General features: G+C 64.1%; 55 protein-coding genes, 1 tRNA gene and 3 pseudogenes (2 of these 59 cut by a window edge). 22 read left to right on the top strand and 37 right to left on the bottom strand.

Going from position 1 to position 56,326, the window contains the following annotated elements; translation table 11 throughout:
* The 4 genes and pseudogenes from D8Y22_RS16270 to D8Y22_RS16255 form a co-directional block, all read right to left on the bottom strand.
* A protein-coding gene (locus tag D8Y22_RS16270) for a helix-turn-helix domain-containing protein (protein WP_141465737.1) crosses the window boundary here: on the bottom strand, positions 1 to 76 show its 5' portion. 584 nt of this gene lie to the left of the window's left edge; the window shows 76 of its 660 coding nt (coding positions 1–76); the start codon lies at positions 74 to 76; its stop codon lies off the left edge, out of view.
* 190 nt (positions 77 to 266) lie between these two features.
* Positions 267 to 2,213 (bottom strand): molybdopterin biosynthesis protein, encoded by a 1,947-nt coding sequence (locus D8Y22_RS16265; RefSeq protein ID WP_141465736.1) that lies wholly within the window; start codon positions 2,211 to 2,213, stop codon positions 267 to 269.
* 386 nt (positions 2,214 to 2,599) lie between these two features.
* Positions 2,600 to 3,105, bottom strand: a pseudogene (locus tag D8Y22_RS16260) (twitching motility protein PilT).
* Entirely contained in the window at positions 3,102 to 3,470 is a 369-nt protein-coding gene (locus tag D8Y22_RS16255) for a UPF0175 family protein (protein ID WP_141465735.1), read from the bottom strand. Before D8Y22_RS16255 ends, D8Y22_RS16260 begins: the two are co-directional and overlap by 4 nt.
* A gap of 158 nt (positions 3,471 to 3,628) precedes the next feature.
* On the opposite strand from D8Y22_RS16255, the gene D8Y22_RS16250 reads away from it, so the two are divergent.
* The 8 genes from D8Y22_RS16250 to D8Y22_RS16215 all read left to right on the top strand — a co-directional run bounded on the left by D8Y22_RS16250 (position 3,629) and on the right by D8Y22_RS16215 (position 9,721).
* A complete protein-coding gene (locus D8Y22_RS16250; RefSeq protein WP_141465734.1) occupies positions 3,629 to 5,107 on the top strand; it encodes an MATE family efflux transporter in 1,479 nt (492 codons plus the stop codon).
* Between the two features lie 145 nt (positions 5,108 to 5,252).
* Positions 5,253 to 5,564 carry a hypothetical protein gene (locus tag D8Y22_RS16245; RefSeq protein ID WP_141465733.1) on the top strand — a complete coding sequence of 104 codons (312 nt, stop codon included), beginning with the start codon at positions 5,253 to 5,255 and terminating at the stop codon, positions 5,562 to 5,564.
* A gap of 56 nt (positions 5,565 to 5,620) precedes the next feature.
* Positions 5,621 to 6,754, top strand: coding sequence for a serine hydrolase domain-containing protein (locus tag D8Y22_RS16240; protein WP_141465732.1), 1,134 nt, complete (start codon positions 5,621 to 5,623; stop codon positions 6,752 to 6,754).
* Positions 6,755 to 6,777: 23 nt separating this feature from the next.
* A complete protein-coding gene (locus D8Y22_RS16235) occupies positions 6,778 to 7,155 on the top strand; it encodes a hypothetical protein (RefSeq protein ID WP_141465731.1) in 378 nt (125 codons plus the stop codon).
* A gap of 64 nt (positions 7,156 to 7,219) precedes the next feature.
* On the top strand, positions 7,220 to 7,654 hold the full coding sequence (locus tag D8Y22_RS16230; protein WP_141465730.1) for a universal stress protein: 435 nt from the start codon (positions 7,220 to 7,222) through the stop codon (positions 7,652 to 7,654).
* A gap of 107 nt (positions 7,655 to 7,761) precedes the next feature.
* Positions 7,762 to 8,691 (top strand): D-2-hydroxyacid dehydrogenase, encoded by a 930-nt coding sequence (ddh, locus tag D8Y22_RS16225; protein ID WP_141465784.1) that lies wholly within the window; start codon positions 7,762 to 7,764, stop codon positions 8,689 to 8,691.
* Positions 8,692 to 9,219, top strand: a complete 528-nt coding sequence (locus tag D8Y22_RS16220; protein WP_141465729.1) for a GNAT family N-acetyltransferase — start codon at positions 8,692 to 8,694, stop codon at positions 9,217 to 9,219.
* A 25-nt stretch (positions 9,220 to 9,244) separates the two neighbouring features.
* The gene (locus D8Y22_RS16215) at positions 9,245 to 9,721 is read left to right on the top strand and encodes an NUDIX hydrolase (RefSeq protein ID WP_141465728.1); all 477 of its coding nucleotides are present in this window, start codon (positions 9,245 to 9,247) and stop codon (positions 9,719 to 9,721) included.
* A 19-nt stretch (positions 9,722 to 9,740) separates the two neighbouring features.
* On the opposite strand, the gene D8Y22_RS16210 is transcribed toward D8Y22_RS16215, so the two are convergent.
* The 13 genes from D8Y22_RS16210 to D8Y22_RS16150 all read right to left on the bottom strand — a co-directional run bounded on the left by D8Y22_RS16210 (position 9,741) and on the right by D8Y22_RS16150 (position 22,869).
* Positions 9,741 to 10,523, bottom strand: a complete 783-nt coding sequence (locus D8Y22_RS16210) for an MBL fold metallo-hydrolase (protein ID WP_141465727.1) — start codon at positions 10,521 to 10,523, stop codon at positions 9,741 to 9,743.
* Positions 10,524 to 10,612: 89 nt separating this feature from the next.
* Complete coding sequence (locus D8Y22_RS16205; RefSeq protein ID WP_141465726.1) at positions 10,613 to 11,068, bottom strand: DUF7529 family protein; 456 nt, start codon at positions 11,066 to 11,068, stop codon at positions 10,613 to 10,615.
* 82 nt (positions 11,069 to 11,150) lie between these two features.
* Complete coding sequence (locus D8Y22_RS16200) at positions 11,151 to 11,567, bottom strand: DUF7555 family protein (protein ID WP_141465725.1); 417 nt, start codon at positions 11,565 to 11,567, stop codon at positions 11,151 to 11,153.
* A 2-nt stretch (positions 11,568 to 11,569) separates the two neighbouring features.
* Positions 11,570 to 12,922: an ABC transporter ATP-binding protein gene (locus tag D8Y22_RS16195; protein WP_141465724.1), complete on the bottom strand. Its 1,353-nt coding sequence runs from the start codon at positions 12,920 to 12,922 to the stop codon at positions 11,570 to 11,572.
* Positions 12,919 to 14,193 (bottom strand): ABC transporter ATP-binding protein, encoded by a 1,275-nt coding sequence (locus D8Y22_RS16190; protein ID WP_141465723.1) that lies wholly within the window; start codon positions 14,191 to 14,193, stop codon positions 12,919 to 12,921. The genes D8Y22_RS16195 and D8Y22_RS16190 overlap by 4 nt, the downstream gene beginning before the upstream one ends.
* Complete coding sequence (locus D8Y22_RS16185) at positions 14,190 to 15,719, bottom strand: ABC transporter permease (protein WP_141465722.1); 1,530 nt, start codon at positions 15,717 to 15,719, stop codon at positions 14,190 to 14,192. The genes D8Y22_RS16190 and D8Y22_RS16185 overlap by 4 nt, the downstream gene beginning before the upstream one ends.
* Positions 15,716 to 16,744 (bottom strand): ABC transporter permease, encoded by a 1,029-nt coding sequence (locus D8Y22_RS16180; RefSeq protein WP_141465721.1) that lies wholly within the window; start codon positions 16,742 to 16,744, stop codon positions 15,716 to 15,718. Before D8Y22_RS16180 ends, D8Y22_RS16185 begins: the two co-directional genes overlap by 4 nt.
* Before the next feature lie 239 nt (positions 16,745 to 16,983).
* The gene (locus tag D8Y22_RS16175) at positions 16,984 to 18,783 is read right to left on the bottom strand and encodes an ABC transporter substrate-binding protein (RefSeq protein WP_141465720.1); all 1,800 of its coding nucleotides are present in this window, start codon (positions 18,781 to 18,783) and stop codon (positions 16,984 to 16,986) included.
* Between the two features lie 235 nt (positions 18,784 to 19,018).
* Entirely contained in the window at positions 19,019 to 19,636 is a 618-nt protein-coding gene (gene engB, locus D8Y22_RS16170) for a GTP-binding protein EngB (RefSeq protein WP_141465719.1), read from the bottom strand.
* A 129-nt stretch (positions 19,637 to 19,765) separates the two neighbouring features.
* Positions 19,766 to 20,236 (bottom strand): DUF5799 family protein, encoded by a 471-nt coding sequence (locus D8Y22_RS16165; protein ID WP_141465718.1) that lies wholly within the window; start codon positions 20,234 to 20,236, stop codon positions 19,766 to 19,768.
* Positions 20,237 to 20,336: 100 nt separating this feature from the next.
* Complete coding sequence (locus D8Y22_RS16160; RefSeq protein ID WP_141465717.1) at positions 20,337 to 20,837, bottom strand: gamma carbonic anhydrase family protein; 501 nt, start codon at positions 20,835 to 20,837, stop codon at positions 20,337 to 20,339.
* A 324-nt stretch (positions 20,838 to 21,161) separates the two neighbouring features.
* Positions 21,162 to 22,160 carry a potassium channel family protein gene (locus D8Y22_RS16155; RefSeq protein ID WP_141465716.1) on the bottom strand — a complete coding sequence of 333 codons (999 nt, stop codon included), beginning with the start codon at positions 22,158 to 22,160 and terminating at the stop codon, positions 21,162 to 21,164.
* Between the two features lie 148 nt (positions 22,161 to 22,308).
* Positions 22,309 to 22,869: a TATA-box-binding protein gene (locus D8Y22_RS16150; protein WP_004267580.1), complete on the bottom strand. Its 561-nt coding sequence runs from the start codon at positions 22,867 to 22,869 to the stop codon at positions 22,309 to 22,311.
* A gap of 236 nt (positions 22,870 to 23,105) precedes the next feature.
* Here D8Y22_RS16150 and D8Y22_RS16145 point away from each other — a divergent pair, with 236 nt between their 5' ends.
* Entirely contained in the window at positions 23,106 to 24,188 is a 1,083-nt protein-coding gene (locus D8Y22_RS16145) for a methyltransferase domain-containing protein (protein ID WP_141465715.1), read from the top strand.
* A 241-nt stretch (positions 24,189 to 24,429) separates the two neighbouring features.
* On the opposite strand, the gene D8Y22_RS16140 is transcribed toward D8Y22_RS16145, so the two are convergent.
* The 7 genes from D8Y22_RS16140 to D8Y22_RS16110 form a co-directional block, all read right to left on the bottom strand.
* The gene (locus tag D8Y22_RS16140) at positions 24,430 to 24,870 is read right to left on the bottom strand and encodes an acyl-CoA thioesterase (protein ID WP_141465714.1); all 441 of its coding nucleotides are present in this window, start codon (positions 24,868 to 24,870) and stop codon (positions 24,430 to 24,432) included.
* Between the two features lie 71 nt (positions 24,871 to 24,941).
* On the bottom strand, positions 24,942 to 25,166 hold the full coding sequence (locus tag D8Y22_RS16135; protein ID WP_141465713.1) for a hypothetical protein: 225 nt from the start codon (positions 25,164 to 25,166) through the stop codon (positions 24,942 to 24,944).
* A 167-nt stretch (positions 25,167 to 25,333) separates the two neighbouring features.
* Positions 25,334 to 26,044, bottom strand: coding sequence for a bacteriorhodopsin (locus D8Y22_RS16130; RefSeq protein WP_141465712.1), 711 nt, complete (start codon positions 26,042 to 26,044; stop codon positions 25,334 to 25,336).
* Complete coding sequence (locus D8Y22_RS16125; RefSeq protein ID WP_141465711.1) at positions 26,041 to 27,708, bottom strand: methyl-accepting chemotaxis protein; 1,668 nt, start codon at positions 27,706 to 27,708, stop codon at positions 26,041 to 26,043. Before D8Y22_RS16125 ends, D8Y22_RS16130 begins: the two co-directional genes overlap by 4 nt.
* Positions 27,709 to 27,814: 106 nt before the next feature.
* Positions 27,815 to 28,240 (bottom strand): hypothetical protein, encoded by a 426-nt coding sequence (locus tag D8Y22_RS16120; protein ID WP_141465710.1) that lies wholly within the window; start codon positions 28,238 to 28,240, stop codon positions 27,815 to 27,817.
* 5 nt (positions 28,241 to 28,245) lie between these two features.
* The gene (locus D8Y22_RS16115; RefSeq protein WP_141465709.1) at positions 28,246 to 29,250 is read right to left on the bottom strand and encodes an AAA family ATPase; all 1,005 of its coding nucleotides are present in this window, start codon (positions 29,248 to 29,250) and stop codon (positions 28,246 to 28,248) included.
* A gap of 39 nt (positions 29,251 to 29,289) precedes the next feature.
* Complete coding sequence (locus D8Y22_RS16110; protein ID WP_141465708.1) at positions 29,290 to 30,435, bottom strand: DUF7282 domain-containing protein; 1,146 nt, start codon at positions 30,433 to 30,435, stop codon at positions 29,290 to 29,292.
* A gap of 244 nt (positions 30,436 to 30,679) precedes the next feature.
* On the opposite strand from D8Y22_RS16110, the gene rnz reads away from it, so the two are divergent.
* The 4 genes and pseudogenes from rnz (at position 30,680) to D8Y22_RS16090 (ending at position 34,548) form a co-directional block, all read left to right on the top strand.
* Positions 30,680 to 31,612, top strand: coding sequence for a ribonuclease Z (gene rnz / locus D8Y22_RS16105; protein WP_141465707.1), 933 nt, complete (start codon positions 30,680 to 30,682; stop codon positions 31,610 to 31,612).
* Between the two features lie 116 nt (positions 31,613 to 31,728).
* Positions 31,729 to 31,944, top strand: a pseudogene (locus tag D8Y22_RS16100) (TIGR00341 family protein); the annotation flags it as partial.
* Between the two features lie 222 nt (positions 31,945 to 32,166).
* The gene (locus tag D8Y22_RS16095; RefSeq protein WP_141465706.1) at positions 32,167 to 32,595 is read left to right on the top strand and encodes a hypothetical protein; all 429 of its coding nucleotides are present in this window, start codon (positions 32,167 to 32,169) and stop codon (positions 32,593 to 32,595) included.
* 960 nt (positions 32,596 to 33,555) lie between these two features.
* Positions 33,556 to 34,548 carry an MBL fold metallo-hydrolase gene (locus D8Y22_RS16090; protein WP_141465705.1) on the top strand — a complete coding sequence of 331 codons (993 nt, stop codon included), beginning with the start codon at positions 33,556 to 33,558 and terminating at the stop codon, positions 34,546 to 34,548.
* A 166-nt stretch (positions 34,549 to 34,714) separates the two neighbouring features.
* On the opposite strand, the gene thsB is transcribed toward D8Y22_RS16090, so the two are convergent.
* The 6 genes from thsB to D8Y22_RS16060 all read right to left on the bottom strand — a co-directional run bounded on the left by thsB (position 34,715) and on the right by D8Y22_RS16060 (position 39,503).
* Positions 34,715 to 36,367: a thermosome subunit beta gene (gene thsB, locus D8Y22_RS16085; RefSeq protein ID WP_141465783.1), complete on the bottom strand. Its 1,653-nt coding sequence runs from the start codon at positions 36,365 to 36,367 to the stop codon at positions 34,715 to 34,717.
* A gap of 214 nt (positions 36,368 to 36,581) precedes the next feature.
* On the bottom strand, positions 36,582 to 37,286 hold the full coding sequence (locus D8Y22_RS16080) for an SOS response-associated peptidase (RefSeq protein WP_141465704.1): 705 nt from the start codon (positions 37,284 to 37,286) through the stop codon (positions 36,582 to 36,584).
* Positions 37,287 to 37,407: 121 nt separating this feature from the next.
* Positions 37,408 to 38,631, bottom strand: a complete 1,224-nt coding sequence (locus D8Y22_RS16075; protein ID WP_141465703.1) for an RNA-guided endonuclease InsQ/TnpB family protein — start codon at positions 38,629 to 38,631, stop codon at positions 37,408 to 37,410.
* Positions 38,632 to 38,744: 113 nt separating this feature from the next.
* A tRNA-Ser gene (locus tag D8Y22_RS16070) sits at positions 38,745 to 38,825 on the bottom strand.
* Between the two features lie 27 nt (positions 38,826 to 38,852).
* The gene (locus D8Y22_RS16065; protein ID WP_141465702.1) at positions 38,853 to 39,107 is read right to left on the bottom strand and encodes a hypothetical protein; all 255 of its coding nucleotides are present in this window, start codon (positions 39,105 to 39,107) and stop codon (positions 38,853 to 38,855) included.
* 15 nt (positions 39,108 to 39,122) lie between these two features.
* Complete coding sequence (locus tag D8Y22_RS16060; protein ID WP_141465701.1) at positions 39,123 to 39,503, bottom strand: Rid family detoxifying hydrolase; 381 nt, start codon at positions 39,501 to 39,503, stop codon at positions 39,123 to 39,125.
* Positions 39,504 to 39,645: 142 nt separating this feature from the next.
* Between D8Y22_RS16060 and D8Y22_RS16055 the strand changes: the two genes are divergently transcribed.
* From D8Y22_RS16055 to D8Y22_RS16045, 3 genes and pseudogenes are all read left to right on the top strand, one after another.
* Positions 39,646 to 40,536 (top strand): ABC transporter permease subunit, encoded by an 891-nt coding sequence (locus D8Y22_RS16055; protein WP_141465700.1) that lies wholly within the window; start codon positions 39,646 to 39,648, stop codon positions 40,534 to 40,536.
* Positions 40,533 to 41,210: pseudogene (locus D8Y22_RS23420) on the top strand (ABC transporter ATP-binding protein); the annotation flags it as partial. The gene D8Y22_RS16055 and the pseudogene D8Y22_RS23420, both read left to right, overlap by 4 nt.
* A 374-nt stretch (positions 41,211 to 41,584) precedes the next feature.
* On the top strand, positions 41,585 to 42,268 hold the full coding sequence (locus D8Y22_RS16045) for a hypothetical protein (RefSeq protein ID WP_141465698.1): 684 nt from the start codon (positions 41,585 to 41,587) through the stop codon (positions 42,266 to 42,268).
* A 79-nt stretch (positions 42,269 to 42,347) separates the two neighbouring features.
* Here D8Y22_RS16045 and ilvA read toward each other — a convergent pair whose 3' ends face one another.
* Complete coding sequence (ilvA, locus tag D8Y22_RS16040) at positions 42,348 to 43,559, bottom strand: threonine ammonia-lyase (RefSeq protein ID WP_141465697.1); 1,212 nt, start codon at positions 43,557 to 43,559, stop codon at positions 42,348 to 42,350.
* Between the two features lie 265 nt (positions 43,560 to 43,824).
* The gene (locus D8Y22_RS16035; RefSeq protein ID WP_141465696.1) at positions 43,825 to 44,229 is read right to left on the bottom strand and encodes a gamma-glutamylcyclotransferase family protein; all 405 of its coding nucleotides are present in this window, start codon (positions 44,227 to 44,229) and stop codon (positions 43,825 to 43,827) included.
* A 117-nt stretch (positions 44,230 to 44,346) separates the two neighbouring features.
* Here D8Y22_RS16035 and D8Y22_RS16030 point away from each other — a divergent pair, with 117 nt between their 5' ends.
* Both D8Y22_RS16030 and D8Y22_RS16025 read left to right on the top strand, forming a co-directional pair.
* The gene (locus tag D8Y22_RS16030; RefSeq protein WP_141465695.1) at positions 44,347 to 45,408 is read left to right on the top strand and encodes a DUF7490 domain-containing protein; all 1,062 of its coding nucleotides are present in this window, start codon (positions 44,347 to 44,349) and stop codon (positions 45,406 to 45,408) included.
* Positions 45,405 to 45,716: a hypothetical protein gene (locus D8Y22_RS16025; protein ID WP_141465694.1), complete on the top strand. Its 312-nt coding sequence runs from the start codon at positions 45,405 to 45,407 to the stop codon at positions 45,714 to 45,716. Before D8Y22_RS16030 ends, D8Y22_RS16025 begins: the two co-directional genes overlap by 4 nt.
* Positions 45,717 to 45,796: 80 nt before the next feature.
* Here D8Y22_RS16025 and citZ read toward each other — a convergent pair whose 3' ends face one another.
* On the bottom strand, positions 45,797 to 46,945 hold the full coding sequence (gene citZ, locus D8Y22_RS16020; RefSeq protein ID WP_141465693.1) for a citrate synthase: 1,149 nt from the start codon (positions 46,943 to 46,945) through the stop codon (positions 45,797 to 45,799).
* 267 nt (positions 46,946 to 47,212) lie between these two features.
* On the opposite strand from citZ, the gene D8Y22_RS16015 reads away from it, so the two are divergent.
* Positions 47,213 to 48,526, top strand: a complete 1,314-nt coding sequence (locus D8Y22_RS16015) for an RNA-guided endonuclease InsQ/TnpB family protein (protein WP_141465782.1) — start codon at positions 47,213 to 47,215, stop codon at positions 48,524 to 48,526.
* A gap of 127 nt (positions 48,527 to 48,653) precedes the next feature.
* Here D8Y22_RS16015 and D8Y22_RS16010 read toward each other — a convergent pair whose 3' ends face one another.
* Entirely contained in the window at positions 48,654 to 50,753 is a 2,100-nt protein-coding gene (locus D8Y22_RS16010; protein WP_141465692.1) for a TRAP transporter permease, read from the bottom strand.
* A gap of 51 nt (positions 50,754 to 50,804) precedes the next feature.
* Entirely contained in the window at positions 50,805 to 51,845 is a 1,041-nt protein-coding gene (locus tag D8Y22_RS16005; RefSeq protein WP_217350894.1) for a TAXI family TRAP transporter solute-binding subunit, read from the bottom strand.
* A 250-nt stretch (positions 51,846 to 52,095) separates the two neighbouring features.
* Here D8Y22_RS16005 and D8Y22_RS16000 point away from each other — a divergent pair, with 250 nt between their 5' ends.
* Positions 52,096 to 53,295 (top strand): MFS transporter, encoded by a 1,200-nt coding sequence (locus D8Y22_RS16000; RefSeq protein ID WP_141465691.1) that lies wholly within the window; start codon positions 52,096 to 52,098, stop codon positions 53,293 to 53,295.
* Positions 53,296 to 53,338: 43 nt separating this feature from the next.
* Here the strand turns inward: D8Y22_RS16000 and D8Y22_RS15995 are convergent, their stop codons facing one another.
* Complete coding sequence (locus D8Y22_RS15995; RefSeq protein ID WP_141465690.1) at positions 53,339 to 53,713, bottom strand: VOC family protein; 375 nt, start codon at positions 53,711 to 53,713, stop codon at positions 53,339 to 53,341.
* Between the two features lie 159 nt (positions 53,714 to 53,872).
* Here D8Y22_RS15995 and D8Y22_RS15990 point away from each other — a divergent pair, with 159 nt between their 5' ends.
* Together D8Y22_RS15990 and D8Y22_RS15985 are read left to right on the top strand one after the other, a co-directional pair.
* Positions 53,873 to 55,129 (top strand): MFS transporter, encoded by a 1,257-nt coding sequence (locus D8Y22_RS15990; protein ID WP_141465689.1) that lies wholly within the window; start codon positions 53,873 to 53,875, stop codon positions 55,127 to 55,129.
* Positions 55,130 to 55,229: 100 nt separating this feature from the next.
* On the top strand, positions 55,230 to 55,667 hold the full coding sequence (locus D8Y22_RS15985; RefSeq protein ID WP_141465688.1) for a universal stress protein: 438 nt from the start codon (positions 55,230 to 55,232) through the stop codon (positions 55,665 to 55,667).
* A 58-nt stretch (positions 55,668 to 55,725) separates the two neighbouring features.
* Here D8Y22_RS15985 and D8Y22_RS15980 read toward each other — a convergent pair whose 3' ends face one another.
* On the bottom strand, positions 55,726 to 56,326 hold the 3' portion of the coding sequence (locus tag D8Y22_RS15980) for a methyl-accepting chemotaxis protein (protein WP_174811884.1). The gene runs 1,913 nt beyond the window's last position; the window shows 601 of its 2,514 coding nt (coding positions 1,914–2,514); its start codon lies off the right edge, out of view; its stop codon occupies positions 55,726 to 55,728.

Here is a 56,326-nt window from a genome sequence, read left to right as displayed (position 1 = left end):
CAGCCGGTGCGTTCTCGAGTGCCGTCGCGAGCGTCGTCTCGGTAGCCGGAAGGCGAAGCTCTGCTATCGTCGACATCAGGTCTCGTACAGCAGCGACGTGTATAAATCGCTGTTCGTGACGGACTGACGGTCAGGGTGAGTGATACTGTCGGACAGCAGTCAGTGAGCAGTCGGTCGCGGATGTGGGGCCGTTCCCGAGGGCGACGGCCGCAAGAGCGCGACCGATCTTCGAATAGTTCTGTCCGCCAGTATGAAATGCAGCGGTGTCAACGCATCTCAGGGAGCTCCACGAGTGCTGACTCGAGGTCGCAAACGCCGGCTTTGGCCGTCCGATCGGGGTTGGCGAGGACGCGAACGGACTGGGTGCCAAGCGGGACGAACGCGAGGTCGAGGCGGTCCGCGGTGTCGGCAAGCCCGATCGCGACATCGGCCTCGCCTGCGATGACACGCCGGGCGGGGCTCTCGTGGGCCCGAAGCGCGACGTCGAAGCCGTCGATCGCGTCGACGAGGTCGTGGGTGTCGACGCCGCGGTCGTCCGCCAGTGTTGCAAGCGCTCGCTCGAGGCTCGTCCGGAGCCCGGAGTCGGTCGTCCGGTTGACAAAGCCCAGGTCACGATCGACCAGATCGGCGAGCCCGTCGATATCGTCGGGATTGCCCGCTCGCGTGACCAGCCCCCACTCGCGCTCCCAGTCGCCGAGTTCGACGACCTCGCCGTCGGGCTCGAGCGGGCCGGCGACGACCGCGATGTCGGGTGTTCCCTCGCGAAGCCGGCGCAGGCCGGGTCGTGAGCCGACCGAGAGATAGCGCGGGTTCGTGAGTCGGTCGAGCAGGCGATTCAGCGTCGGATCGTCCTCGCCGACGCCCAGGATCGACGGCGGCCGGACGTCCGGCGAGAACAACGAGACGGACAGCGACGCACCCGCCTCGAGGTAGTCGGTCTCGGCCGGTACCTCGACGACGCCGTCGGCGTGAGCAAGACTCGTCGTCGCGCCGCTGCCTTTGTCGACGGGGTAGACGAGCGTCTCGCCGGTCTCGTCCGCACCCTTTCGGCCACCATCGGCCGTCGGCGTCGGCCCGCGTTCGACGAGCCCGACCGGCAGCAACCGATGACGACCCTGTTCGGAACGGACCTCCCGGGCCAACTCCCCGGAGACGGTCGCCGTCTCCGGTTCGGGGACGCCGGCGGCCTCGCGAAGCGCCGGCGCGACGAACGTTCGAAAGACCATCATCGCCGAGACGGGATACCCCGGCAGGCCGACGTAGGCCGACTCCTCCAAACGACCGACGAGCATCGGTTTGCCCGGCTTGACGCCGACGCCGTGAAGCAGCAACTCGCCTTGCTCCTCGATGACTCGGTAAATGACGTCGACCGCGCTTGCGCTGGTCGAGCCCGAGGAGAGCACGAGGTCGCACTCGCTTGCGGCCTCCCGAAGGACCCGCTCCATCTCGTCCTGATCGTCGCCGGCGTGTGGATAGAGAACGGCCTCGCCGCCGGCGTCCTCGACGCCAGCGGCGATGGTGTAACTGTTGACATCGTAGATCTCGCCGCGGGCACTGTCGACATCCTCACCTGGCCGCACGAGTTCGTCGCCGGTCGAGACGATGCCGACCGTCGGCCGCGAACGGACCGGCACCTCGTCGACGCCGATCGCAGAGAGAAGGCCGACGTCCCGCGGCGTAATCCGCGTTCCGGGCCCGAGCGCGCGCTCGCCGGCCGCCACATCCGCACCAGCGAACATGACGTTGTCCCCGGGTGCCACCGAGGTGCGGATCAGGACGGCGTCACCGTCGTCGCTCACGGCGCCGCCGTTCCCGTCGGCCGTCGAGCCACGCTCGACGCGGTCCGTCCGCTCGACGGGGACCATCGCGTCCGCGCCCGACGGCATCACCGCGCCGGTCGAAATCTCGACGGCGTCGCCCGCCTCGAGCGCGACATCGGGTTCCTCGCCGGCGTGTACCTCGCCGACGACCGCGAGGCGAGCGGGATCTGCCTCGTCGGCGCCGAAGGTGTCCCGCGCCCGAAGCGCGTAGCCGTCCATACTCGCTCGATCGAACCCCGGTACGTCGAGTTCGGCGTCCAGTCGCGCGACGAGCACCCGGCCGCGGGCGTCCTCGAGCGGGACGCGTTCGATCCCGCCCTCGAGCGAGAGCGATTCGATCGCCTCGCGTGCCGTCTCGGGCGACGCGAGGTCGCGAAATTCCTTGCGGTCCATACCCGGAGTTGTCCCGCCGGGGGTAAAAACGTCGGTCGAACCGAACGGCCCTGCCGCGTTCCTCGACGGCACAGTCGTCGAACCGAACGAGACGGGCAGCGAAGGGTTGCAGCCCAATGTCACTCGAGTTGTCGTAACACGAACCGCTCGGGACGGACTGCGCTAAACCGTGTCCACCTAACCGCGTCCCTCCTGTGGCTGCACCGATAAACCGTTTCGACGGCCCGTCCGATCGACCCGTAGCCGTTCTCGACCGTTTACTTCTACCGTACTTGAGGGGCTGTTCGCTCCTCCAATTCGTCGTGAACACTGAATCCTGTCGATGGTCGTCGTGGTCGGCGCCCTCGTTTTGGAGAGAGCAGTCGTTTCGAACGCTGTCACGCTCGTCACCGATAGTCCGAGATATTTCGATAGGGGACGTAGTAGCCGATCTCGTCGATCCAGGTCGACAGCCACTCGTCGGCGGTCGGTTCCTCGATCTTCCCTGCATCGATTGCAGCCAACAGAACTCCGACCGACCCGACGACAGTCACGCCCTGTTCTTTGACAAACGACCGGGCGTCCCCGTCGTCGGTCAGCAGACGCCCATCGTATGTGTCCGCCAAAGCGAACGCCTGTGCCTCGCCGGGATCGAGCCGGGCACTGACGACCGATTCTCTATTGGCGACTGTTTCCGAAATGGGTGCGACTGGAATCTCGTCGTCGAGTGTCTCGAGTGCTAACTGGAGATATGGATGGTCCTCGACACCGTGTTCGAGTTCCTCGCGCACAACGGGAGCCGTACAGATTCCAGAGAGTCCTGTAATCACCCACAGCTGGTCGATATATGCAAAATTCGAGAGACAGTCGTATCGAGTACGCTCGGATTCGCTGGAACACTGTCGCCCGTCATTTCGGATGCGACGCGTCGTCGCCCGACTCTTCGTCGTCGAATTCGAGTTCGTTCGCTGCCGCCGCCTCGTAGGCCACATCGTCTTCGTCTGCGAGCCCAAGCCGGAGTTCGACGCCGTGTTCTCGAAGGATATCACGCATCGTCCAGCGGTCGACAGCAGCGAGCCTCGCAGCATCGCCGAGCGTGATCCGCTCGCGTTCGTAGAGGGCGACTGCAGCCGCAATGCGCTCGTTTTCGTGGTCCTCGAAGTATTCGCGTACGAACTCTCGCAACGCATCGCTCTTGCCGCCAAACACACCAGCCTCGACGGCACCCTCGATGAGGAGGTCTAAGTCGTCTGGATAGGAGCCAGTAATTCGAGCCATCGCTCTAGTTCGGAGTACGTCTTCATACTATTTATGAACTGTGTCGGCGCATTCGTCGGTTCGGTCCGACGTGAGTATCGTCGGCCCTGCTGTGTGACTGCGTCACTCGAGGTGTGGAGATATGAAGCGTTTTACTCGCGAGTTTCGAACCGGACGTAGTGACGCTTCGCTCGAGGACCGTTCCGAACCCGATCCGCTGGCTGTTGCTGGCGGTGGGTTACCTGCTCGCCCGCGTCGGCATACTAGACCGACGCCGCGTCGAGCGGACGACCGATCTCGCCTGGCCGCGCATCGTCACGGGGATCGCCCGGATGTCCAAGTCCGCGGCCGACGTGGCGATGGTCGGCATCGCACTCGGCCCGGCGGCGATCGCGGGCGTCGGTCTCGCGACGCCGTACTGGGGGCTCGCGTTCGCGATCGGCGGCGGCATCGCCGGCGCGACCATCGGACTCGTCTCCCAGCGGTTCAGCGGCGGCACCGAGCGGGGACTCTCGCTCGCGGTGACCTCGAGTGCGTTTCTCGTGGTCGTGATCACGGTTCCGGTGGCGGCGCTGTACACCGCGATACCCGAACGGTTGATCTCGCTGGTCGGCAACGATCCCGCCTCGATCGCCTACGGCGCGGACTACCTCCGGGTCGTCGCGCTCGGCGTCCCCTTTGCCGGAGTGAACCTCATCGCGAGTCGCACCCTGGTCGGAGCCGACGACGCCTGGACGCCGATGGTGCTGCGGGCCGTCGGCGCGGTCGCGAACGTGGCGATCAACGCGGTGTTGATCTTCGCCCTCGGGATGGGCGTCGTCGGCGCGGCGATCGGGACGGTCGTCGCGAACGCGCTCGTTCTGGGCGTCTTCGTCGTCGGCTTTACCGGCGTCGGGCTCCCGGTCGTCGGCCGGTTTCCCGTCACGCTCAGCCTCGCGTGGCCGGTGGTGACGCCACCGGACGTTCGAGACATCCTCACCATCGGGATCCCGCTGGTGTTTACGAACGTCGCTCGCCGGGGTGCGCAGTTCCCCATGCTCGCCATCGTCGCGCTGTTCGGCCCGAACGTCCTCGCGGCCTACGTCGTCGCCCGCCGCGTCAGGGACCTGATGGACACCCCCGGCTGGGGCTTCTCGCTGGCCTCGAGCAGTCTCGTCGGCCAGGAACTGGGCACTGGCGACGAGAGCAACGCCGATACCTACGGCCGAGAAGTGCTGTGGTTCGGGACGGCTGTCTACCTCGTCACCGCGGCGCTCGTGTTCGTCTTCGCCGAGCAGGTCGGGCGGCTGTTCGTCGACGATCCCTCGATCCTCCCGCTCGTGACGACGTTCATCGCCGTCGCCTGCGTCAGCGTCGTCTTCCGTGGCATCAGCGGCGGCGCGACCGGTCCGCTCCGGGCCAGCGGCGACACGCGCTGGCCCTTCTACGGCCAGGTGCTCGGGCTGTACGTCTTCGCGATCCCGGTCGCCGCACTCGGCGCCGTCTCGGTTCCGGTGGCGGGACTCGAGACCGCCGTCCCCCTCGGCATCGGTGCGCTGTATGCCGCCCTGATTCTCGAGACGCTCGTCCCCGCCGTCGTCACCTATTACCGCTTCGAGAGCGGTCACTGGAAAGCCATTAGTCGAGCGTACCGTCCCGATAGCTCGCCCGGCGACTGATACGGTTCTGTAGTCATGTCCGGTGCAACCGCGACCCGGATGGCGGTCGCGCCGGTACATGGCCACAGCAATCCGTCTGACGACTGTCGATCGAACCCCGAACCGAGATAGGTGTCTTTTCCGCTCGAGTTGCAAATCCCGTGGTATGGCCACCCATGGCTTTCAGCGTGGTGACCGATCGTCCCGTCCCGACTCGATTCCGCTCGAGTTGTCGTCGCTGCCACAGTTGAGTTGGGAACTCGGGTCCCGGATCGTCGACGATGCGACGCGACACAGCGAGTGGGTTCAAACGGGGAACACGTGGGGGCTGTCGATCTTTCGGGCAACGAGCAACACGCTCGTACTCCGGATTCGCACTCCCGTCGGCCGGGAGAAGTTCTACGGCGCCGCCAGCGTGGATCTCGACGCGACGCTGTCGACACTCGAGGCGGCATCGAACTGGACTCGGCGCGTCTAGTGGCGGTCCAAATCTCGAGGGGAACAGTTACAAGCCCGCTACTGGTCTGCTATGACATGTCACATCTCACCGATGCGGATCGCGAGCGGATCGCGGCGCTGTTCGACCGACAACTCGACGTGGGGCTCCACCACGGCGCGCAACTGGCCGTTTACGTCGACGGCGAGGCCGCCCTCGAGCTCGCGGGTGGCGTCACCGGCCCCGACGGCGACGAGACGACGGCCGATCGGCGCCACGTCCTCTTCTCGAGTACGAAACCCTACGCGGCGGTCACGCTGCACAGCTGCGTCGACGACGGCCTCCTCGAATACGACGACCGCGTGGTCGAACACTGGCCCGAGTTCGCCGACGAGGGGACCGCGAAAGCCGATATCACCGTTCGTCAGGTGCTCAGCCACACTGCAGGCCTCACGCAGGGCGAGATCGACGAACGGCCCGATCTGTGGGGCGACTGGGACGCCTGCATCGAGGCCCTCGAGGCGATGGAGCCCGTGTACGAGCCGGGCGAGCGGGCGGCCTACCATCCGCTGACCTTCGGCTGGCTGGTCGGCGAACTCGTCCGCCGGGTCACGGGGACGCCGATCGAGACGGCCGTCGCCGAGCGCGTCTTCGACCCCCTCGAGATGGGAGACACCGGCATCGGCCTGCGCGAGGACGAGGACGACGACGTCGCCACGCTCACCGCCTTCGAGACGTTCGACCGCTGTCGCGACCCCGGTGAGGGGCTGGGCGATCACACGCAGGTCGCCGCGCCGTTCAACACCGAGGCCGTCCACCGCGCGGTCATTCCCGCCGCGAGCGGTCTGGGGACCGCCCGCGATATGGCACGGTTCTACGCCTGTCTGGCCAACGGCGGCGAACTCGAGGGAACGCGGGTTCTTTCGCCCGAGACCGTCGAGGCGATGACGACCGTCCAGGCCGAGACCGACGCCGACGGCACGCTCGGTCGGCCGGGACGGTTCGCGCTCGGCTTTTGGAAGGGCGGAACGAGCGCCGATCCCTACGGCTCGCTGACGCCCGAGTACGTCTTCGGCCACGCGGGGTTGGGCAGCAGCGTCGGCTGGGCCGATCCCGAGGCGAATGTCGGGTTTTCCTACATCACCAACGGCGTCCGCGACGGCTCCTACGAGCACGTCGCCCGCGTACGTTCGCTCGCCGACGCCGTTCGCGTGGCACTGCAGGATCGATAAGGGTACACGGACCCAGGTTTCTCGTGAGCGCGACCGCAACGGCCGCTCTCGTAGGCTGTCTCGAGGGTGGTTCGCTCCCCGAAGTCGACCGCTCGCCGGACGATTTCGAGGATGCCTCCGAATCGCGAATCGAAGCCTGCGAGGACCGTTACGTCGACGAATACGTCGGTCCCGAAGAGGGCTCGGCCGGTCCGATCGAGATCGAAGTCGGCACGGTCGAGGAACACGACGACGAGACGGTCCGCGCGACGATCGACTCGCTGATCGAGGTATCGGGCTCGAGCGCTGATTCCCGTATACCGATGTCTCGAGCGTCTGCAGTTCGGGACACGCGTCATCGAGGCGACACGGCGCTCGGTTCTCACGTTCCAGCTTTCGATCTCGGCTCTCTGACGCGTTGAAATACTTCTATTACCGGCAACACACGGGTCCGCTACTATATACGACTACGTCAACTTCCCACACATGTTCGAGCATATTCTCATTCCGACGGATGGAAGCGAGACGGCGAGCAATGCCGCGGAAACCGGAATCGAGTTGGCCGCCGAGCAGGGCGCGACCGTCCACGGACTCTACGTCGTCAAACCGATCCACGGCGACGAGGGCGGTGCCGAAGATGCACTTGAGGCGCTGGAGGCGGCTGGAGAGCGGACGCTCGCGACACTCGCTGAACAGGCCGAAAACAGGGGCCTCGCGACGACGACCGACGTGACGACGGGTACTCCTCACAGGGAAATCCTCGAGTACATCGAGACCAACGAGATCGACCTCGTGGTGATGGGGACCCACGGCCGAACCGGTATCGGCCGATATCTTCTCGGTAGCGTCACCGAAAAAGTGGTCCGACTCGCAGACATCCCCGTTCTCACGATTCGCCCGCCCCGAAACGCGAACAGGTAATACTGCCGGACGAAACAATGCGTACGCCGATCGCACTTAGGACGCTCTCGGGCGTCGAGAACGCCGGTTGCCAAACGTTGAACCACCTCACCTGCGTAGTGACCGCCATGACCGTCGACCTCGAGCGAATCGGCGTCCACGAATCGGTCGAACGGGTGTTCCCGCCCGACGAACTGCGATCGTATCTGCAGGATCTCCCACCTGCGGTCGACATCGTCGACGACGCGGCGGCCGCCGACTGCGACGCCGTCGTCACCATCGCCTACCGCGAGCAGTTCCTCGCGTGTGACTGGATCCACTCGATACAGGCCGGCGTCGACCGGTTTCCGTTCGGCGACCTCGAGGACCACGGCGTCGTCCTGACCAACAGCACGGGTATCCACGATCGAACGATCGGCGAGACCGTCGCGGGCTACCTGCTTGCCTTCGCCCGGCGACTCCACCGCCACGTCGCGAACCAGCAGGAGCGCTCGTGGAACCGGCCGGCCTGGGACGAAGCGTTCACGTTGCCGGGGACGACCGCCTGCGTCGTCGGGACGGGCACCCTTGGGAAAGGCGTCGCGAACGTCGTTGGCTCGCTCGGCGTCGATATCGTCGGCGTCCGCCGGTCGGCCGATCCCGTCCCCGGCTTCGACGAGATATATGCGACCGAGGACCTGCTCGAGGCCGTCGCGGACGCCGATTTCGTGATCGTCACGGTACCGCTGACCGACGACACGCATCACCTCGTCGACGAGACGATCCTCGAGACGATGCGCGAGGACGCCTATCTCGTCAACGTCGCTCGCGGGGCCGTCGTCGACCAGTCGGCGCTGATCGACGCCATAGAGCACAACGTGGTCGCCGGCGCGGCGCTGGACGTCTTCGAAACCGAACCGCTCCCCGAGGAGTCACCGCTGTGGGGGATGGACGAAGTGATCGTCACGCCTCACTGCGGCGCCTTCACGCGGGACTACTTCCGCGACGCCGGCGACATCGTCCGCGAGAACGTCGAGCGCCTCGAGTCCGACGAGGCGGTTCACAACCGCGTGGTCTGAGTGTCACGACCGGTTCGGACGCGAGCGGCGACCCCCGACGATGCCCGCGCGATCGCCGACGTGCAGGCGGCTGCGATCCGCGCGCTCGGAACCGAGGCCTACGACGAGGAGCAGGTCGCGGCCTGGCTCGCGAACGTCCACCCGGCGCGCTATCCCATCGGCGAGACCGAGGCTGGAATCCGCGTGCTCGTCGCCGAACGAGACGCGGTGGTCGGCTTCGGCTGGCTCGAGTGCGAGCCGCCGGACCGAGATCACGCCACCGGCGAGATCGTCGCGGTCTACGTCCACCCCGAGCACACACGCGAAGGGATCGGCCGGCAACTCCTCCGAGCCCTCGAGGACCTCGCCCGGGAGGCTGGCTGCGAGCGACTCGTCCTGACGGCCTCGCGAAACGCGATCGCGTTCTACCGGCGGGCGGGCTACGAGGGCGTCGAGACCGTCGCCCTCGAGATGCAAGAGGGCGTGGCTCTCGAGTGTCTACGGATGCGAACGTCGCTCCGGCCGACCGAGTCGAACCGACAGGATTGAAGAGCGCACCCTTCCTCGCCCCGATATGGAAACGACCCGCCACTTTACGGCGACGGTCTACGTCGTCAACGACGGCGCGACCGCCCTCCACGAACACGAGCGCCTCGGAATTACGATTCCGCCCGGCGGCCACGTGGATCGTGACGAACTCCCTCACGAGGCCGGCCTTCGGGAGGTTCGCGAGGAGACCGGGCTCGAGCCCACGCTGCTCGACGAGACCGATCCGGTGGCCTCACCCGACGGGCGGGAACTCCCCGAACCGCGCCACCAGATGCTCTACGACGTCGACGTCCACGACGGCCGCGTCGCCCACCAGCACATCGATCACGTCTACTACGCTACCGTCTCGAGTCGGGCCATCGACCCCGCAGACGGCGAATCCGGGTCGGACGCCTGGGCGTGGTACACAGAGGGAGACCTCCTCGAGAGTGGCCTCCCCGAAGATGTCGTCGAACTCGGGATCGAAGCGATTCGGGCTGCCGAGACGACACCGGTGAACTGACTCCGTGCCGAAAAGCCCGTTACAGCGACAGCGTGTCGAACCGGTCGGGAATCACGATGCGACCGTCGAATTCGGCGCTGGCCTCGCGTCGTAACCGGTCGGGGCGCTCGTAGCGGTCTGCGATGTGGACGAGCCACAGTTCGCTCGCTCCCGTCGCCTCGGCGAACGCGCCCGCCTCACGAGCGGTCCCGTGGCCGAGGTCGGCCGCGAGAGCCGCCTGCTCGTCGGCGTACATCGCTTCGTGAACGACGACATCACAGCTCCCGACACGCTCTCGAAGCGCGGGCGTCGCCGTCGTATCGGCGGTGTAGACAACCCGTCGCTCGCCCTCGAAGCAGAGCCCCTGGGTCGGAACGGGGTGTTCGGCCGGGAGGACCGTCGCGGTGATGTCGCCGATCGAAAAGCTATCGCCGGCCTCCGTCCCGCGCAGTTCGTCCTCGTCGGCGAGCAGTTCGTCGAGTCCGGGCGTCACGATACCGACCAACGCCCGTAGATCCTCGAGCGTCGCCTCGTTGCCCCGTACCGTCAGCGGCGCCGCCGGTGGCGTTGCGCGAATCGCGCCGATTCGGGCGAAAAACCGGCCGAGCAACACGTTTGGGACGCCGAGGAGGTGATCGGCGTGAGAGTGCGTACAGAAGAGATCGGTCACGTCGCCCGGCGAGTAGCCCAGTTCCTCAAGCGTCGCGGGCGTCCCCGTCCCGGCGTCGACCAACAGGCAGTCCTCGCCCGCGCGAACGAGGAGGTGGACCGTCTCGCCGACGCGCGGGTACGCCGCCGTCCCGAGCAGCCGAATCGTTGCCATAGCCCCCCTTTCTGATGGGAACGGTTCGGTGTTGTGGATTTCGTCGCGTCGGCATTCGAGTCGTTATCCTGGCGTCGGTACGCGAGTCGTCATTCGGGGTCGAACAGTCCCGGGTCGTCGTGCTCGAAGACGGCAGCGCGCGTTCCGTCGAGGCGCTGGACGTGGGTGTAGATCCGTCCCTCCTCGGCGGCGGCTGCGAAGCAGTCGCCGGCCGTGGCGTACTCGAAGGCACCGGCGAGCAACACCGCCACGCGAGCGTCGGGGTCTCTGACCACCGTGACGGCGTACTCGACTCCACCTGCGACGGCGACGTACGCTTCCGAACTCGTGAAGTCGTTCGGCGGAACGAGCGACTCGAGTCGGTCGGCGTCGTCGCCTTCCACGACGTGGACGATGCCGAATCGGTCGTCCGGCCCGACGGCGGGACTGACCGGAGTGGTGTCGCCAGCAACGATCGTGACCGTCTCCCAGCCGTCCGCGGCGAGTTCCCCGGCCATCGAGTGCATATCCTCGAGCGTCGCTTCCCAGGGGGTTTCCTCGGCCATCGTTACGTGTTCGTTCCGGGCCCGGACGGTAAACGTACCGACTCGGATCCGGGCCTTGGGCCCCGTGGCCGGAGCGCCCGTCTCAGACGCCGACGCCGAAGACGGCTTCCAGTCCGTAGGAAACTACCAGCAGCGCCAGCCCCACAACCGCGATCTTCGCGGCGTCGGGCAGGCGTTCTCCCGGCGGGACGATCCAGCCGTCGGGAAGGCACGCTTCGAGAAGGGAGCGAAGTCGGGAGCGGCGAGTCGGATCGACCGATCTGGACGGCGACGAGGGGTGGCCCGCACTCGCGTCGCTGCCATCTCGCACCTCGAGGCCGGTCCTGTACTGTAGCGTTCCGACGCCGGCCAGCAGCAATCCGACCGCGAACAGGACGTGTTTGACCGTGACGAGGCCGTAGCCGAGCCCGAACGCGCCGGCGGTGACGGCGACGACGACGAGCGCCGCGAGAGTTACGGCGGCGAGGACGAGATCGAGAACGACGAGTGTCCGTACCATCGCTACCGGCCGAACCGTCCGCGATCGACCGCGGTCGATTCGTCGTCGCCCTCGCGGTGACGATGACAGCGGCTCGTCCGGCCGGTGGCGTCAACGGCGTGGTCGTCCGGGAAGACAGCGTCACAGTCGCTGCCGAATCGTTCCCGGAGGTACTCGAGTGCGGCCGGTTCGCCACCCTCGGCGAGTCGGCGCTCCGTCTCGTCGAGTTCGGTCGCGACCGACTCGGGGACGGACACGTCCTCGAACACCGAGTCCCGAATTGTCGCGAAATCGGCCGTCGGATCCTCGAGACCGACTCGCCGACGGATTTGTGTCGGAAGGTTGTCGGCCCGTTTCGAGCGTTCTCGCAGGATGTCCTGGAGGACGTCGAGGGCGTGCCAGAGATCCTCTGAGAGCTCGTCCCACTTGTCCGGCCGCACTTTCATCGGACACCGGGTCGAGAGCGGACAGCCGGCGGGTGGATCGCGCGGACTCGGCGGCGAGCCTCGAAGCGGGATCCGGTTCCGGTCGACGGTCGGATCTGGCGACGGGATCGCCGACAGTAGCGTCCGCGTGTACGGATTCGCCGGCTCGGTAAACACCTGCTCGGCCTCGCCGATCTCCATGATATTGCCGAGGTACATGACCGCGATCCGATCGCAGGCGTGACGAACCACGGAGAGATCGTGGGCGATCAGGAGGTACGTCAATCCCAGCTCGGCCTGTAACTCCTCGAGGAGGTTGAGGATCTTCGCCTGCACCGAGACGTCGAGCGCGCTGGTTGGTTCGTCGAGGACGACGAAGTCTGGGTTCAAAGCGAGCGCCCGCGCGATCCCGATTCGCTGGCGCTGGCCGCCGGAGAACTGGTGAGGGTATCGGTAGTAGTGTTCGGGCTGGAGTCCGACGAGATCGAGCAACTCGCGGACTCGAGCGCGTCGTTGTCGCGGCGTCTTCCAGTCGTAGGAGTCCAGCGGCTCGCGAACGATCTTACCGACCGTGAGCCGGTCGTTCATGCTCGAGTCCGGATCCTGAAAGACGATCTGGGCGTTCTTTCGCCACGCCGTCAGCTCCTCGCCCGACAGCGTCGTGATGTCCGTCCCGTCGAAGGCGACGCTGCCACCCGTCGGCCGCTCGAGGCGAACGAGCGTGCGCCCGAGGGTGGTCTTTCCGCAACCGCTCTCGCCGACCAGCCCGAGCGTCTCGCCGCGTTCAATCTCGAAGCTGACGCCGTCGACGGCTTTGACGGGGTTCGACGAGCGGATGCCGCCGGTATCGTAGTAGGTCTGTAGGTTCTCGACCGAGACGAGCGGCTCGGATTCCGGATCGGTCGCGACCGATTCGTCCGCATCGACTCGTGGATCTGTCTGGAAACTCATTCGTCGATCACCTCGTTGGTCGCATCGTCACGCGTGTCCGCGGATGCATCATCGCCGGTCGCCTTGCCCGCGCCGCGGCTGGTCGTTGCGTCTGCGCCGCGGCTGGTCGTCTCGTCCGTGCCGCCGTCGGTCCTCGCACCCTCGAGATCGGTCGCGTCGATGCTGTCGCCGTCTCGGTGACCCTCGAGTCGCCACTCTCGAGAGCGATCCTCGGGATAGAGGAGACAGGAGACGGTGTGGCCGTCGATGGCGCCGTCGTCGGCGCCGTCTGTGCCCGCCGAATCGGCGTCGGCGTCGTCGACCGCGACGGCCGAGGGGTGGACCCTGTCGCAGCCGTCGATCGCCTTCGGACACCGCGGTGCGAACCGACAGGAGGCGGCGGGTTCGGTCGCCGTCGGCACGTCGCCCTCGATCGTGTGCAGGCGCGCGGCCTCGGGGTTGCGTCCCGGAATGCTTTCGAGCAGCCCCCGGGTGTAGGGGTGTTTCGGCTTGGCGAACAGCCGTTCGACCGGCGCGCGCTCGATGATCTCGCCGGCGTACATCACGCCGACGCGGTCCGCGATCTCCGCGATCACACCCATGTCGTGGGTGATGAAGATCATCCCCAGATCGCGCTCGCGCTGGACGTCCTGGAGCAACTCGAGGATCTGTGCCTGCGTCGTCACGTCGAGTGCCGTCGTCGGTTCGTCACAGATGAGCACCTCGGGATCACAGGCAAGCGCCATCGCGATCAACGCTCGCTGGCGCATCCCGCCGGAGAACTCGTGAGGATACTCCCCGAGGCGGCGTCGCGCGTCGGGGATGTTGACCGACTCGAGCAGCGAGGCGGCTTCGTCGGTGGCCTCGCTGCCGGAGAGTCCCTGGTGTAACTCGAGGGCTTCCTCGATCTGGTTGCCGACGGTGTAGACCGGGTTGAGACTCGTCATCGGGTCCTGGAAGATCATCGCGATGTCACCGCCGCGATAGGCCCGGAGTTCGTCCTCGGACTTGCCGACGAGGTCCTCGCCGCGGTAGCGAATACTGCCGTCGACGATTCGTCCGGGCGACTTGACGAGCCCCATGATCGAACGGGCGGTGACGCTTTTGCCCGAGCCGGATTCGCCGACGATGCCGAGCGTTTCGCCTTCGCGAACGTCGAAGTCGATGCCGTCGACCGCGTGGATTTCCTCTTTGTCCGTCGAGAAGACCGTCCGGAGGCCCTCGACGGCGAGTAGCGGGTCGGCGTTGGCGCTCGACTCTGTCGGACCGTCCGAATCGGCGTCCAAGGTCATGCGCCGGTCCCCCCGGCGGCGGCCTCCTCAGAGTCCCCGCCAACGTCGCTCTGTGGATCGATCGCGTCCCGAATGCCGTCCCCGAGCGCGTTGAACGCCGTTACGACGAGGACGATGAACAGTCCGGGAAGCAGCGAGATGTGCCAGGACGCCGTGGTGACGTAGTCCTGGCCGGCGTCGATCGCTCGGCCCCACTCGGGCGTCGGCGAGTCGACGCCGAGCCCCAGAAACGAGAGGCCGGCGACGCCGACGATGATGCCGCCGAGCGTCATCGAGGCGTAGATCAGCAGGTAGCCGAGGATGTACGGCAACATGTGTCTGCGCATCGTCGTCGTCGGCGCCTGATCGTAACTCCTAGCAGCGTCGATCCACTCCTTTTCGGCGACCTGCAACGCGGGGCCACGAATCGCCCGCCAGAGCGCCGGCCAGCCGGTCACCCCGAAGATCAACGCGAGGACGACCGCACCGCTGTAGAGCCCGCCGATCCACGTGTCCGCGAGTATCACCGAGAGTAACACGAGCAGTAACAGCCGGGGCATCGCCTGGACAGAGTCGCTCATGACCACGAACGAGAGGTCGAGTTTCCCCTTGTAGTAGGCCCCAAACAGTGCGAACCCCGCGGCCGCGACGCCGCTGATCGTCAGGCTCAACAACCCGATCAACAGCGATACTCGCGCCCCGAAGACGATGAACGTGAACAGATCCTGCCCGGAGGGCATGGTTCCGAGCGGGTGGAACCGGTCGTAGTCGTCGTAGCTCATCGGTCCGACGTTTCGCGCGTCCTGTCCGCGGGATTGGGAGTTGCGGTTCGCGTCGCCGACCGTCGTCTCGACGACCTCGCCCGCATCATGGTCGTAGTACTCGATCGTGTGCGAGTAGGGATCCTCGATGTTCTGGGCGACCGGTGCGGTCGCCAGTGCAGGCGCAAAGATCGCCATCACCAGGAAGGCGAGCACGATCACGATACCGAACTGCCCCCACCGGTGGGTCCGCAGTCGGTCGACGACATCGTCGCGAGGGGTCCAGTCGGCGTAGCGATAGTGCCGCCGAAAGAGGACGTACGCGTACCAGATCCACGCCAGCGCCGCGAAGGCGTAGGCGTAGACGAGGACGACGCGGATCCCCCACGCGATCGCCGGCGAGAGGCCGAGGAAGGTTCCGTGCCACCCCTCACCGGGAACGTAGTACCCCTCGTTGGGAATCAGTTCGGGAGAGAGCAGCGTCGGGAGGTCAGCGAACCACTGGCCCACTGCGGCAAGTATTCCCGTTCCGGGAATCGACGGCAGTGCACCGAGTGCGACTCCCCACGGCATCGCGTTGACGATCACGTCGGCGATCGCACCGAACTGGACGGCCACGAGCAGTGCGAATCCGGCTCCCCACACCGCCGCCGGCCGCGGGTTCGCTGCGATCCGTTCGCGAAGCGGCCTGTCCTCGAACGAATCGGTGTCGCCGTCGGTCGAGCGTCCATCGGCGTTGCCGCCGGCCGAGCCTCCGTCGCCGTCGTCCGCGTCTCCACCGATCATGCGCTTCCCTCCTCGAGTCCCACGCGGGGATCGATGATGGTGTACAGGATGTCTTGGATGATGTTCACGCCCACGAGCACGAGGATGAATACGTACATGAGTGATGCGACGAGCGGCAGATCGCCGTTGATGACGGCCTGGAAGAAGAGGTAGCCCAGCCCGTTGATGCCGAAGACGACTTCGACCAGTACCGCACCGCCGATGAGGAGAAACGCCTCGCTCGTGATGACCGGTACCAGCGGGATCAACGCGTTCCGGAAGACGTGTTTCCAGACGATCTTTGTGGTCGAGAGCCCTTTCGCCTTCGCGGTCTCGACGTAATTCGAGTTGATCGTCTCGAGGACGGCGGTCCGGCCAATTCGCATCTCGTTGCCCATCGACGCCGAGCCGAGAACGAGTGCAGCGGGCAGAACGCGCTTGAACTCCCGGACGAAGCCCTCACTCGTCGTGATATCGCTAAACTGGTAGGCGCCGGTGACCTCGCTGTCGACCACGAAGCCGCTCCAGTCGAAGCCGAAGAAATACTGTTGTGACTGGGCAAACAGCGCGAGCAGGATGATCGCGAGCCAGAAGTTCGGCATCGCACGCCAGACGATCCCGCCGAAGGAGACGAGGTAGTCGGCCCGCGTGTTCGGATTGAGTCCGGCGTAGAATCCCAGCGGGATCCCGACGAAGACGGCGATCAGAATCGACCAGAACCCGAGCCAGAGGGTTCGTGGAGCGTACGTCAGTATCAGATCGTACGTGTTCGTCCCGGGACTCAGGACCCACGACTGGCCGAGGTCGAACAGCAACAGATCGGTCATGAACTCGACGTACTGGTCCCACAGCGGTTGGGTGAGCCCGAGCTGTTCGCGGGTGCGTTCGTACTGTGCCTGGGCGGATGGCGTGTCCGGCGAGCCGACGATCGCCGCCGCTGGATCGATCGGCCCCATCCGGATGATCAGAAACGTCAACGACGTGCCAAAGAGCACGACGGGGATCGCGAGCAACAGTCGGCGAGCCAGATAGCCGAGTCGGCTCATCGGTGCCATCCGCCTCCTAGGAGATGTCTACAAACCGGTCTACGCCAGTCGACGGCCGCCACGATCAGCGACGCTCCTCGAGCGCCTCGACAGAGTCGGTCTCGAGTGCCGGATTCGCCTCGAGTGCTCGGCCGATCGAGTGCCGGTGGCGGGGTGTTCGATGGGTGTAGCGGACGCGTATACTCCATTTTGGTAGTGAGTCGTCGGGTCGGGCAGCGCAGTGTCGGTCGGCGTAGCGGTTACGGCTGGTCGTCGATCGAGACCGTATTGTACTGTTGGTACTCCATGGCGCCGTGCATGTCGATGTCGACCCAGTCGTAGACGAACCGGTGAACACGCTCGTGGAGCAAGGGAAGCTGGGCAACCATCTCCAGATTTGCCGTCTCGATCCGCTCGAACGCCTCGTTTCGGGCCTGTTCCTCCGCATCACTCGGGCCGCGATTGTCGAGGTACTGTTCCCACGCGTCGGCGGCCTCGTCGGCGTATTCCGAGTCGACGCCGGCCGAAATGCGGGTGAACTGCGGCATCTCCGGCGTCGGGTGCAGAAACCGGTGGAACACGTCCGGACCGGGGTAATCCATCCGATCCCAGAGCGTGAACGCGTCCATCGTCCCCTCGATGGCCTGGTTGATGATCGTCGATTGGGGTGCCTCCTGAACGTCGATATCGATGTGCGCTGCGCGCGCTTGCGAGGCCAGTAGTTCGCCGAAGTCCTGCCAGATGCTATCGGGGTAGACGGTCAGCGACAGCTCGTACATGTCGTCCTCGCCGTATCCCGCATCTTCCATGAGTTCGCGAGCTTCGTCGATCTGACTCTCGGCGTAGCCGTACGGGTAGTCCGATTCGGCCATCTCCCAGTAGTTGTCCTCGCCACCGGGGAACGCCGACGGCGGCACGATGTGGTAGCCGGGGTCGTACATGTCGTTGAACTCGTTCGCGGCGAGTTCGTGTTGATCGATGACGTGGCCGATCGCCCGACGAACGGCGAGTTCGTCGACGTTCGCGGTGTTGAAGACGATGTAGTACGAGACGAGCACCTCGGAGGACTGGTACTGGACCATCTCGTCGTTGTCGAGCGGTCCGTAGGTGCCGAACTCACGGCCCTGCTCGTCGGTTTCCTCGATCTCGAGGAGGTCGGGGTCGAACTGGGACGGTTCCATCGTGAACACGTCGAGGTTCCGGTTCAGGGCGCGGTTCAGTCGCGCATTCGAGTCGTCCATGATCGACCAGTGGACGCCGTCGATATCGGCGACTTCGCCGTGGTATTCGTCGAACCGTTCGATCGAGAGGTGACTCCCGTCTTCCCACTCTTCGAGCTGGAACGGGCCGGACCCGATCGGATTCTCGGTGCCGAACTCCGACTGGGACATCTCGCCGTCGTAGCCCTCGATATCGCCGACGACGCCCGCTGGATAGACGGCGAAGGAGATGTTCGCGAGCTGATCGAGGGTCAGGTAAAACGGTTGGGCGAGTTCGACGCGGACGGTGTAGTCGTCGACCGCTTCGACCGCCAGCGAGTCCGGAACGAGCTCCCCGTCGTCGTCGCGTTCGTGGGCGATCTCGAACGTGTCCAACAGGTCGTCGGCGTTTCGCGTCTCCGGCGACTCGGCCATCCGTCGCCAGGCGTAGACGACGTCGTCGGCGGTCATCTCGCGACCGTCGTGGTACTGGACGCCTTCCTTGAGGTCGAACTCGTAGATGCGGCCGTCGTCTTCGGTCCGCCAATCCTCGGCGAGGTTGCCCTCGGCCGGAAGCTGACCGTTCCTGTGGTCGGTCAGTCGTTCGTAGATATTGTACTCGCCGACGCTGTCGAGTTGGATGATCACCGGATCCAGCGAACTGACCGAGTCGACGGCCATCCGAAGGTAGTCGCCATCGACATCGGTGTCCTCGTCCGCACCGTTGCCGGCGTCGATCTCCTCACCGTCACTACAGCCGGCGAGCGCGGTTGCAGCCCCAGCCCCACCTGCGGCGAGAAACGACCGGCGCGAAAGGTTGTCGGTCACAGTACTGTCGTCGGCCCCCACTGAACGGGTCATATGGTCATTGAGTAGACTCGCTAAATAACGGAAAAACCTTTCGTGATTGTGGTATATATGTCTACTGTGGATATAGTACGGTTCAGTTCGTCACTGATACGGATTGTTGTAGCGTTTTACCGGTGATCACCGGTAAAGAACTACAACGGTCCGTATGAGACGCTGCCGGATTGATGCATTTGATAATCGCCAATAGTTTCGGTCCAGGGAAGGATACGGGTGACCACCGTCCGAGTCAGAAGAACTTGAACAGATCGTCCCGGTTCTGCTCGTGAAGGTGCTCGCGAACGGCCTCGTTCAGCGGCTCGATCTGGCCGCGTTTGGCGGTGATCGGCGCGATCGTCTCTTGCCACTGTTTCCAGGGCGGATAGAGGCCGAGGCGATCACAGAGCTCGTTCAGACGCTCGTCTCTGTCCTCGACTTTGTCCATCTTGTTGACCGCGACGACGACCGGTATCTCGAGGTCTCGCAGAAAGTGAAACATCTCGACATCGTAGGGGATTTCATCGGGCCCGGAGTGGCGGTCAATGATATCAATGACGCTCTTGCCGTCGACGACCAGAACGCCGACGCAGACGTTGTCGGCGTACTCCTCGAGATACTGCACGATGTTCGTCTTGATCTCCTCGCGGTAGTCCTCGTCGACGCCGCTCATGAAGCCAAAGCCCGGGAGATCGGTGATAACGAAGTCCTCGGCGGCCCAGTCGTAGTGGTTTGGCTCGCGCGTGACCCCCGGCTTGCCGCCGGTGTCGAAGCTGTGGCCGGTGATCTCGCGCATGAGCGTCGATTTCCCCACGTTAGAGCGACCGACGAGGGCCACCTCGGCCTCCCGGTCGGGACGCATCTCGAACATACCCGGGATAGGGTGGTCTCGAGGTTATACCTGACGTATACGATCGACGCGACGCTGGTGGGCGTCGGCGCCACGCATTCGAATCCGGTATCGTGTCCCCATCTCGCGAACGAGCGAGAGGGAAGCCGCTCATGCGGCGCCGTCCGTGGCAGCCGCCTCTCGAACCTCGTCCCAGCGTCCCTGCGATTCGAGGTGGTTCTGGAGTGCTTCGGCGTACTCCTGGGTGAGTCGTTCAGCGGCGTCGCGTTTCTCGTCGTTCGACCCGTTCTCGCCGCCACCGAGACCGAGCGCGCCCTTGATCGAGTCGAGGAACCCGCCCGAGGCGTTACTCGAACCGCCCCCACCGCCAGCGCCGCCCATGGCGCCCATCCCCTGGCCGACGTTCTCGAGTTCGGGGATGATCTGGTCGACGTTGTCGGTGTTGGCGACGATCCGGGCCTGCTCGGGGTCGGCGGGCTGTTCGATTTCGAACTCCGTCGCCGTCATGATGAGACTCCACTGCTGGTTCGAAAACTCCGAGGACTGCACTCGGGAAGAAAACTCCTGATCGACGGTCATTCGATCACCGACGATCCGATCGGTCCACGACGAGTCGCTCATGGCCATCGATTAGAGCGGTGTGTGTATCAGCGTTTCCCCTCGGGGACGGGACGTAACTCGGCCGAATCGGTGTTCCGTTACGTCGACGGAGTCAGTTCCGTCACTCGAGTCGCTCGGAGGCCTCGTCGTGGCGACTCGAGAGCTCGACGTATCGGTCGGCCGTCGCCTGGAGGTGGGGGCTGTCGATCTCGGTCTTTGGTTCGGCAGGCGATCCCACGACGAGCGTCGAGGGCGGAACGTCGGTCCCCTCGGTGACGACGCTGCCGGCCCCGACGACGGCCCCCTCGCCGATCTCGGCACCGTCCAGGACGACGGCGTTCATCCCGATCAACGCGTTCTCGGCGACGGTCGCGTCGTGGACGATGGCGCTGTGGCCGACCGTCGAATAGGGCTCGAGTTCAGCGTCCTCGTGGAGGACGGCGTTGTCCTGGACGTTAGCCCCCTCTCCGATGACGATCGTCCCGTGATCGCCACGTAACGTCGTGTTCGGCCAGACGCTGGCGTCTTCCTCGACGATCACGTCGCCGATGACGACCGCCGCCTCGTCGACGTAGGCCGAGTCGGCGACCTGCGGTTCGGTCCCTTCGAACGAGCGAAGCATACACCACGGTGGGTCGAGCACCGCCTTGAACGTACCTATCCCAACAACTGCACCCCTGACTCCCAACACATGTTGGCAGCACGGTTACTTGTCACGGGATCGGAAGACGAACTGCAGCGGGCACACGGCTCACCCCGGCGTCAGTCCGCTGTTGTGCACCCCACCGCTGTCGTGTCTCTCCCCACACCCACGTTCGCTCGGCCCCACATCGGGCCACCCCCTTTTCGAGTGCCGATACAGGGCACGTATCCGTTCGTACGTACCGATGTACCCGCGCAAGCTCCGGGTCGCAGTTGCGCCGGAAAGGACGGACCGTAACCCGTCTCACTCCTCGACTGGCGGCCACTCCCAGGCATCGGCCTCGACGACACCGAGTAGCTTTCGACGGCGATCGACGAGCGCTGTAAGGGCCGACGCGAACTCCTCGTCCGATACCGTCGGTACGCCGTCCTCGCGAATGCGCTCGAGATCGGGCTCCGGCGGCGCTTTCTCGGCCGGCTCGATGAAGGCCGTATCCAACGTCTCGAGGTAGCTGTCGACGCTCGAGCGGGCGTCCGTGACCAGCGGGGGGTTCGGTTCGGCGTCGTCGGCGACTCCGTGGCGATAGCACGACAGCGCCTCGTCGAGAATCGCGACGGCGACGGCGGACGCGCGGTCGGCACTCTCGCTGTGATAGTAGTGGAGAATCGGATACGATTTGTGCTGGTCCGCAAGCAAGGAGAGATCGGCGGCCATCGACTCGAGTGGCAGTCCGATCCCGTCAAAATCCTCGTCGTGCCAGCTCGCCCGGACGAACGCTTCGGGGCGCTCGCCGAGGCCGGTGACGTCGCTTGCGAACGATCGTTTCTCGGAGACGGCCCCGAGCACCGAAAGGACGTACGACACCGCGAGCGTGACAAAGGCCATGCCCGTTGCGGTCGTGAACGAACTGGCGATCTCCCAGGTCCCGGTCGTCGGCGTGTAGTCGCCGTTACCGTTCGTAAACATCGTGTAGGCGACGTAGTAGACGTGTCCCGTCCAGTCAGCCGGATCGCCGGTGTGCGTGCTGACGAGCGCGGGAGAACCTCCGGCAAACAGCAGCGTCCAGCCGAGCCAGAGCAGGCCGATCCACATTGCCAGCGTCAGTACCAGAATGATCGGTCCGGCGAGACTGAGCGCCCGGTTTCGATCCGTCGCGATCCGTCGAAGCCCGCGCCAGACAGCCGTCGACAGGCGCCCCGAGAGCGGTCCCGAGCCGCCGTCGACCCAAAGGGTCGTCCAAAGAATGTCGACGATGACCGCGAGCAAGAGAACGATACCGACGCCGAGCAACAGCGGTTGCATTTTGCCAGGCTACGTCCCCCAACCCCGTCAACGACCGCCCGGCACATCGGTATCTGCTCGTACCAGCACGGATCATCGCGACGCACGCGGCGGCGACGGCGACGTAGCGAGACGCGACCAGCCGATCGAACGATCCGGCGACGACGCGTTACTCGAGCAGGCCGAGATCCTCGAGTCGCGAGACGATCTTGTCGACGGCGTGTTCGGCGTCTTCCGGTTTCTTCCCGCCGGTGATGACGAGCTTCCCGGAGCCGAACAACAGGGCCACCACTTCGGGGTCGTCGAGTCGGTAAACCAGCCCGGGGAACTGCTCGGGTTCGTACTCGATGTTCTCGAGGCCGAGGCCGATCGCGATCGCGTTCAGGTTGAGGTTGCGGCCGAGATCGGCCGAGGTGACGATATTCTGGACGACGATCTCGGGGTCCTCGTTGACCTGAATCTGGAGTTCACGGAGCTTGTCGAAGACGATGCGCAGGCTCTCGTGGACGTCGTCCGTGCTTTTCGCGCCCGTACAGACGATCTTCCCCGAGCGGAAGATCAGGGCGGCGGACTTGGGATTCTGTGTTCGGTAGACGAGACCGGGAAACTGCTCGGGGTCGTAGTCGGCCCCCTCGAGGTCCATCGCGACGCTCTGGAGGTCGAGTTCCTGTCCGATGCCGGTCGACGCCACCACGTTTTCGATATTGATGGTGTCCTTCGGATCCGTCATAAGTCGCTTTAAAAAACGTATTTAAGGCTTATAAAGGTTAGTACCGCCACCTGATATATCCGGTATATTTCCCAACGCGGCGACGCTCGTGGGTCTCGGACGGTTTCCTGTAGTCAGTTCCGGCCCAATCGCGACTCAGGTGGCGATTGGGCCGGTAGATCGGGACAGTACTCCGTATCAGTACTCGGGAGCGCCGAAGCGACACGCTGATATCCGAACCGGAGCGAACATCGGCCGTGTATCTGCTCGAGTTAGGCGGCGAGGACGACGCCTTCGCCGCCCGCGAAGCGGCGAGTGCGGCGACCGGCGTCGACCTCGTCGGGCCATCGGTCGCCCTCGCCGACGCCATCGTCCCCGAGCGCGTCCGCGGGCTGGCTTATACCCACCGCGCGAGCGATCTCCTCGGCCGGACCGACGCCGATCTCACGAGCGCTCGCACCCTGCTCGAGGCCGCCACCCTCGAGCGCGAGGGCTCGATCGCGGTGCGGGCGACGGATGTCCACGGGGAAAGCGGCGTCGACACCGAACGCGCCGAGCGCGAACTCGGCCAGGTGCTCGTCGACCGCGGCTTTTCCGTCGACCTCGAGGATCCCGACCACGTCCTGCGGGCGGTCTTTTCGGCCGGCCGACTCGAGGCGGACGCCCTCGATGGGGACCTGTTCGAGCGTGAGGACCGCCGCGACGGGAGAGCCGAGGGCAACGCCGTCTCGATCTGTGCCCTGGGCTGGCTCGCGGCCGCAAGCGTCCGTGATTTCGGCGCTCGAGCGCCGACGGACAAGCCCTTCTTCCAGCCGGGCAGTATGGATCCGCTGCTCGCTCGCGCCGTCGCGAACATCGCGGGCGCGAAAGCGGGCGCGACCGTGTTGGATCCGATGTGTGGCACCGGCGGCGTCCTCGTCGAGGCCGGCCTCCTCGGCGCCGACGTGATCGGCACCGACGCCCAGGCGAAGATGGCGGCGGGTGCTCGGACGAATCTCGAGCACTTCCTCGAGCGCGACGAACCCTCCCCCACAGGTGTTTCCCGCGGCGACTGGCACGTCGGCCGCGGGGACGCGACGCGGCTCCCCCTCCCGGACGATTCGGCCGACGCGGTCGTCTTCGACGCCCCCTACGGTCGTCAGTCGAAGGTCGAAACCCACCGGCTCGAGGATCTCGTTTCGGGCGCGCTCGCGCAAGCCCGACGGGTCGGCTCGCGGGCCGTCGTCGTCGCGGATCGGTCGTGGGCGAGCGAAGCTCGCGAGGCCGGGTGGGAACTCGAGGCCGCCTTCGAACGGCGGGTTCATCGCTCACTGACGCGGTACGTGCTGGTGCTGGAATGAGGAGACGCCCGACCGAATCGTCCCCGATCTTATGGTGAACGATGCCGTCCTTTCTCGACAGGCGATTCGGTAACCGAACCCCAGAACAATTCGACCGACACGTATGGTTCCGTCCAACTCGACGGTCGCCGTCGGGTGACAATTCCGGCGGCACTGCGCGACGAACTTGACCGCAAGACCGGAGCCGAATTCCAAATCGTCCGCGACGCAGGCGAAACGACGTTCGGGAGTCGGAAGACGGTTAGTACTGGTCGCTCTCGAGTGCTCGCTCGCGCAACCGTTCGCCCTCGTCGCTCTCGACGGTGAGATCGGGAACGGGCTGTGGGCCGCCGTCGGCGTCGATCGCGACGAAGGTGAACGACGATTCGGTCGTCTTCTCCGTCTCGCCGCTGCGTGGTTCTTCGCGCCAGGCCCGGAGCGCGACGTGGACGCTCGTGTGGCCGACGTCGTAGACGTACGCTTCCACGAGGGCCGTATCCCCGATTCCGATCGGGCGCTCGAAATCGAGATCGTTGACACGAGCGGTGACGCAGGTGTCGCCTGCAAAGCGCATGGCCGACATCGCGCCGACCTCGTCGAGCCACTTCATGAGGTTCCCCCCGTGGAGCGTGTCGTTGTTGTTGGCGTGGTTCGGCTGGACGCGAAAGCGATTCTCGATGTGAGTCTCGACGACGGTCGGCATAGCTGGCCGATTCGATCGCCCGCGAGAAAACTGTCCGTGGTCCCGAGCGGCGGCGGTCGTCGGAACAGTAGTCACCGTGATCGGCGCACGTCGACGGTCGATGGAGACGCCGTCACGGTTCCTCGCCAGCGTGCAGCCGGTCTCGACCCGTCCTGGGCCTGCAGCGCTCGAGCGCCCGCGCCGAAGCCGAACATCGCGGCGCCCAGCGAGATCGCCCAGCCCAGCGGTGCGGCGTAGTTGCCGGTGGGTAAGAGGACCGGCAAGATCGGCACCGAGAGGAAAATGGCGGTACCCACCCCAAGCCACAGTGGCCCCGAACCGCTGGACCGAGTACGCGAAACAGGACGAGGCCGACGACCGCAGCGACCGTCGAGAGCCGATCGGCGACGGGACCGAGTGACGCACGCCTTGGGCAAACTACCTGGCTGTCGCGGCTGTATCGAAACAGACGACGACGCTCGTATCAGGCCGGCTGCTTGGCACCTGCGTCGATGCCGGCCGTCTCGTACTCCGCTTCGATGACCGTGCTCGCATTGAGCGCGATCAGACCGAAGCCGACCTTCGTGAGGAGATCGAGATAGGTAATCAGCATGACGTCGACGCCGGGCGTCAGCAGCGCCAGTCCCGGCGGCCCGAGCAGCCAGATGATCGGGTAAACCGACCAGAGGATGATCGTGAGGTTTCGCAGGCTGTTGAACAACGATTCCGTCCCATCGTCGCGTTCGGCCGCACGCGCCGTCATCGGACCCAGGACCAGGTAGACGAGGACGACGTATGCGATTCCGCCGACGGCAAACAGCGCGTACCGTTCGACCCCCGAGAGGATGGCCGCGACGAATCCGGCCACCATGACGACGGTATTGACACCGACGACCTGCAGCAGGGTCTCGCGCTCGACGCCCGCGAGCCACCCCAGAAACGCCAGCAACAGCGGCGTGGTCAGAATCCAGTCGACGTACCGCGGCGCGAAGACCACCCGTTCGTCGACCGTGATCCACCCTACCTCGAGCGCCATCAACGCGTACGCCACGGCCGCGATCAGGCTGATCGCCGAAAGCGTCGCGTAGTAGCGCCGGTCGTCGTCGCCCGCTGAGAGCCACCGCCGGAGAAACGCCGCGGTGCCGACGAGCATCCCAACCGCGCCGATCGTAAACCAGGTCGTGATCTCGATCATACCGCATCACCAGTGACGGTCCGTGCGGGTTGCTCGTCGGTCCGGCTTTGGGAGACCTCCGTATCCTGCAGGATGTCGAGCAGCGCGTCGGCCTGCTCGGCGAGGTCGTCGACCCGTTCGAAGACGTCCCGGACGGATTCGGACTGCGTTTGTGCGGCGTTCGCGACGCTTTCGGCTTCCGCGGCCGTCTCCTCTGACACCGCGGCCACGTCGTCGGTCATGTTTACGACCTGCTGTGCCGACCGCGCCTGCGTATCCGTCGACTCGTTGATCTCCTGAATGCCGGCGTTTGCCTCTTCGACGGCCTCGACGATCCGCTCGAGCGAGTTAGCGGTTTCCTCGACGGTCTCGACACCGCTCGAAATCCGATCGCTCGTCTCCCGGATATCCTCGACGGTTTCCTGGGACTGATTCTGAATGCGCCCGATCAACGCGTCGATCTCGCCGGTCGCTTCTTTCGTCTCTTCAGCGAGGGATTTTACCTCGCTGGCGACGACGGCGAACCCGTCACCGTCGTCGTTCGCGTGAGCAGCCTCGATCGAAGCGTTCAGCGCGAGCAGATTCGTCTGTTCGGCGATGTCGGCGATTAGTTCGGTCACCTCGCCGATCGCCTGGGTTTCCTCGTAGAGGGCTTCGATCGCTTCGACTGCCTCTTCGGTCTGGGCTTCGACCTCGTTCATTTCGGTGATGGCCTTCTCGGCGGTTTCACGGCCCGTTTCGCCGGCAGTAGCGGCCTCTTGGGAGGTTTCGGCGACGCCGGCGGCGCTTGCGGCCATCTGTTCGGTCGTCGCCGAGATGTCGTCCATCTCGCGGGCGATTTCCTGAATGTTCTCCGTCTGGTTGTTCGCACCGCGAGAAATCTCCTGAATGGTCTGGGTGACGTCGTCACTTGCGTCCATCACGTGCTCGGCGTTCGTTCGCACCTGTTGGCTGCTTTCCGAGACGTTCTCGGCGAAGGCGTCGATCCGGCCGACGAGGTCCTCGATCCCGTCCATCATCTCGTTGAACGAGTCGGCGATCGCGACCATCGCGTCGTTCTCGCTGTGGGCCTCGAGCCGACGGGTAAAATCGCCGTCGGCGCAGGCGGCCATCACGTCGCTGAACCGCTCGGCCTCCCGCTCGAGGTCGTCGTTGATCTCCGCAAGGCGCTCGCGTTCGCGTTCGACCGCTTCGCGGGCCTCCTCGGCGCGCTGGCGCTCGCTTTCGGCTTCCTCGAGGGCGTCTTCGGCACGCGCCCGCTCTCGCTCGGCAGTCTCAATCGACTCACGCAGCGAGTCACGCATCTCGGCGAAGGAGTCGTACAGGTCGCCGATCTCGTCCTCGCGCCGACTCTCGAGGTCGACCTCGAGTTCTTCCTCGCTCATCCGACTGGCCTTGTTCGACAGCGAGGCAAGCGAGGCGGCGGTGTTGCCGCCGACGGTCGCTGCAACCAGTCCGAGATTGATTACGGTCAGTACGATCAGACCCAAAATTGCCGAGACGGCAACTGCCCCGACAGTCGCGTCCGCGCCGGCGTTCGCGTCGGCGATGGCAGCCGTGATCTCGAGGTAGACTGCCCCGCCGAACGCGACCGTCACCGCGATCACGAGGGCGAAGATCGTCCCCAGTTTCGCGGTGTAACTGCGCCGGACGCGGGTAGGGAGATGGAGTCGTGCCACGTTCATCTACTCTCGAGTGAGCATCCACGGATAGCTGTACTGGCCGCATTGTTTGGGTTCGTCGGCTGCGTTCCCGAGCGTCGAACGAGAGACGCGCTGTGGGAGATCGCGTTCAGGCCGGCTCGGCCCGCTGTTGGGCGCGGATCGCCCGAACGGTCGCGCCGAGGCCGAACATCGCACAGCCAAGCGACACTGCCCAGCCGCGTTCCGCGGTGTAGCTGCCGGTAAGCAACAGGACGACGAGGATCGGCACCGAGAGGGCAACGGCGGTGACGACGCCGAGCCACAGCGGCGGGCGAACCTGCGGGCCGACTACCCGGTACGACGCGAGGCCGACCAGCGTTCCGACGGCGAGACACGCCAGAAACACCGTCGGGAGGCCGATGTCGGCAAGCGGCGGCGCGTCGTTGGTCGCAAGCACCAGAAAACCGACGACGGCGACGACCGTCGATAGCCGATCGACGACGGGGCCGCGACTCGAGGCAACCGACTCGCCGTCGCGATCGGGCTCGTCCGATTCGACGTTCGATCCACTCATGCGTTTCAGGCGTCGCGGCCGAGTTCCGCAAGTAGATGCGAGACGTGAATGCGGTCGCTGGACCCCTCGTGCATCTCGAACTCGACATCCGCGGCGAGTCGGTGAGTGCGTGCCAGTTTCTCGCCCTGATAGCGTTTCCGGGCGATCTCGAGGATGCTCTCGAGGACTTCCTGCCCGTCGAGTCCCTCGTCGACGAGCAGGTCGTCTAAGGCCTTTCGAGCGTCGGTAAACTCGCCGGCCTCGGCGTCTGCGAGCATCGACTCGATGTCGTCCTCGAGACCGACCTCGCCGATGGTTTCGTAGGCCCCGGTCATCGTCAACTCGCCGGCGTCCTCGACGGTGGTCTGGGCCGCCAGGATCGCCTGCCGGAGGTTGCCGTCGGCGTAGCCGGCGACGAACTCGAGGCCGTCGGCGTCGTACTCGACGCCCTCGCGCTCGACGATTCGCTCGAGGACGGTGACGGTCTCGGCGGTCGTCGGCGACCGGAACGAAACGGGGAAACACCGCGAGCGGATCGGCGGGATGAGCTTCGTCGGCTGGCGCGTCGCGACGATGAACTGGGTCGTCCGGTGGTGTTGTTCCATGATCCGTCGCAGCGCCTGCTGGAAGTCCTCGCGGACGTCTTCGGCGTTGTCCAGCAGGATTGTCTTGTACTCGCCGGAGACGGCGGCGTAGCTCGCCGATTCCTTGAGCACGCGGTTGATCATGTCGCGCTTGGACATCGACGATCGCCCGGTCAGAAACTGCGCGAATCGGGGATCGTTCTTGATCTCGGTCTTCGTCCGCCCGAAGAAGTCCGCGACGTTGATCTCGATCAGGTCGTTGTCCGGATCCGTGTGGGCCTCGCGAGCCAGCGCTCGCGCCGCAGCCGTCTTTCCGCTTCCCGGTGGCCCCTGGAGGAGGAGGTTGATCGGCTCGTCGACGGCCCGCTGGAGGTACTCGCGGGCGTCGTCCTGTGGTAACTCGGCCAACTCCGGGGCGTACGTGTCGGTCCACAGCGGCGCGTCCATCGCCTCCCAATAGGGACGGCCCGCGTAAGAATCGGTCGGTTACGCGCCGAGAGCGGTCTCCACCGTCGGCTCGTCGTCCGACGCGTCGTCGGCCGCCGTGTCGTCCTCGAGCGTGATCGTCGCTTCGACGGGGTCGCCATCGTCGTCCTCGATCACGGTCGCGGCCTCGAGGTCGTCCGGATCGCCCTCGTAGAGCACCGCGCGAAGTTCGTCGTCGGCTTCGATCGTCGCGTTCTCGTCGAGACTGATCCGGATGTCGTCGTGTTCGCCTGGCTCGAGGCTGGCGCTCGTTCCGAGCGTCTCGTCGGTCTCGTTGTGCTCGATCGCAACGAACCCCGCTGCAGGGATCGCCGCGTCGACGGTCACCGACTCGTCGCTGGCCTCGCGAACCGCGACCATCGGTTCGGCGTGGAACTCGACATCGATCGACACGAGCATCCCGTCGCCGTCGGTGTAGACGCCGATCGTTCGCTCGCCGGGGTGGACGCTTCGCATGTCGATCTCGGCGGCGATCTCTCTGGACTCCCCGGCCTCGAGATCCAGCGTCTGTTGTTCGACGAGCTGGCCGTCGATTCGGAATTCGATCGGCTGTTGGCTCTGGAGATCCGTCGGATTGGAAATGTCGGCAACGATCGTGGGCGTCTCGTTCGTGGTCACGGTCGAGGGACCATCGACGGCGTCGACGGTGAACGAGTCGGTCACGAGCCCCTCGTCGTCGGTCGTCGTCACCGTCGCGGTATCGGTGACCGGGAAGCCGTTTTCGAGGTAGGGGTGATCCTCCGTGCCGTCGGTCTGTGCGTAGGCATAGCTCTCGTCGTCGGTCGTATCCTGGTGTACCGTCGCGGTCAACCGACCGAGGAGTTCGGTGTCGTCTGCGTCCTCGTTTCGCTCGACCGTGACGTTCTCGTGGCTCCCGGCCTCGAGGTAGTCCGAGACGGCAAGCGGCTGTCCGTCGTCGTCGGTGATGACGACGAAGCCGCCGTCGGAGAGCGCCACCTCCGCGACAGTGACGTTCTCGCCCTCGCCGTGTTGGTCCTCGAACTCGATCGACGCCTCGAGTTCCTCTTCGACGCCGAACAGCGCCGGCGCCTGCCCGACGATCACGCCCGCCGCGAGCACGATGGCGATCGCCAGCAGGATGGCGACGATTCGTTTGACCGTACCGAGGGTCGATCTCGAACTCATTGGGGGTTTCGACCGATACCTGCATTACGACGCCGGGGCACCTAAAACACGTCGTCCGTTCACAGGGTGGCGGTCGGTGTCGTCGATTCGGTCGGATTCGAACCGTTTCGAACGAGTGGAGCTGTGAGAACTTCGTGATCGCCGGCCACCGCAGCCGGTCCACGGCCCGCCTTCGAGAGGAGGTCCCGAGAACGTCTCGAGCGATCGAAGCGGGTTTAGCCGCGGGCGGTCGAAGGGATAGCTGATGCCACTGCGCGTGACGTTTCTGGGGACGGCAGGAGCGATTCCGACGACCGAGCGGAATCCGAGCGGAATCTTCGTCGCCCGCGAGGGCGAGCAGTTGTTGTTCGACGCCGGCGAGGGAACCCAGCGTCAGCTCATGCGCTTTGGGACCGGTTTTGCCATCTCGCAGCTCTTTGTCACGCACACCCACGGCGACCACGTGCTCGGTATTCCGGGCTTGCTCCAGACGATGGCGTTCAACGATCGCGAGGATCCCCTGACGATCCACACGCCTCGGGGCACGCGCGAGCAGTTGCGCAACCTGATCGAGGCGCTGAACACCCGCCCCTCGTTTCCGGTCCACATCAACGAACACGTGGCCGGCGACATCGCCTACCGGACCGACGAGTACGAGGTTCGGACGCTCGACACCGATCACGACACGCGCTCGCTCGGCTACGCGCTCCTCGAGGACGACCGCAAGGGTCGCTTCGACCGCGAGCGCGCCGAGGAGCTCGGCGTCCCCGTCGGCCCGAAGTTCTCACAGCTCCACGAGGGGACGCCCGTCGAACTCGAGGGCGGCACCGTCGTCCACCCGGAGCAGGTCGTCGGCGACCCCCGACCGGGCCGATCGATCGTCTACACCGGCGACACGCGACCGACGACGGCGACTATCGAGGCCGCCGACGAGCCGGATCTACTCATTCACGACGCCACCTTCGCCGACGACCGCGCCGAGCGAGCGACGAAGACGGCCCACTCGACGGCCCGCGGTGCCGGCGAGATCGCCGCTCGAGCCGGCGCGAAACGGCTCGCGCTGGTACACATCTCCTCACGGTATGCCGGCCACACCGACGACCATCTCGCACAGGCCCGCGAGACGTTCGACGGCGAGGTGTTCGTCCCCGACGACGGGACGAGCCTCGAGATTCTGTATCCCGATCGCGACGTGTAGCTGTCGAATTCGACGACTCCTTACCCGATCGGCGTCACGTCGTTCTGTCCGACAGTATGAGCGCCGCGCACGTGCCAACGGGAAACCTTTGGGGCCGAGTGATGTCCCTTCCGACGGTGCGACACATCCAGGTCACGATTCCGGCCGGGAAACGCCGGGCCGTCTTCGGCATGCTGGACGAGGAGGGAATCGACTACGTCGTAACCGACGAGACCAGCACCAGGGAGTACGACGGCGTCGTCCACTTTCCGGTCCCGACCAACGCCGTCGAACCGATCCTCGATGCGCTGCAAGACATCGGCGTCGACGAGGAGTCCTACACCGTCGTCGTCATCGAAGTCGGCGGCCCACCGGATATCTACGACCCCGACCTGATCGCGACGCTCGAGGATCGTATCAACGAACACGCGGCCTACGAGGTCGCCGTCCAGGTTCGGTTCGTGACCACCGGCGAGCAGTGACTAGCCGCGGGTTCGCCCGGGAGCGTCGACGACACGCCGCCCGTACACCAGAAGCGATCGCTATTTACTGTTACCGGGACGTACGACGACCGAATGCACACCGTCGAACTCTCGTACACGGTCGAACCGTCCGCCGAGGAGCTACTGGCGTCGCTGTCGCCGACGGCGATCGTCGAGTACGCGGACATTTTCGCGATCGAGTCCCACGAGACGGTCGGCGAGACGGATCGAATGACGGTCTCGTTCGACGAGAACACGATGGTTCTGGAGTTTGTCGAGTTGTCCGACGGCTACGAGTACACGATGGTCGACGGCTCGGGGCTGTTCGCGACGCGCCAGTCGACGATCCGCGTGAAAGACGAGTCCGAGACCGAAGTCACTGCCACGATGGAGTACACCCTCGACTCGAGGCTGGCGTTCGTCCTGAATTATCTCGCCGCGAAGACGGTCCGCCGTGAACTCGAGCTTACCGTCGAAAACCTCGTGGCCCAGACGATGGACGCCGAGCCGACGCTCGAGTAGCATCATACGGTTTCCTGTAGTCAATTACCGCCGATCGCCAGAACGGGGTCGGCGATCGGCGGTAAATAGTTACAGTACACCGTATCACAGCGTCACGACCGCGGTCATCCCGAAGACGGCCACGTTGTAGAGTCCGTGACACAGCGCCGGGACGACGAGGTTCGCCGTTCGACATCGACGCCGCGAGTATCGCCCGCCGCTGTGAAATCGCGTCCGCGAGGCACTTCTGGACGACGTTGCGAAAGAGAAACTCCTCGACGGGTGCGTTGACGAAGACGACGAGCGCGAAGAGCACGGCGACGAACGCCCACCCGCCCGCCGCGATATCGTCCGTGATCGCGTGCGTGACAACCGGGGCGTCGAAAAGCGACACGGCCGTCACTAGTCCCGCGTGAAGTACCACGGGCACGGTGGCCCGTGGCGTCCGGGTTTGGGGCCGCACTGCACCGGCACGGCCTTTAATTCCCTCCGCACTTGACTGAACGTCTCGTGCCCGGCACGGGTAAACACCCGAACACTCGCCTACAGCGAGTGTCCATGGAGCTCGGTCGCTCTACCACGACCCGACAACACCCGTCTCACCACGCCAATGACGCGGATTTTGAGAGGTGTCGCATTTTCAGTGCCGACAAGCCAGCAAAGGAATTGAGGTCGTCAATTCCCTACTTTCAGGTTGTTGATTCTGGCTTGTTACTATTATGTACGTGAGGTAGTTTATTAAACACTTCGACGCGCTTCACCCCCGACCACGGTGGGTCGGGGTACTCGCGCTGTTTTCTTTATAGACTCCGAACCCACCCACTCATACGGATTGCTGTAACGGTTTACCGGTGCAACCGCAAGACGGGACGCGGTTGCACCGAAAACGACTTACAGTAAACCGTATCAGCGACGGGAGAATACCCGTCGTATTCTTCCGTCTCGCAAAAGGTTTTTCCGCTTCCTATGCCACACGAGGGCATGGAACGAATCGAATTATCGAACTCGGCGTTCGAAGGGGACAACAACGCGTATCTCTTCGCCGACGGTGACGAGGTCGCACTGATCGATACCGGCGACTGGATGGAGACCACTCGAGAGCAACTCGAGGCCGAATTCGACGAGCGCGACGTCGCCTTCGCAGACGTCGATCGCATCTTTCTCACCCACTGGCACCACGACCACGTCGGCCTGGCCGGCGAGATCCAGGCCGAAAGCGGTGCCGAGGTCTACGCCCACCCCGCGGACGCCGCGCTGATCGAGGGCGACGAAGACGCGTGGACATCGATGGAGGCGACACAGAAGGAGTACTTCGACCAGTGGCGGATGCCCGAGGACGACCAGCAAACCCTGCTCGATCGGATGGCCCATGGCGACACCCCCGTCGCCACGCCCACCGTCACGACCTTCGAGGACGGCGACCAATTTTCGATCAACGGCTACGACCTCCGGGTCGTCCACACGTCCGGCCACGCCGACGGCCTCTGTCTGTTCGAACTCGAGCACGATGGCACGACCGAGATCGTCTCCGGCGATGTCTTGCTTCCGGTCTACACACCCAACGTCGGCGGTGCGGACGTCCGCGTTGAGCGCCCACTCGAGAAGTACCTGCGAGCGCTCCAGGGAATCGTCGACGCCGACTACGAGCGTGCGTGGCCAGGTCACCGGGATCCGATCGACGATCCGGCCGGTCGCGCCGCCTACATCATCGACCACCACGAAGAACGCTCCTGGCGCGTCCTCGACGCGCTCGATCGACTCGGCCCCTGTGATACCTGGACCGTCAGCGCCGACCTCTTCGGCGACCTCGAGGGGATCCACATTCTGCACGGACCCGGCGAATCCTACGCCCACCTCGAGCACTTAGAGCGAGCCGGCACCGTCGTCCGCGATGGCGACGAGTATCGACTCGCCGACGGCGTCGCCGACGAACTCGCCGCGACAGATGACGAGCGCTGGCCGCTCGAGTACTGAGAGCGGCGGCTATCGCGTCGTAGCAAGTGTCGTTACCGAATCAAAAAGCTACCTCTGGCGTTCGTTTCGTCGTGTTTCTCACGTCGGTCGAACCACGCTGCTCGCGGGCCGATGGCCCACTCGCCTTCTCGAGGGTTTCCCTCGCTGCGCTCGCGTCAACCCTCGCCTACATCATGCCGCCCATACCGCCGCCCATACCGCCGCCCATGCCGCCGCCGGGGGCGCCTTCCTCGTCGTCGCCCTTGTCGGTCGAGAGGTCGCCGGCGGAGATGATGTCGTCGATTTTGAGCACGAGATTTGCGGCTTCGGAGGCGGAGCTTACGGCCTGCTCTTTGGCGTGAGCCGGCTCGACGACGCCAGCCTCGAAGGTGTTCTCGACATCGTTCGAGAAGACGTTCAGGCCGGCTTCGGCGTCGCCGTCCTCGTGGGCGGCGCGCAGGTCGACCAGCGTATCGATCGAATCGAGGCCGGCGTTCTCGGCGAGCACGCGCGGGACGAGCTCGAGCGAATCGGCGAAGGCCTCGACGGCCAGCTGTTCGCGCCCGGAGACCGAGTCGGCGTAGTCACGCAGTCGCGAGGCGAGTTCGACCTCGATCGCACCGCCGCCAGCCAGCACGCGACCGTCGGAGACGGTTTGGGCGACGACGTCGAGTGCGTCGCCGACGCCGCGCTCGAGTTCGTCGACGACGTGGTCAGTCGAGCCACGCAGGAGGAGGGTGACGCCGTGGGCGTCGTCGCCTTCGACGTAGAACAGCTCGTCTTCCTCGTCGCGGGTGATGTCGCCGTGACCGAGATCCTCGGCCGAGGCACTCGAGAGATCCGAGACGATGGCCGCGTTGACGACCTCCGAGAGGAACTCGAGGTCGGACTTCTTCGCGCGTCGGACGGCGAGGACGCCTTCCTTGGCGAGGTAGTGCTGGGCGAGGTCGTCGATGCCTTTCTGACAGAAGACGACGTCAGCATCGGTGTCGACGATCTGTTCGACCTTCTCTTTGAGCTGTTTTTCCTCGCGATCGAGGAACTGCTGAAGCTGGTCCGGGTCGGTGACCGACACTTCGGTGTCGATGTCCGTCTCTTCGACCTCGATGGCCTCGTTGAGCAGCAACACGTCTGCGTCCTCGGCTTCGACGGGCATGTCGTCGTGAACTGGATCCTTGTCGACGATGCCACCGACGAGCAGGTCGGACTCACCGGCGCTGCGACCGGTCTGGGTCTCGATGTTTAAGAACTCGAGGTCGACGACGTTTTCGCCCTCGCCGTCCTCGACGGTGACGGCACTGACCGCGTCGACGATCAGCTGGGAGAGGTGTTCCTTGTTGACCTCGGCGCCCTTGCCGGTCATCGAGGTTTCGGCGACCGACCGAAGCAGTTCCTCGTCCTCGGTGTCGACTTCGGTCGCGATATCGTCGATCTCTTCGCGGGCCTGATCGCCCGCGAGGTGGAAGCCTTTGATGATCGCCGACGGATGGATGTCCTGCTCGAGGAGATCCTCGGCGTTTTTCAGCAGTTCACCGGCGATCGCGACGGCCGTCGTGGTGCCGTCTCCGGCCTCGTCTTCCTGGGTCTCGGCGACCTCGACGATCATCTCGGCCGTCGGGTTGTCGATGTCCATCTCCTCTAAGATGGTGACGCCGTCGTTGGTGATCGTCACCGATCCCATCGAGTCGACGAGCATCTTGTCCATCCCTTTTGGACCCAGCGTCGAGCGTACGGCCTCGGCGACCGCACGGGCGGCGCTGATGTTGTAGTCCTGCGCGTCCTTGTCCTTGACGCGCTGGGAGTCTTCGCTCATCACGATCATCGGCTGTCCCTGCTGCATTCGCTGGCTCATAGTCAGTCGATTCATTGATTGTGATTCTATATAAATCATTCGCTATCGACCATCGACGTTCGCCAGTCGTTGACGTACGATACCGGCACAAACAGCCGTACTGCGGCCGATTTCTGTGCCATATCTCGGCGACGATCTACGTGGGCCTGTCCGCCGAAATCGTGCAGTCATCCGCCACGTTTAAATATGTTGGGCTATCGGTTCAGGACTCGACCGGCTCGAGCAGCGACGGTTCGTCGACCGACGGATCGTTGACCGCCGTCGAGACCGGATACGCACGCATGTCGTCGGCGGGATAGGGCTCGAGTAGTTCGCCCGTCTCCTCGCCCTCGAGCCAGCGTCGTTCGGCCGACGGCTCGAGCACGACCGCCATCCGGTGATGGAGGTCGCCAACCAGCTCGTTCGGTTCGGTCGTGACGACCGTGAACGTCTCGAGCGGGCCGTCGTCACCACCAGCGTCCTCACTCCCGCCGCCGAAGGCGTCCAACCCCGCCTGCGTCGTCGGCTCGTCGGGCTCCCATCGCTCCCACAGTCCGGCCATGGCGAACGGCCGCTCGTCCTCGAGGGTTACACGATAGGGCTGTTTCCCGTCGTCCGTCTCGACCCACTCGTAGAAACCGTCCGCGGGGACCAGACATCGCCGCCGTTCGTAGGCCTCCCTGAAGCTCGGTTTCTCGTCGACCGTCTCCGCACGCGCGTTGATCATCCCACCGCTGCCGTCGTCGGCCCACGACGGCACCAGCCCCCACTCGAACCCCTGGATCGTCTCCGGCTCCTCGTTCGTGATGACGGGCACGTCTTGGCCCGGCGTCACGTTGTATCGCGGCTCGAACGAGCCCGCGAATTCGGCGTCGAATCTGTCCTCGAGGGTCTCGCGCTCGAGGGCGAGAGTGTAACGGCCACACATACGTATCTGAATGCGCTCGGCAGTGATACGGCTATCCGTTCGCTTCAGCAAAGCGCCAGAACTGGGATATCAACTGTCCCGGTTCGATACCTGGACTTGTCAGTGAACTCTCCCTCCGACGCTATCCGGTAGCGTACGGCCTAACTGTTCCGTTCGGTGTCACCGTTCCTGACTTCAGGGCGAGTTGACCGTCGCCCGTCCGACCCGACGACTGTCGGCCGTGCCGGACGAACCGCATGCCGACGTTTTTTGCGCCGACGTAATCCGCATTAGCAGTCGTTCCACACCGTTTGCATTCGAACTGAGACTGTGACGTTCGATTCCTGTCACTCGTGTAGCCACAGTCCGGACATCGCCGACTGGTGTTTGCTGGCGAAACGAATTCGACATCGATGCCGATGGCTCTCGCCTTGTATTCGACCAACTCGACGAGTTGCCGGTGTGCCCACTGATGAAATTGTTTCCCCGGCGGTGCGTTCTCTCGAATATGCTTTAGATCCTCGAAGACGATATGTGTACACCCGTGGACCGTGGCTTCCTCGAGGATGTCGTTCGCAACCTGATGCATAACGTCTCGAACGTATCGTGACTCGCGACCGCTCATTCGACGTATCGTTCGGTATGCCGATTGGGTACCTCTCTGATAGAGGCTGTTTCGCACACGTTCGAATTCACGGTGTCGGTGCCGGAGTTCCCGTCCAGAGGCGAAGTACGCCGTACTCGTCGTCGCGATGTTGACGATACCGAGGTCGACACCGAGAACTGTCCTGTCCGCAGTATCGGCCTCGGTTTCGGTTTCTGACGCCGGTGTTGGTTTCCGAAACCCGATATGGAGGTAGTACTCTCCATCCCGTTTCGAGAGCGTCGATTCAGTGACCTCCCAGCTCGCAGCGTCGAGATATCGGTATTGGTGGCCCCCATCGTCGTCTGGCAGGACCAACTCACACCGGATTCGTTCGTCGACCGTGGCCAACGACACGGTATCGTCGTCGAACAGCGTCATCGACCTCGGATCGTAGGTGATGGTGTCACTGGTAAAAGACGGACGAGAGGTCGTGTATTCGGCGTCGGTTGAATCGAGGGCTTCGATTCCGTCGAGAGCGGCCGCCGCCTGACGAACCGCGAGAATCGTGTGTTGACTTCCGAGTGACGTCTGTTCGCGGATATCGTCGTACGCGAGCTGTTGTAAAGCTGCGGTCTGCGTCTCGCCTGTAGCCCGCCCGATTCGACTGGCGGTATTACAGGCCTGCTTCCACTCGGCGATCGTTCGGTCGAGTAACGTCTGCTGATCGTCGCCAAGGGATAGCCGGGTGATCGCCGTTCGGCGGAGGTAGTCGGTGGCCACTGACGACTACTGGCCTCGCCATAGTATATAAACTCGAGCACCTGACGAAAACTTCACGAGCTACCAGATATTTGTGCGTAGCCCACCATATATTGGATAAAGCCTCAAAAAAGCGCCAGGACAGGGATTTGAACCCTGAATCCCAAAGGGAACACGCTTTCCAGGCGTGCGCCTTACCGTTCGGCCATCCTGGCTCACGTAGTCGTAACCACGTCCGTCGTTTAACTCTTACTTTTACCGTCGCCGCCGTGTGATTCGGGTTCGTCCGCCACGCGGCGGGCCGCCAACGCCGCGATTCGGTGCTCGAGTACGTACGCCGATCCCGCGGTTGCGAGGCCGACGACGAGCGCGACGGCTGCGCCCTGCGTGATCGAGACGAGGGGGCCGGATACGAGTGCGTACCCCTGTATGAGCACCAGAAACGCCATGACGCCGACGGCGCCCCACAGCAGCGCGGATTTGGTTCGCGGATGCATGCCCTCGGCGTCGGTTTACTCGAGGGAGGCGACGGCCTCGATTTCGACGGCCGCGCCGGCCGGCAGCGACGCGACCTCGAAGGCGCTTCGGGCTGGAGGCTCGTCCTCGAAGTAGTCGGCGTAGGTCTCGTTCATCGCGTCGAAGTCCTCGATATCGCCGAGGTAGACGGTGACTTTGAGGACGTCCTCGAGCGTCGCGCCTTCGGCCTCGAGGATCGCCGTGATGTTGTCGAGTGCGCGTTCGGTCTGGGTCTCGATCGGTTCGTCGGCGAGTAAGTCGCCGTCGGGGGTCAGCGCGATCTGGCCGGCGGTAAACAGTAGCGAGCCGTCGGTCGTCGCCTGGCTGTAGGCCCCGACCGCGTCGGGGGCGTCGTCGGTGTCGATGATGCGTTTCACGTGCTTGTTCTCTCGGTCGATCGGCTTAAATGCCGGCGACAGCAGTTCGACACAGGGCCCCGCTGTGTCGCTTTCGTCTCGAGGAGCGAAGCGGCCACGGATACCAGCAAATTTATGTTAAATTGGTGTCACACGTTCGGTGATGCGATGGTTCCCGCTCGCACGTCAAGAGTGCAAGGCCCTGGTATCCTCCAAAGGGGTCTGGCTGCTCGCGCTCGTACTGCCGTTGTGGACGTATCGCCCGGCCTATCGAACGTGGAACGAACTCGGGCCCGACATGACGATCGGGTTCGTCCAGCACAGCGCCGCGTTTGTGCTTCCGCTGGCGGCGATCGCGCTCGGCTATCGGGCTATCGTCGGTGATCGGTCCTCCGGCAGCCTCCGGTTCGTACTCGGCTTGCCACTGACCCGCAGAGACGTGTTGCTCGGCAAACTCGTCGGTCGGACGGTCGGCATCGCGATTCCGGTCGGCATCGCGCTGGCGGTCGTCACCGTCGTCGGCGTCGTCCGGTTCGGGCTGTTCTCGCCGCTTCGATACCTTGCAGTACTGGTCGTCACCTTCGCGTACCTCGCCGTGCTCGTCTCGATCGTCGTGAGTGTCTCGGCACTCGCCGGCCGGGCGGCGACGGCAGCGGCGACGCTGTTCGTCGGCTTGCTCGTGGTGTTCGAAACCCTCTGGCAGCTGCTGGCACCGATGCTGTACTCGCGACTCACCGGCACGCCGGTCAACCTCTACGATCCGCCGGCGGACGGGCGACTGTTCCTGATCGATCGGCTCGCCCCATCGAGGGCGTACAACACCGTGACGAACTGGCTCCTCGAGGCGGGCAACTCGGCTGGCTTTCACAACAGCGTGATCTCCGATCTCGAGCCAAACGTCAGTTCCAACGTCCTCGTCGTCGACAACACGTTCGAGCCGGGGGCCGTCCCGCTGTACCTCCACGAGGCCGGCGGGCTGGTCATTCTGGCCGCCTGGGGGCTGGTACCGCTTTCGATCGCCTACTACCGGTTCGATCGGGGTGATCTCGCGTGAGTTCGAACGACGACGCATCCGTCATCCGGACCGATGGCCTGACGAAGCGATACGGGTCCGACGCGGCGGTCGAGAACCTCTCGTTCACCGTCGATACCGGGGAGATATACGGCTTTCTGGGGCCAAACGGCGCGGGCAAGTCGACGACGATCAACATGCTGATGGACTACGCGCGACCGACCGAGGGCGAGATCAGCATCCTCGGGATGGACCCGCGCGAGGACGTCGTCGATGTCCACCAGCGTGTCGGCATCCTCCCCGACGGATTCAGCGTCTACGAGAATCGGACCGGCCGCGATCACCTGCGGCTGGTCATCGACACGAAAGCCGCTGACGACGACCCTGAGGCGTTGCTCGAGCGGGTCGGGCTGGCCGACGCCGTCGACGACGACGCCGGCAGCTATTCGCGGGGGATGCGCCAGCGTCTCGCGCTCGCGATGGCACTCGTCGGCGAACCGGAGTTGCTGATCCTGGACGAACCCTTCTCCGGGCTCGACCCCCACGGCGTCCGGACGATCCGCGACGTGGCCCACGCGGAGAACGACCGCGGCGCGACGGTCTTTTTTTCGAGTCACGTCCTCGGTCAGGTCGAACTCGTCTGCGATCGGATCGGTATCCTCCACGAGGGCCGACTCGTCGCGGAGGGAACCCTCGAAGAACTGCGAGCGAGCGCACCGGTGACGACCGAGTTCGAACTCGCCGTCGATGGCAACCTCGAGCAGGCTCGACGGGCGGTAAGGAACGTCGAGGGCGTCGTCGACATCTCGGTGTCGTCGGCAAGCGACGGAACGACGGTCGGCGACGGTGCGACCGGTGGCGGCCCTGAGACGGGCGCGGCGGCCGGTGGGGCCGGCGCCGGAGCCGAGGCTGATACGATGGCCGGTGGTACGATCGTTACGCACCTCGAGTCGATCGACCGGCGCGAGGCCGTCGTCGAGGCGCTCGAGCGCACAGACATGACGATTCGACGAACGACCGTCGAGGAGCCGTCGATCGAATCGATCTTCGTCGCTCATACCGGCGGATCGCCTGCCGGGGGTGAGCACCGATGACCGACGACGCTCGCGAGGACCGACGGTCGACGCTCCGACGGCGAACGCTGCTTGGAGCCGTCGCCGGTTCGACCGCCACCCTCGCGGGGTGTATGGGCGACACCGAGTTTTCGATCGTCTCCGTCGACGTACCGACCGACTTCGACGGGCCGCTCTCGTTCGACATCGACGCGTTCGATCGGGATGTCCTCGTCGATTCGCCGGCCGCGTTCGAACTCTCGGCGACCAACGACTCCGACGATACCCTCGAGCTGGTCAGCATGGGGATTCGACCCTTCGGCGTCCTCGAGTTGCGCGGCGAAACCGACGACTACGGGGAATCGTGGATCCGACTGTGGACCGACGCCTACGAGGACAGCGACCACATCGACGTCACTCCTGGCGGGATGGGTGCCGACGGCGAGGAGCTGGTGATGACGTTCTATCCGGGCGAGACGGTGACCGCTGAGTACGAAATCCGCGGTGAGAATGTATCAAACTCCGACGGGACCTACGAACTCGGCGGACGGCTGGGTGACGATCACGTCGTGACCTATCGGCGTCCGGACGAGGCGGCTGCGGGCAACGCGGACGACGAGTCTGGAGACGAATCCGCGAACGACGATGGTCTGCCGGGAACGGGCTACAGCCCCGGGATCGCTTTCCGCATCGAAACGCGGAGTCGAATCCCGTTTCGCTGATACGGATTGCTGTACCGATGTACCGGCGCATCCGCCCCTGGGTCGCGGGTGCGCCTGAACTGACTGACAGTAAACCGTATCAGGCGAGGACGTCGACGGGATACCCAGCTGCCCGCAGGTCCGACAGAAACGCCTCGACGTGGTCGGGGCCGCGCATCTCGAGGTCGATCTCGACTTCGGTGTCGCTCATCTCGACGTCCCGGGAGGTTCGGTCGTGGTGGATCGCGTAGATATTCGCCCGGTGGGCGGTGAAGATGTCGAGGAGGTCCTCGAGTGCGCCGGGCCGATCTTTCAGGACGGTGCGGATCTTCAGGTACCGGCCGGTTTCGACGAGGCCGCGGATGATGACGTTCGTGAGTGTGTTGAGGTCGATATTGCCGCCACAGAGAGCGGCGACGATCGTCTCGTCGGGCTCGTAGTCGAATTTCTCGAACAGCGTCGCAGCCAGCGGGACCGCGCCCGCACCCTCGACCATCGTCTTCGAGCGCTCGAGCAGGTAGACGATGGTGACGGCGATCTCGGGATCGGAGACGGTGACGACCTCGTCGACGTACTCCTGAATGTAGGGGAATGTCTGCTCGCCGACGCTGCGAGTCGCGATCCCGTCGGCGATCGTATCGACGCCCTCCAGCGAGACGCGCTCGCCTTTCTCGAGGGATTTCGCGGCGCTCGAGGCACCCTCGGCCTGAACACCGACGACGCGAGCGTCGGGCGTTTCGGCCTTGATCGCCGTCGCGATACCGCTGATCAGTCCGCCGCCGCCGATAGGGACAACGACGGTGTCGAGATCGGGACAGTCCTCGACGATCTCGAGGCCGATCGTTCCCTGGCCCGCCATCACCATCTCGTCGTCGAAGGCGTGGACGTAGGTTCGACCCTCCGTGCGTTCGATCTCGTGGGCGCGCTCGGCGGCCTCGTTGTAGTCCGTCCCCGCGAGAACGACCTCGGCCCCGTAGTTTCGCGTCGCCTTGACCTTCGCGATAGGAGCGTATTCGGGCATAACGATCTTCGCGTCCACGCCCGCACGCGTAGCCGCGAGGGCGACACCTTGGGCGTGATTGCCCGCGCTCGCGGTGACGACGCCGGCCGCCTTCTGGTCGGCCGATAGCGTTGCGACCCGATTGGTCGCGCCCCGAATCTTGAACGCACCCGTCCGTTGGAAGTTCTCGAGTTTGAGATGAACGTCGGCGCCCGTCATCGCCGAATAGGTGTGAGACCGTTCGAGCGGCGTCTGTCTCGAGGTCGCTCGAACCCGCTCGCGAGCCTCGAGAATGTCGTCGTGATCGAGCATACTCTATACTGTCGGTTGGACCTATTTGTGAGATTCGCCACGGCGGACGGCGACTCGGTGGGGCCGTCGCTGTCTTCGGTCGGACAGGAATGTGTCGTCGGGCCGGGGGCCGCGACAACACGACAGGGAATACAGGATGCACGGCGTGTGACGTGCGAGTGTAGACGGGGGCGCCGATTACATAAAACCAATCCCTCCAGGGTGAAAGTGAAACCGAACGACTGCGTCGGGTTAGGTGCCCTGTCAGACGGGTGTCTGCCGATCGTCATTCGCGACGCTGTACCACGGGATCGACCCGCTCGAGCAGCGTCCGAACGCGATCCTGAAACGAGGATCCAGCCGGCCACCAGTCGGGCTCGCCGAGTCCGAGTCGCGCCGGATCGCCGACGTACGTTGCAGCCGACGCACCGCCAGTTCGAAACGGGATCGAGACGCGCGCGTAGAGTCCGTTTTCGACGCCTTCGTATCGGTCGAGCGCCGCCAGCGCCGCCGAGTCGACCTCGAGGAGTCGTCCGTCGACGCTCCCGCCCGGTGCGAGCGTCGGGTATTGCCCCTCGACTCGGTGTACCCCCTCGAGTATCGCGTCGTCCTCGAGTGCGTACCGGTGACCAGTCAGCACGCGATCGACCCGTGCGGGATCGGTCAACGTCCCGTAGACGAAGACGTACACGTCCGTCGATACGGACGCCCGATACGTCTGCGTTGTGCCGTCTGCGGGATCGCCGTGGCCGATTCTTTCAACTCGAACTACACAAAGCATTTATATTTCTGTTCGAGAGGGGTGGACATGAACCGCGAGTACGCGCTCGCGATCGTCGCGCTCGTGGTCGTCCTCGCTGCGCTCACGACGCTTGCCCTCTCCGGTGCGATCGCAGACCCAAGCGAACCCGAGACCGACGCTGCCGTCGACGGTCACGCATCGCTGCTCGAAGTGACGTTCGCCGCCGAGGAAATCTCCGGCGAGACGGCGACGCTCGATGTCGATAGCTACCTCCAGAGCCACGGTGGCGCCGTCGAGAACGTGACGATCGTCCACCGGGCGACCAACGCCGAGACCGGCCTCGTCGAGTCGACGACCGAACGCGAGATCGACCGCCTCGAAGCCGAACACGAGGACGTCGTCCCCGCAGCGCTCGAGGTCCCACGCGAGGGGACCCACGAGATCGAGACGTTCGTCTACGTCGACGACAGACGGACCGAGTCGGTGTCACATCGCGTCTCCGGCATGGACTCGTTGACGCCAGCCTACGCGGATACCGGTCTGGAGTTCCACCGGTTCGGTAGTGAACATGGGATGGCGCTTGCGAACGTCCCTGCGATCGAGTATACCATCGCGTCGACAGCCGGCGACGACACCACACTCGATGTCACCAGCTACCTGACGAACACGGGCGACGAGCGAACGGGATCGCTCGAACTCGAGGTGACGGCTCGGCAGGCGGATTCGAATATCGTCGCCGATACAGAACGGGTCGATGTCGCCAACGTCGATACCGGTGAGACGGTGACGCCGACGACGACCGTCGACGTGCCCGACGACTATCGGTACTATCTCGATGCGACGCTGTGGCTCGACGGAACGATCGTCGCCACTGACCGGGCGGCTGCCGATCTTCGGCCCGAGTCAGTCGTCGAGAACGCGAGCGAGGAAGACAGTCGACTCGACGCCGGTGCGTTCGAGGACGACGAGAGCCTCGACGTCGAGGCGGACTCGGCACCGGTTCGTGACGAACCTGTCGAGGACACCGAAGCCACAGACACCGACGATGCGGTGCCCGGGTTCACCGTTACTGGGGCTGCGCTTGCACTTCTTGCCACGCTTGCACTGACGCGGAGGCTGCATACATGACCGATACGACCACACGCAACTCGGCGACCGAACCGACCGTTGACCAGCCACCGGTAGACGGTACGGAACCGCCCAGCGAGAGCGAGACCCGTTCCCAAGATGTCTGGCGGTTGCTCGCCTGGGCCGGGCTGGCGATCTGCTCGCTGGTCGCACTCGTCGCGCTGGTCCAGTTCTACGCCAGCGTGACCGACGCGATCGACCTCTGGGTCGAGCCCAGACATCAGCCGCTGATCCACGCCGCGTTCAATCTCGTCGTCCTCTGTGGCTCCCTCATCGGCGTCTCGGTGCTCGTTCGGGAGCTGAGCTGACACTCGAGTTGGTCTGCTGTCGTGTCGGTACGAGCAGGCCCTGGCCGAGCGAAAAATGAACCGTGATCAGCGAATCGACGCTATCGATCCTCGAGCGGAACGAACTCGAGATCGTTGTCGCCGGTGTAGCGGGCCCGCGGCCGGATGAGACGGTTGTCCTCCTGGTACTCGAGAACGTGGGCGATCCAACCGCCGGCACGGCTCATGGCGAAGATTGGGGTGTACATGTCGATCGGAATGCCGAGTTGGTAGTAGACCGAGCCCGAGTAGAAGTCGACGTTCGGCGCGATGCCGTGTTCGGTCAGTCCCTGCTCTTCGCTGAGGAACTGTTCGATGGTCGTGGTGTAATCGTACCACTTGCTCTCGCCGTTTTCGGCGAGTTCCTCGCTGCGTTGTTGGAGAATGTTCGCGCGCGGATCTTTGACGTTGTAGACGCGATGACCGAAGCCGGGAATACGGCGGCCTTCGTCGTTGGCTTGCTCGACCCACTCGCGGTGATCGAGGTCGCTCTCGTCGATTTCGATGAGAACCTCCATGACGTCCTGGTTTGCGCCGCCGTGGAGCGGCCCCGACAGTGCCGCAACGCCGCCGGTGACGGCGCTGTAGATGTCGGCCATCGTCGAGCCGATGACCATCGAGGTAAACGTCGAGGCGTTCAAACCGTGGTCGGCGTGGAGGATCAACGCCTGGTCGAAGGTTTCGGCCGCGATGTCGTCCGGCTGCTCGCCGGTCAGCATGTAGAGGAAATTCGCCGCCAGCCCCAGTTCGGAGTCGGGATCGACGGGGTCCTCACCCAGACGGTAGCGCTCGAACGCTGCGAGCGCGGTCGGGATTTTCGCGGTGATACGTCGACCTTGCCGCAGCGTCGCCTCGAGATCCTCCGGGTCCGCGTCGCGTTCGGGCTCGGCGGCCGAGAACATCGACACTGCGGTGCGGAGGGCGGCCATCGGCTCCTCGCCAGCGTCGGCGAGTCGCTCCATCGTCGCCAGGACGTCGTCGCTGACCTCCCGCTCCTCGGTGAGTGAGGCGGTGAACTCTTCGAGTTCGGCCTCGTCGGGGAGGTGACCGTGCCAGAGGAGATACAGCACTTCCTCGTAGCTTGCTCCTTCAGCGAGGTCCTGGATGGAGTAGCCGCGATAAATCAGTCGCCCGGCGTCGCCGTCGATCGAGCTGAGTTTGGACTCTGCAACTAAGACACCCTCCAGCCCTTTCTTGAGGTCGTCTGCCATACCTTCGATTTTTCGTGGCCGATGGAAAAGCATTGTCGTTTGGTCGCTGATAGCGACTAATGACTGATATCTGGTCGTCAATTGTTGTAACTGTGCCCGGACAGTTTATATGCGGAGCAGGCGCAATACCACGTCGTTCACGGCGTGGATACGCGCCGTCACTTAGTGCGGCGTTCTACCGACACCGACAGGCCTGGATATTCCACTGCCATCAAACACTAACCTTTACAAGAAGTGTAGATATAAGTGATTATACAGGCGTTCAGAATGCTGGAGGTTCACCGCACATATCGAGCGAAAATCCGCAACCACTCACAGGTGGCAGAGTCGCTCGACCGCCACGGGTGGAGCGCCAGCAAACTCTGGAACGTTGCCAACTACCACTCCCGAGAAGTGTGGGAGGAGACGGGCGAGATTCCTGACCACGAGGAGTTGAAAGACGAGTTGAAGACCCATCCAAAATACAAGGGACTGCACTCACAGTCCAGTCAGCGGGTTCTGGAGGAACTCGCTGAAGCCTTCAACTCGTGGTACTCCAGCGACGATGACAGGGACAATCCGCCCGGCTACCGCAAAGAAAACTACTACGACGACGAGGGTCGCCGCGTCCACGAAGAACACCCCCGCTCGACGGTGACGTGGAAGCAACACGGTATCCGCCACGACACGAAGAACAACCGTGTTCGCCTCTCAAAAGGAGCGAATCACAAGGAACACCCGAAAGCGTGGGAGTACATCCTCGTCGAATACAAGACACGACCCGGCGTCGAGGTTGAGAACCTGCAACAAGTCCGCTCCGTCTACGACCAAGCAAAGGAGCGATGGGAGTTACACCTCGTCTGCAAGGACGAAATCGAGACGCCAGACGCTCCCGGCCCCGAAACGGCGGGTATCGACCTCGGCATCAGCAACTTCGCTGCCGTCGCCTACAGTACTGAAGACGCCGACTTGTATCCAGGCAACCGCTTGAAGCAGGACGGGTACTACTTCCCGAAAGAAATCGCCAACTGCGACAATTCTGGTGGCGACAGGGCCACACGACTCCACCACAAGTGGTCGGAGCGCCGGACTCACTTCTTTCACAGTCTCGCCAAACACATCGTTCAGCGGTGTGTCGAGAAAGATGTTGGTCGCATCAACGTCGGAGACTTGGAGGGAGTCCGTGAAGACGAAGATGGTGCGTCGAAAAACTGGGGTAAGCATGGCAACCTCGATCTCCACGGGTGGGCGTTCGACCGCTTCACCTCGATTCTCGAATACAAGGCGAAGGTCGAGGGCATCGAGGTCGTGGAAGTGTCCGAACGCGACACGAGCAAGACGTGTTGTGTCTGTGGGAAAGAAGACGAGAGTCAGCGTGTTGAACGGGGTCTGTACGTGTGTGAGGATTGTGATGCGGCGTTCAATGCCGACGTGAACGGGGCGGAGAACATCCGTCTGGACCTGAACCAAAGTAACTCCGAGTCTTCGGCCAATTTGGGCGAGGATAGGAGTACCGGCTGGTTGGCACAGCCCGGAGTCTACCTTCATGACTTGTCTCACGGATTCTCACCGAGGGAACAAGTGGTAGACTGCAAACCCTAATATCCCAATCCAGCGGTGCGGTGCCGTGGGATTCCTCCGCGTTCACGCGGAGGAGGATGTCAATCGAAGCAAGGGGGATCGTAGCCACTCGTCGACGAATCCCGAAAGGAGAACCGATAGTGACCGCTTAGCGCTGGCCGCGACGACCGTTGAATCCACTGACGGCGCCTCGGACGAGAGCGAGCGGATCGGGTTTCCCGATGGCAACTTGCACCACGTAGAGGGAAACTGCGAGTCCCAATGCGGCAAGCTGGATCAGCTGCTCCCAGTAGACCATCGCAACGATGCCGCTGACGATGAATCCGACTCTGAGACCGTAGGTCTGGGTACGACCGAACGTGAACCGGTAGTTGATGCCGTGGATAATGATGATCGCTGCCAGCAACGCGATCCCACCGGCGATGAGTGCCTCCGACGTGAACTCGCCGCCGACGAGTTCCGGATGGTAGACGAAGGCAAACGGCAGGATGAACAGTGGTGCCGAAATCTTGATCGCCTCATAACACGTTCGCCAGAAGTCGGATCCGGCGATGCCGGTCGCGACTGCGACACAGGTTGCGATCGGCGGCGTCAGTCCGGCGAGGATCGCCGCGTAGAAGACGAAGTAGTGGGAGGCGAGTTCGGGCACGAAGAACTGGTTGATCAGCGTCGGCGCGACCAACAACGCGACGACGGTGTAGGCTGCCGTCGTCGGCATTCCCAGCCCGAGGATGATACAGATAATCATCGCGAGGATGACTGCGATGAGCATGACGCCGCCCGACAGGTCCATTAGCGTGAGCGAGATCGCGGTCGGCACACCGGTCGCCATCAAGAGATCGACGACGCCGTTGATCGCCGCCAGGATGATGGTGATCGGTGCGACGACGATCACACCCTGTCGAAAGCCTTCGATGGTCTGTTTGCCGGTGTAGACGGCGGCACCACCGACATCACCGCCGTCCAACAGCGCCTCGACGATCGGGATCGTGATCCCAAAGACCATCATCGAGATGGCCGTCCAGAACGCCGCAGTCATGACCGTCGTCTGGAGATATCCCAGCAGGTAGACGAGAACGAGGAGTGGAACGCCGTACTTGATACCCTCGAGGACGAGTTGCTGGGTCTCGAGTTTGTCGTCGAACATGCCGCCCATCTCGGGATCATCGATCTGGGGGGCCGCAGCGTAGTGGACGGCGACGACGATCGAGACGACGAGGATGAACGCCGGGATGAGCCCGGCGATGATGACATCGACGTACGTAATGCCGCTGATCAGCGATGCCATGATGAACGCGCCTGCGCCCATCACGGGCGGGAGGACCTGTCCGGCCGTCGAGGCGACGGATTCGATGCCGCCGGCGGTTGCGGGTTTGACGCCGCTCTTTTTCATCAACGGAATGGTGAACGAACCGGTCATCCCGGCGTTTGCGGTCTGGCTTCCGTTGACCGAGCCGATGACCGCACTCGCGAGGACGGCGGTCTGGGCGATACCGGAATCGACGTACTTGGCGGAGCGGACGGCCATCCGGAGGATGAGATCGAACGCCCCGTAGGCTTTCAACAGTCCTGCATACAGCAGGAACAGCGCGATCCACGCGGCCACCAGTTGCGTCAGGAATCCGTAGAAGCCGTCACCACTGACCGCGAGAATGCGAAGCGTTCGCTCGGGCGAGAGACCGCCGTGACCGAGCGTTCCCGGAATGTACGAGCCGCCGAGTCCATAGAGGATGCCTGCGATCACGACGACAAGGAACGTCATGCCGAACGATCGCCAGGTGAGATAAATCATCACAAACACGAACGCCAGCGCGAGACCGATCTCGTAGCCGTAGGCGTGGCCTGCGCGGTCGATAATCGCCCACTGGTAGTACGTAAACAGATACACTGTCGCGGCCAGTATCACGCCCGCCGAGACGACCAGCATTCCCGCCTCGAGTCGGTTGCCATCCTCGAGATCGTCGGGCAGCTCGAGGAGGATATACAGCAACAGGACGCCGCCGAGAAAGAGGGTTCCGTATCGCGCCCGCGGCATCATCTGGGTGTAGGAATACCAGAAGACGATCAGCCAAAGCGGAATCGAACCCAGGATAACGGCCGTCTCGAAGCGGCCGCGAAGCCCGTCCGAAATCGACAGTGGCGGCTCGTCGTCGAGAACGCCGTCGCCGTTACTATCGGGTACCGCCGGCTCGTCGCCCTCGGTAGCGGTCGTCTCGTCGGTCGAGTTGGTATCGTCGTTAGTCCCCATCTGTTAAATAGTATAAGTTCGTCTGAACGTTATTCTCCCTCGAGACGGCCGTTATTCGGCCTCGCCTCGCTCCCAGGCGTCGTCCCAGACGCCTTCCTCTTCGAAGAAGTCTGCAACGCCTTCGTGGACCGGAACGTCATCCATGACCGTCTCGGCCATGTACTCCGGCGTGAAGTCCGGGGCCGTCTCGTCGGCTTCGCGAATGACGTCGTCGTGTTCGAGTGCGAGACGCGCTATATCGTAGGTCGCCTCCGCGGAAATTTGTGGACCGAACGCCCACTGTGCGGGCAGTGCCCAGGACACCGCCTCGTCGGTGAGTTCGGTGACGTCCTGTTCGTAGCCGTACGGTTCGTGGTGGTTGAGCAACGCACCGGGGTGGTCTTCGATCGTCTGCTCGAACTCCTCGTCGGTCTCGAGCAGGTAGAGCCCGTCGCCGCTCCGGACATCGACCTCCTGACACCAGCTGGCGAGTTCGACGCCGTTCGAGCCGTACAGACAGAGGGCGTCGACGTTGCCCTCTTCGACCTGTCCGGGGATGTCGCTCGTATCCACGTTCGAAATCTCGTTTTCCTCCCAGATGCCTGCATCCTCCAGGATTTCCTCGGTTAGCAGCCGCGTTCCGAACCCGGGCTGGATCGGGTAAATCGTGTAGCCGCCGTCACGAAGGTCCTGGACGGATTCGACGCCACCGCCCTCGAGACCGACCCAGTGAATCTGGAGCGCTGTGAACTGAAAGCCCTGATGAGGCAGTGTATCGACCGGGTCGTCCGCGAACGGCCCCTCTTCCGCGATAGCTTTCGACATCGAGTTGTTGTCGACGCCCATCGCTGGGATCTGATCGTTGTCGTACTCGTAGAGGTTCGCCGTCCACCCGTCCGTCTCCTGGACGGAGACTTCGACGACGTCGCTCTCTTCGGACGCGGCACGGGCGAGTGCCTGTCCCGCGGCCTGTGTCGAACTCCCACTCGAAGTTCCACCGATCGTCACCGTCTCGAGTTCGTCGTCACCGAGACATCCGGCCACACTCACGACACCCACTGCTGCTGCACCTTTCAGGAAGTTACGCCTGTTCTGTTTGCCACTGTGGGGCATATAAAACTCGTTCAGATTGCCGGTATAAAAAACTGTTGTTTAAACCCCGCAATCATCGATTATTTATTCCGAATGTACATTCTTCCCGTAATAAGACGGATATTCCATCATAATAGGTGACAGTCCCCGAATATGACGGGGGTGTTGTCTGCATATATACTGTTGGCTTCACCAACTTTTTGCCGGATGCACTACTGCAGTCCCGAGAGCAGCACACTTTTTTGACCGGTCATCCAACGGCCACCAATCGATGGATTGGTCATACTGGAAAACCGTCTTACTCATTACTGTCTGGCAAATTTCGGCGAGCGTTTGCTACTATTCTGTGTTCGCTGCGACGCCGTTTTTTCGGGATGCGTTCGGTCTCTCTCGATTCTCCGTCGGTATCGTGGTCACGATGGTCACGTTCGGATACGCCGTCTTCTTGCTGCCCCTTGGTGCCTTGGTAGATAGATTCGGCGAACGGCTCACGCTGACGCTCGGACTCGTTGGACTCGCCACGGCGACGGCACTGGTTGCCGGTGCGCCCACCTACGCCCTATTACTGGCTGCAGTGTTCGTGTTGGGGTCGCTGTATGGCACCGCGATGCCGGGAACGAACAAAGCCGTCTTCGACAACATTCAGCCCGGCAAGCAGAACTTTGCGATGGGTATCAAGCAGGTCGGTGTTACCGGCGGGAGCGGCATCAGTGCGTTGCTGGTGACGGGGCTCGCCGGGATCGTGTTCTGGCAGGCGGGATTCGTCGTCGCCACGGTGTTCGGTCTCGTCGTCGCTTTCGGGTTTTACGTGCTCTATCCGCATACGAGCGGCGATGGGACGGCCGACTATCCGGACTTTCGAATACTGCTGTCGAACCGACCGTACGTGTTGTTGACGGTTGCTGGACTGTTTCTCGGCGCTGCCTTGTTTACGACGACCGGCTACACTGTTCTCTACGTCGAGGAGTCGATCGGCGCGTCGGTCGCGTACAGTGGCGTCGTGCTCGCGCTCGTCCAACTGTTCGGCAGTATCGGTCGTGTCGTGACCGGATGGCTCGCCGATACCCTACCTGGCGATCCCCGGACGCGTATCGGCGCCATTCTGATCGTCCAATCGCTCGCCGGGGCCGGCATGTTCGTCGTCGTCGCGTTGACCACGACGGTCGTCGGCGCCACACTCGCGTTTGCTGTACTCGGCTTCTTCGTTCTCGGCTATACCGGCGTGTACTACTCCGTCATGGCGACCCTCGTCAGCGCAGACGAGATGGGTGGTGCCACCGCCGGCGGCCAGCTCGCACTGACCAGTGGGGCGCTGTTTGCGCCACCTGCCTTTGGCTTCCTCGCGGACACGGTTGGCTACCGGGCATCCTGGCTCTTGCTCGCTGCACTCGTCGTCGTGGCTGCGGGATTGCTCGTCATCGTGATCCAAACGCCTGCATCCGTCTCGAAGCCGGCTGCCATGGATACGTAATTCTATCCCCGGCCCAGCGCAGCCACACGCGCGGACAGAAACACTACTCGACGCGTTCGACGAGTTCGACGACGTAGCCGTCCGGATCCGCGACGAACGCGACGCGGCGATCGATGTGGTCCATCGTCGTCGGTGCTTCGCGAACCGGCGGATCGGCTCGCTCCTGCAGTCGTTCGAACGTCTCGTCGGTGCTCTCGACGCCGAGGGCGACGTGTGCCATCGTTCCCGGATCGATCGCCGGGCCGCCGTCGGGATCGTACTTGAACTGGAACTCCGCGTTCTCGCCGCCGATGTAGACGTTTTCGACGCCGTCGTCGGCGGTGAACGACCAGTTTTCGGTGAGCCCGAGCCCGTCGACGTAAAACGCTCGCGTCTGTTCGATGTCGGACACCCAAAGCGCCGTGTGAATGACGTCCATATCACCGGTGATGAGGCCAGTCCTAAAAGGGGTACCGGCACGCGGCTCGAGGGCACCCCTTCCGAGCGGTTCGACGGTCACTCGAGGCGATACCCGAATCGGCAACAGCCGACCGATATCCGATCGTTTAAGCTATCCGAGACGAGTAGCCTCGAGCGAATGGAGCGAACGGATCGTCGCGTCGTCCTCTTTACGGCCGCCGCACACGGACTGGTCCACACGTACGAGCTGTCGATACCCATCCTGATGACCGTCTGGCTCGCGGAGTTTTCGACGACCGCCGCGACCCTCGGCGTGATCGTCACGATCGGGTACGGACTGTTCGGCGTCGGCGCGTTACCCGGGGGCGTACTCGTCGACCGCTACGGCTCGAAGCCACTCATTCTGGCCTGCCTCGGCGGCATGGCCGGCTCGTTCGTCCTGGTCGGTCTGTCGGGGTCGATCCTGTGGCTCGCACTCGCGATCGCTGTCTGGGGTATCACGGCGAGCGTCTATCACCCGGCTGGCCTCGCGTTGCTCTCGACACGCGTCGACCGGACGGGCATCGCACTCGGCTATCACGGGATCGGGGGCAACCTCGGCATCGCACTCGGCCCGCTTGCGACTGCGTTGTTGTTGCTCTGGTTCGACTGGCGTGTCGTCTCGATCGTCCTCGCCATTCCTGCTCTCGTCGTCCTCGTTCTCGGGCTCTTCGTCGATATCGCGCCTGGGAAAACGGAGACCGCAACCGCGGCCGACGGCGGCGATGCCGGCTCCAACGACACGAAAGGGCACGTCTCGCTGGGGACCGTCCTCGAGGACACGCGGCGGCTCGCGACGGTCGCGTTCGGGTTAGTGATCGTCATCGTCATGATGAGCGGCCTCTACTACCGTGCGTTTCTCACGTTCCTTCCGGACCTGTTGAGCGACGTCCTCGCGGGGCTCGTCGACGTCGATTTGATCGACCCTGATAGCCCATACGCCGCAGAGTTCGACCTCGCACGGTACTTCTACGTCGGCATTTTGATCTTCGGCGTCGTCGGTCAGTACCTCGGCGGTCAGCTCGCAGATCGGATCGCCGTCGAACGCGCGCTCGTAGGCGTCCTCTCGACGCTTGCGGTGCTTGCGTTGCTTTTCGTCCCCGCCAGTGGCTCGACTGCGTCCTTTCTCGTGGTCTCGCTGTTGCTCGGTGTTGCACTCTTTACGATCCAGCCGCTCCAGCAGGCGGCGGTCGCGAAATACTCCTCGCCGGGCACGCGTGGTCTCTCGTTCGGCTACACGTTTCTCGCGATCTTCGGTATCGGTGCACTCGGGGCTAGCCTCGCCGGCTTCGTCCTCACGTACGCCGGTCCAAGCGAGCTGTTCGTCGTCCTCGGGACGATCGCGGCGATCGGTGCGACGGTAACATTCCTTCTCCGTCGGACCACTGGCAGCTGACCGTCTACGAGGATCCGGCGAGCGTCCCTCGAGCCCGACGCCGCAGTACGTTACCCGAGAGACCGCCACGTATATTGGATGGGACGACACAGCATCGTGTATGTACTCCGTTCTCATCCCTCTCGACGAGGACAAACAGCGCGCGGACGAACAGGTCGACACGTTGCTCTCGTTACCGGGTGACGCCGACGAACTGTCGGTCACGCTGCTTCACGTCGTCGAAGAGATCGACACCGTTCCGGACGAAGCCGGGGCGACCGTTATCGAGGATATCAACGAGTCGCTACCGGAACTCCGTGGCACACCCGACGCCGTCGAACAGACCACACGTCGCCTCGAGGATGCTGGCGTCGAGACCGATTTCCAGCGGATGGTCGGTGATGCCGCCGACGGCATTCTCCACATCGCCCGTGAGAACGACGTCGACGCGATCATCCTCGGATCACGCAAACGCTCACCCGTCGGCAAAGCCGTCTTCGGCAGCGTCAGCCAAGAAGTCATCCTCGAGACCGAACGGACGGTTATGGTCGCCCACTGACACGGACTGCTGTCCGTCGTTTCCGGCGCAACCGTGTCCCGTCAGGCCGTCGAGGCTGTCACGGCTCGTCTTCGGTCGCTGCTGGGTCGTCAGTCGCCGGTGGGTGATCACGTCCAGCGTCGGTCTCTGCCGTCTCGTCCGGCTCGTCCGACGTATCCGTCAGCTCGTCCGCGAAGTCCGGTGGTTCTACCCACTCGAGTTCGGTGCCACTGTCGGAATCCGCGTTGGGAGTCGTTACGGTGCCGGTCGGCTCGTCTAACTCGGGGTGGTCGGTACCGGCCTGCGTTTCGACGGCGTCGAGGATGTCGGTCTGGCCGCTCGCGATATCGATGTCGGTATCGAACCGGTCGAGCGCTTCCGAGAGCTGGGTCGCCTGGTCGGAGAGGTCGTTGACGCTGTCGGTTACCTCGACGAGCGCGGAGGTCTGCTCTTCGGCTGCAGCGGCGACGTTTTCGGCTTCGACGGTCGTCTCTTCGGAAATTGTCGCCGCTTCGTCGATCATCGAGACGACCTCCTGTGTCGAGGCCGCCTGTTGTTGGCTTGCGGCCGAAATCTCCTGGACGCCATCGTTCGTTTCGCCGGCGTACTCGGCGATTTCGTCGAGTGCCGTAGCCGCACGCTCGACCGACGTCGTGTGTTCGGCGACCCGGTCGCTGGTC

Source organism: Salinadaptatus halalkaliphilus (assembly GCF_006543045.1).
GTDB lineage: Archaea > Halobacteriota > Halobacteria > Halobacteriales > Natrialbaceae > Salinadaptatus > Salinadaptatus halalkaliphilus.
The sequence above is the reverse complement of the archived record's forward strand: the minus strand, read 5'-3'. Positions and strand labels throughout refer to the sequence as shown.

Coding starts and splice junctions, on each gene's coding strand:
- D8Y22_RS16125 (WP_141465711.1), bottom strand. CDS start 27,708: ATGAACGTGGCACGACTCCATCTCCCTACCCGCGTCCGGCGCAGTTAC.
- D8Y22_RS16195 (WP_141465724.1), bottom strand. CDS start 12,922: ATGAGTTTCCAGACAGATCCACGAGTCGATGCGGACGAATCGGTCGCG.
- D8Y22_RS16200 (WP_141465725.1), bottom strand. CDS start 11,567: ATGGTACGGACACTCGTCGTTCTCGATCTCGTCCTCGCCGCCGTAACT.
- D8Y22_RS16175 (WP_141465720.1), bottom strand. CDS start 18,783: ATGACCCGTTCAGTGGGGGCCGACGACAGTACTGTGACCGACAACCTT.
- D8Y22_RS15995 (WP_141465690.1), bottom strand. CDS start 53,713: ATGGACGTCATTCACACGGCGCTTTGGGTGTCCGACATCGAACAGACG.
- thsB (WP_141465783.1), bottom strand. CDS start 36,367: ATGCAGCAGGGACAGCCGATGATCGTGATGAGCGAAGACTCCCAGCGC.
- ilvA (WP_141465697.1), bottom strand. CDS start 43,559: ATGCTCGATCACGACGACATTCTCGAGGCTCGCGAGCGGGTTCGAGCG.
- D8Y22_RS16205 (WP_141465726.1), bottom strand. CDS start 11,068: ATGGCCGAGGAAACCCCCTGGGAAGCGACGCTCGAGGATATGCACTCG.
- D8Y22_RS16155 (WP_141465716.1), bottom strand. CDS start 22,160: ATGCAACCGCTGTTGCTCGGCGTCGGTATCGTTCTCTTGCTCGCGGTC.
- D8Y22_RS16010 (WP_141465692.1), bottom strand. CDS start 50,753: ATGGGGACTAACGACGATACCAACTCGACCGACGAGACGACCGCTACC.
- D8Y22_RS16160 (WP_141465717.1), bottom strand. CDS start 20,837: ATGCTTCGCTCGTTCGAAGGGACCGAACCGCAGGTCGCCGACTCGGCC.
- rnz (WP_141465707.1), top strand. CDS start 30,680: ATGCCACTGCGCGTGACGTTTCTGGGGACGGCAGGAGCGATTCCGACG.
- D8Y22_RS16190 (WP_141465723.1), bottom strand. CDS start 14,193: ATGACCTTGGACGCCGATTCGGACGGTCCGACAGAGTCGAGCGCCAAC.
- D8Y22_RS16265 (WP_141465736.1), bottom strand. CDS start 2,213: ATGGACCGCAAGGAATTTCGCGACCTCGCGTCGCCCGAGACGGCACGC.
- D8Y22_RS16230 (WP_141465730.1), top strand. CDS start 7,220: ATGTTCGAGCATATTCTCATTCCGACGGATGGAAGCGAGACGGCGAGC.
- D8Y22_RS16005 (WP_217350894.1), bottom strand. CDS start 51,845: ATGCCCCACAGTGGCAAACAGAACAGGCGTAACTTCCTGAAAGGTGCA.
- D8Y22_RS16140 (WP_141465714.1), bottom strand. CDS start 24,870: ATGCCGACCGTCGTCGAGACTCACATCGAGAATCGCTTTCGCGTCCAG.
- D8Y22_RS16080 (WP_141465704.1), bottom strand. CDS start 37,286: ATGTGTGGCCGTTACACTCTCGCCCTCGAGCGCGAGACCCTCGAGGAC.
- D8Y22_RS16120 (WP_141465710.1), bottom strand. CDS start 28,240: ATGAGTGGATCGAACGTCGAATCGGACGAGCCCGATCGCGACGGCGAG.
- D8Y22_RS16090 (WP_141465705.1), top strand. CDS start 33,556: ATGGAACGAATCGAATTATCGAACTCGGCGTTCGAAGGGGACAACAAC.
- D8Y22_RS16025 (WP_141465694.1), top strand. CDS start 45,405: ATGACCGATACGACCACACGCAACTCGGCGACCGAACCGACCGTTGAC.
- D8Y22_RS16030 (WP_141465695.1), top strand. CDS start 44,347: ATGAACCGCGAGTACGCGCTCGCGATCGTCGCGCTCGTGGTCGTCCTC.
- engB (WP_141465719.1), bottom strand. CDS start 19,636: ATGTTCGAGATGCGTCCCGACCGGGAGGCCGAGGTGGCCCTCGTCGGT.
- D8Y22_RS16150 (WP_004267580.1), bottom strand. CDS start 22,869: ATGACGGATCCGAAGGACACCATCAATATCGAAAACGTGGTGGCGTCG.
- D8Y22_RS16055 (WP_141465700.1), top strand. CDS start 39,646: ATGCGATGGTTCCCGCTCGCACGTCAAGAGTGCAAGGCCCTGGTATCC.
- D8Y22_RS15985 (WP_141465688.1), top strand. CDS start 55,230: ATGTACTCCGTTCTCATCCCTCTCGACGAGGACAAACAGCGCGCGGAC.
- D8Y22_RS16130 (WP_141465712.1), bottom strand. CDS start 26,044: ATGATCGAGATCACGACCTGGTTTACGATCGGCGCGGTTGGGATGCTC.
- D8Y22_RS16180 (WP_141465721.1), bottom strand. CDS start 16,744: ATGAGCCGACTCGGCTATCTGGCTCGCCGACTGTTGCTCGCGATCCCC.
- D8Y22_RS16015 (WP_141465782.1), top strand. CDS start 47,213: ATGCTGGAGGTTCACCGCACATATCGAGCGAAAATCCGCAACCACTCA.
- D8Y22_RS15990 (WP_141465689.1), top strand. CDS start 53,873: ATGGAGCGAACGGATCGTCGCGTCGTCCTCTTTACGGCCGCCGCACAC.
- D8Y22_RS16185 (WP_141465722.1), bottom strand. CDS start 15,719: ATGATCGGTGGAGACGCGGACGACGGCGACGGAGGCTCGGCCGGCGGC.
- D8Y22_RS16045 (WP_141465698.1), top strand. CDS start 41,585: ATGACCGACGACGCTCGCGAGGACCGACGGTCGACGCTCCGACGGCGA.
- ddh (WP_141465784.1), top strand. CDS start 7,762: ATGACCGTCGACCTCGAGCGAATCGGCGTCCACGAATCGGTCGAACGG.
- D8Y22_RS16110 (WP_141465708.1), bottom strand. CDS start 30,435: ATGAGTTCGAGATCGACCCTCGGTACGGTCAAACGAATCGTCGCCATC.
- D8Y22_RS16065 (WP_141465702.1), bottom strand. CDS start 39,107: ATGCATCCGCGAACCAAATCCGCGCTGCTGTGGGGCGCCGTCGGCGTC.
- D8Y22_RS16215 (WP_141465728.1), top strand. CDS start 9,245: ATGGAAACGACCCGCCACTTTACGGCGACGGTCTACGTCGTCAACGAC.
- D8Y22_RS16240 (WP_141465732.1), top strand. CDS start 5,621: ATGTCACATCTCACCGATGCGGATCGCGAGCGGATCGCGGCGCTGTTC.
- D8Y22_RS16115 (WP_141465709.1), bottom strand. CDS start 29,250: ATGGACGCGCCGCTGTGGACCGACACGTACGCCCCGGAGTTGGCCGAG.
- D8Y22_RS16165 (WP_141465718.1), bottom strand. CDS start 20,236: ATGAGCGACTCGTCGTGGACCGATCGGATCGTCGGTGATCGAATGACC.
- D8Y22_RS16000 (WP_141465691.1), top strand. CDS start 52,096: ATGGATTGGTCATACTGGAAAACCGTCTTACTCATTACTGTCTGGCAA.
- D8Y22_RS16095 (WP_141465706.1), top strand. CDS start 32,167: ATGCACACCGTCGAACTCTCGTACACGGTCGAACCGTCCGCCGAGGAG.
- D8Y22_RS16210 (WP_141465727.1), bottom strand. CDS start 10,523: ATGGCAACGATTCGGCTGCTCGGGACGGCGGCGTACCCGCGCGTCGGC.
- D8Y22_RS16255 (WP_141465735.1), bottom strand. CDS start 3,470: ATGGCTCGAATTACTGGCTCCTATCCAGACGACTTAGACCTCCTCATC.
- citZ (WP_141465693.1), bottom strand. CDS start 46,945: ATGGCAGACGACCTCAAGAAAGGGCTGGAGGGTGTCTTAGTTGCAGAG.
- D8Y22_RS16245 (WP_141465733.1), top strand. CDS start 5,253: ATGGCCACCCATGGCTTTCAGCGTGGTGACCGATCGTCCCGTCCCGAC.